Below are 40,796 nucleotides of genomic sequence, written 5' to 3' on the forward strand. Positions count from 1 at the left end.
ATTTTTTCTGTCACTCGTTTACTGTGATCAAGGAGTTATTTGAACTATCAATCAACTGTCAAATATTTGACTTCCCTAAACTTCATGACTACGGTGTTTTCTCATGATTGATTTAGGGTTGCTATATGTGTTCTTAATTGTTCAGTGTTAACGCCAGAGACAGTATTACAAATAATTGATTTTAATAGACACTCAATGGTAATTCCACCAAAGTGCATAGTTCCTATTTTTCGCAAAGGCTTTAGTGTTTCAGTATCAGTATGGCGTTCTAAAAAAGCTGCCTGATAATCTTCCATACTTAATAATTAAAATCAAAATTTAAGCCTAATCAGTATATTACAAGATCAGGATTGTCTGATAAATTGATTTGTTTATTTTTATTCTCCTCCCCCTTTGTATTTGTTGCTTTAAGTTGGGAAACCCGCCAACGGATCTCCCCAAATCACTGGCTTCTCTGCACCTCTGTAGTGAGATAAAAAACATACCTTCATACACAACTGTACACAATTGTAAATTTATATTGCTAAAAAAAACGCATTACATCATGATGTAATGACTGCTGATAAGATGAGACAAAATCACCAACAAATCATAAGATGATGTCAGAACCTATATATTTCTTATAAATCAATGAGTAAAAAACTTAACGCAGTAATTCCTGATGAAACCTGGCAAGCATTAGAAGAAATTGCCAAAAAAGAACAAAGAACTAAAAGCCAAATGGCTGCGATTTTACTAGGGGAAGCATTGGCCAACCGTCAACAACAACCGCAGAAAACATCATGACCACAGAACAACATCTCCAAGAATTAACCGTCAAACAAGAACGCACCCAAACCCAGTTAGATCAACTATCAAGCCGAGTTGATGAGTTTGTCTTTCATGCTCAACGCTTATTTAACAAAATGGGTGAAGATGTAGAAATCACAAAAGCACGTACTGACAGACTAGAAGCACTGATGCTGAAAATGGATCGAAACTATGAAACCCAACAATCACAACTGCAAGAATTTCAAAAACAAACCCAGGAATTTCAAAGACAAACTCAAGAATTTCAAAGACAAACTCAAGAATTTCAACGCACAACAGGCGCTGCTCTAGAACGTATAGATAGAGTCTTAGACTACCTCCTAAGACAAAGCGGACAGAATTAACCTCTCTCTGCGTCCTCTGCGCCTCTGCGTGACATAAAAAAATAGCCGCTCCCCAACAGAAGCGGCCATCATTTAATTTGTTAACAAAAGACCTTAGTAATCGAAGTCTCCGCCACCCATACCAGCACCAGCAGCAGGAGCAGCATCTTTAGGTTCTGGTTTGTCAACAATGATACATTCGGTTGTCAACACCATACCAGCGATAGAAGCAGCGTTTTGCAAAGCAGAACGAGTTACCTTAGCGGGATCAACAATACCAGCCTCCAACATATCAACAAATTCGTTGGTAGAAGCGTTGAAACCAATGTTGAAATCTTTTTCTTTCACTCTTTCAGCTATTACAGCACCGTTTTGACCAGCGTTTTCTGCAATTCTCTTCAGAGGAGCAGGTAAAGCACGAACGACGATTAAAGCACCAGTCAACTCTTCATTTTTGAGGTTGCTGTTAGCCCAGGTTTCCAACTGAGGAGCGAGGTGAGCTAAGGTTGTACCACCACCAGGAACGATACCTTCTTCTACAGCAGCTTTGGTTGCGTTGATAGCATCTTCCAAACGCAGCTTCTTGTCTTTCATTTCGGTTTCGGTAGCTGCACCAACTTTCACAACAGCTACACCACCGGATAATTTAGCCAAACGCTCTTGCAGTTTTTCCTTGTCGTAGGAAGATTCGGTTTCATCCATCTGACGACGGATTTGTTCGCAACGAGCTTTAACACCAGCTTCGTTACCTTCAGCCACAATGGTGGTGCTGTCTTTGGTGATGGTGATGCGGCGAGCTTTACCTAAGCCATCTAGCTTGGTGCTTTCTAACTTCAGACCAGCATCTTCAGTGATGACTTGACCACCAGTGAGAACTGCGATATCTTCTAACATCGCTTTCCGGCGATCGCCAAAACCAGGAGCTTTTACAGCAGCTACGTTCAGCACACCACGTAAACGGTTAACAACCAAAGTAGCTAAAGCTTCTTTTTCAATATCTTCAGCGATAATAACCAGGGGCTTACCTTGACGTGCAACTTGCTCAAGTACAGGTACTAAATCTTGTACCAAAGCAATTTTCTTATCGGTGAGCAGGATGTAAGGATCATCAAAAATCGCTTCCATCCGTTCTGCATCGGTAGCGAAGTAAGGGGAAATATAACCCTTATCAAAACGCATACCTTCGGTAATTTCCAATTCGGTGGTCATGGACTTTCCTTCTTCCAAGGAAATTACACCTTCTTTACCCACCTTATCCATAGCTTGGGCGATCATGCTGCCGACTTCATCATCGTTACCAGCAGAGATAGCACCAACTTGAGCGATCGCCTTAGAATCTTCTACAGGACGAGCGTGTTCAGCAATTCTTTCTACTAAAAACGCAGTAGCTTTATCAATACCGCGTTTCAACAGAATTGCGTTAGCGCCAGCAGCTACGTTCCGTAAACCTTCTTTAACAATTGCATGAGCCAAAACGGTAGCGGTGGTTGTACCATCACCAGCAGCGTCATTGGTCTTAGAAGCAGCTTGGCGAATCAAAGAAACGCCAGTATTTTCAATATGGTCTTCTAATTCAATTTCTTTAGCGATGGTAACACCATCATTGACGATTTGTGGTGCGCCAAATTTCTTCTCTAAAACTACATTACGACCTTTGGGTCCAAGGGTGACAGCAACAGCTTCAGCCAGAATATCAATACCACGCTCAAGGGCGCGACGGGCGTTTTCGTTGTAAATAATGCGCTTTGCCATAATCTGTGTAATTCTGGTGTGTAATTCTGGAATTGGTTATTTGTTGGTTGTCAATTTTCTGTTTTCAGTTCTGAAGTGGGGTGTGATTTTATATCAATCCAAAATCCAAAATCCAAAATCCAAAATCTAAAATCTAAAATCTAAAATTCAAATTTTGACTTTTGACTTTTGACTTTTGAATTGTTTGACCCCTCATCACTCAATTAGCTGACTACTGCTAGAATGTCTTTCTCAGAAAGTAGTACATATTCATCAGTGCCGAGCTTCACGTCTGTACCAGCGTACTTGGAGTACAGCACTTTATCACCGACTTTAATTTCCAATTCTTGACGGCTACCGTCATCATTCCGCTTGCCTGGTCCAAGGGCTACCACTTCACCTACTTGGGGTTTTTCCTTAGCGGTGTCGGGCAAATATAGACCACCTGCGGTCTTTTCTTCAGCGGCGGTCACTTTTACAAAAACGCGATCGCCTAAAGGTTTAACTGTAGATACGCTTAGAGATACGGCTGCCATAAATTTTTTCTCCAGAGTTAGCACTCTCAACTCCTGAGTGCTAATCTACCGAAAAACAGCAACAAATGGCAACAATCTTTTCTGTACGGGTTTCCGAACTGGGGACTGGTGACTGGGGACTGGTGACTGGGGACTGGTGACTGGGGACTGGTGACTGGTGACTGGTGACTGGGTAATCAATTTTATGTTTCCCAATCAACTGTCAACTATCAACTGTCAACTATCACCAATCACCAATCACCAATCACAGAGCATAAATACCTAATTGTTTTAGTTGTCGGGTTCTGTTGCGTAGGTAGTGAATATTTTTATATGGACAACTTTATTTCCAAACCTGGGAAATTGTTATAGAACTGTAAACAGGGAGCCGCTGAATGAGTAACAATACAGTGAGTCAACACCGCCATCCAAACAGTCATCCAATCCCCAGAACTACTAAAGCTGTGGAACTTCAAGCCCTAAGTAATATGTGGACGCGCTAAGATTGGCTTTCTTTTCTCTCCACAGGTTTCTGCTGGTTCTTACCAAACAGATACTCCGGGCTAAAAACCTCCTAGCTATGTCATCTGGGAATGCTGGAAACTGTGACTCAAAGTGTGGACATCTCAACCATCGTGTGAGATTCTTCCTATTTGCATCTTCTAAACCTCAACCAACCGCTTGCGTATTTGTTGTTCTAGATAGATAATGGAAGTTTACCCAGATGCGGTTTGGTATTACACAAATTAATTGATTTATAGTCATATATAGGCTATAACAGGCATAAATAAAACATTTTTACGCCTTCATAGTCAATGATATAAATCAATAGTTTTGGGGAAATTCCAGAAAATGACACCCTAGCTCTGGTAAGACACTTAGCACAAGTCCAAGCCTTTTTTTATTTCACTGTCAAAATTAATTGAGGGAGATAATCAAACAATTAGGCAGGTGATGTAAATTAAGTAGTCCCGACAGCTATTAACCAAGGGATAGAGGGTATGTAGTTCACCCTGTGAAGTTTTACCTCACAAAATAAAACCTGAGATATTTGTCAATGGTTTTATGAACTATATTCAAAAAACCGGAAGTTATTGAGCGGATGATCCCAAAACACTTAATTGGCATCTATGGAAATGTAAGCATAAGCCTTTTTCAACCATTTTTTTGCCAGGAGCTTCCTTAGTTTCTTGTGAACCTCTAGAGGCTTAACATTCAAAACAGGATATAGCAGAGCAACAGTTAACAAATGAAAGTGCGGGTGAGTTGTCAGTTAGGGTGATCTTCAGCTAAATACTGAACCTGTCAACCAGACGGATTATGATTTAATCAGGTTTTTTAGCCCGCTGCTTTCAAAAGAGTATATAATAGTGCATTATAAATACTATTGCTCTCCGTATCCTTACTAGACTTTTGCCATTAAGTTACTAGTAGTATGTTAAGAGTGCCTACCACTTTCACAACCACAAACAACCAAGGCAAGTTAAGTGGTAAAAACAGTACGTGCGGCCAGCGCGGAATTTACGCCTGTGGACAAGAACCCGGCGACGGGCTTGGTGGAAGCAGGAAGCAAACAACAAAATGTTCCAGGTTCTAGGGTGTATTTGCTTATGCCCCTGCCATGAACAATTTTTGTCAGGTTTGTTTTGCACAACATCTCACATAATCCACCAAAGAGGATAACTATTCAAGACCTTGATGGATTGAAGCGCGACAAGTGCCACTGCTATGAAAGAGTCCAGCATGAAAGATCACAAACGACTTCTATTAATTGATGATGACCCTAACCTCATCTTGCTGGTGAAGGATTACTTAGAATTCCGGGGCTACGAAGTCATCACGGCCGAAAATGGACGGCAAGCTCTGGAAATATTAGACCATGATGTTCCAGACATGATCATCTGTGACGTGATGATGCCAGAAATGGACGGGTACACTTTTGTGGAACAAGTCCGGCAAACTGAACGCACTAGCTGGATACCTGTTCTCTTCCTGTCCGCTAAGGGGCAAAGTGCAGACCGAGTTAAAGGTCTGAATAAAGGTGCTGACGTATATATGGTCAAGCCCTTTGAAGCAGAAGAACTCGTAGCACAAGTAGAATCTTCACTCAAGCAAACTATCCGTTGGAAAGAACATCAAACTAAGGGAGGGGAAAACGGTTCTCGTATCCAGGTTCCCTTTGATGTCCAGTTAACTCCCACAGAACTGAAAGTGGTTCAGTTTGTGGCTAGGGGTTTAGCTAACCGGGAAATCGCTGAAGAACTAAATGTTAGTCAGCGTACAGTTGAAAGCCATGTTTCCAATATGTTGGGCAAAACCAATCTCCACAACCGTACTGAACTAGCACGGTGGGCGATTGAAAATCAAATGGCTTAAATGTTCCACTGATTTGGTGAAGGTTTGAGTTTTGAGTTAAAAAATCATAACTCAAAGCTCAAATCCTTTATTTGATCTTGACTTTAGTTTGATAGCCAGTAAAAAACATGACATGAATTGTGAAGCATACAGATTTTTCAATTCCAACTTCATAATTCATGTTTTATGATACTTTCCTCAATTGCTATCTTCCAACCCAGATATCACCTAAAATTATTTATACAGGCTAATTATAGGGACTGGTGATTGGTGATTGGTGATTGGTGACGGGTAAAAATCTTTTATTCCTCTACTTCCCTTACTTCCCTTACTTCCCTTACTTCCCTTACTTCCCTTACTTCCCTTACTTCCCTTACTTCCCTTACTTCCCCTACTTCCCCTACTTCCGCTACCTTCTGCCTTTTGCCTCCTCCCTTCTGCTTCCTGTTCCCTGATTAAGTAATCTGTTCCGTAGGGATTTCTATGATAAATTCTGTACCATAACTAGGGTCAGAACAAACATAAATATTGCCTTGGTGCTTTTCGATGATTTGATAGCTAATTGCCAGTCCTATACCAGTTCCCTTGTTGACAGGTTTGGTTGTAAAAAATGGATCAAATATCTTGCTTTGTAATTCTAAACTAATGCCTGGTCCATTATCTTGGATGCTAATTGTGATCTTACCAGAATCAGTTTTTTTGGTTTTAATTACTATTTGTTTTTGTTTTTTTTGTTCTTGTTCTAATAAAGCATCAATGGCATTACTGAGGACATTCATAAATACTTGGTTGAGTTGGGCTGGATAACATTCAACTAATGGTAAGTCTCCATATTCCTTAATCACCTCAATTTCTTGTTTTAGCCTATGGTTTAAAATCAGTAGTGTACTGTCAATTCCTTCATGAATATCGACGGCTTTTTTATCAGCTTGGTCTAGTCTAGAAAAGTTGCGTAAAGATTGGACAATTTCCCGAATACGATCTGTTCCCATTTTCATTGAGGCAAGTATTTTGGGTAAATCCTCGATGATAAAATCAAGATTAACCTCAACTGTGTAATTTTCAATGACAGAATTTTTTGCTGGATATTCGTTTTGATAAATTTTAATTAACTCTAACAAAGCTTGAATGTAATTTTGCAGATGAATGAAATTACCATTAATAAAATTAATAGGATTATTAATTTCATGAGCTAAACCAGCTACCATTTTACCCAAACTAGACATTTTTTCAGTTTGGATAAGTTGAACTTGTGTTTTTTTCAGTTCTTTTAAAGTCTCTTCTAGTTGTCGTGCTTGTAGACGAGAAGTGGCATTTGCTGTTGAGAGTGCTTTGAAGTTGTTATAGGCTTTAGAATGATAACGGATGCGGGCAATTAACTCCACTACATCGGGCAATTTAATTAAATAGTCATTAGCACCAGCAGCAAAAGCATCTGCTTTAGTTTGTGGATCTTCTTTGCTGGAGAGCATGACAATAGGAATATTATAGGTTGCTGGATGGGAGCGAAACCAACGTAATAGCATTAGTCCATCAATCTCAGGCATAATCATGTCTAAGATAATGACTGTAGGCTCAAGGGAAATAGCTTTTTGAATAGCCTGTGCGGGGTTGTCTATATAATAAAAAGCGATATTTTGCTCGTTAGCTAGTAATTTGCCAACTGCTTCACCGATTATTGGTTGATCATCAATTAGTAAAACTTTAACTACATCCGTATTTAACGGGACTTTTGATGGAGTATATGACAGTTTTTTTTCCTGATTCAACGAGGGAGATAATGTCTCAGCAGTTGGTGAGGTGAGGGCTGTAGATGTGGATATCATTGTTATCGCTCCTCATAATTATGGTGTGGAAAAAATTTTAAGTGTACATTATTTACCCTTAAACTCAGGATAACTTAAATTAATAATAAATAAAGCTTTGCTTTGCAATTCGTAAACAAAATCATACTGTTGACTTTCCTTAGTCAGCTAATTTATTTTGAATTTTTTTTTACGTAATTACTGGTAAGTAGGTAGATTTGAATAATGGATAATTAACATGGATAATTAACAATGAACAATTGACAATTACCTCTGCGGTGAAAGTTAGAAGCTTGAAAAAGCGGAAATTTTGGTTTTTTCCCTGGAAAGGGTAGGTTTTAAACCTTGAATGAAAAAATTGTCAATTGTCAACTGTCAATTATCAATGTTATTGCCCTCTGATTAAAAATTTTGTACAGGCTGGTGCGATCGCCTCAACTGGTAAAATTTGTAACGCTGCGCCTAATTCTACTGCGGCTTTGGGCATCCCATAAACGACACAGGTTTTGCTATCTTGGGCGATAGTGTGCCAACCGATATCCCGTAATATTTTTAACCCTTGAGCGCCATCCCGACCCATACCTGTAAGCAATATTCCCACACCGTTACCTTGCCAATATTTAGCAACACTTTGAAAAAAGACATCAACGGAAGGATGGTAGAAACTATTTATGGGTTCTTCCTGATAGTCAAGAGTTTGATCTGCACGCATTACGAGGTGATGATTTGTACCTGCAACTAATACTTTACCTGGTTTTGGTAAATAACCGGAGATAGCAAGATGGACTGGTAAAGAAATTTGTCCATTTAACCAAGTAGCGAAACCTTGAGCAAATTGGGCATCGAGATGTTGGACAATGACGATAGAGGCGTTTAAATTTTGAGGAAACTGGGAGAGAATAGTAACTAAAGCTTGGGGACCACCAGTGGAAGAACCGATGACTATGAGAGGTGGTTGTGGTTTTGGGGAAGTTGTGGGTTTGAGTCGTGGATCAAACTGCGATCGCCCACGGGAAGACTTACCGATTAATCTAGCAATAGTGGATATTTTCTTTAATAATCTAATGCTACTATCTGTAGGCTCACCTAAACTAATAGCTGGGGTATTGACAGCATCTAAAGCCCCATAACCCATTGCTTCAAATACTTTAGCTGCATAACGGTTGACGCTGGCTGTCACCATGAGGATAGCACAGGGGGATTGACTCATAATGTGTTTTGTCGCTTCCACCCCGTCCATGTTGGGCATGACGACATCCATTAAAATTAAATCTGGGGTATCTTCTGCACACTTAGCAACAGCTTCTACACCATCATAAGCAATCCAAACTAAATCATATTCTGGCACTGTTGCTAAAATCCGTCGTAGTGCTTCCACTGCGATGATTAAATCGTTAACAATAGCAATTCTCATAAAAAAGTTGTATTTAATTTGTAAGCTAACTCATGAAAACATAGATACAATAGCTAATCTATTGTACAATTAATTATGTAAATCGCTGATAAAATATGCAAGCTTTTCTAACTATTACGATTACTCCAGAATTGAAAGCAGCACTTTTAGAACTTACTCAAACTGAATGTATATCTATTGATAGTTTAGTTGTTAAAGCTATTGAGAGCTACATTTTGACTCACAGATTCCGCGCATTGCGTTCTTATTTGATGCCCAATCAGGGAACAGTCTATACAGATGAGGAAATTTTTGAGATAATTTCATGAAGCTAGTTATCAATTGATAATTGATAATTGACAATTGTTTCATTCAAGGTTGAAAACCTCCCCTTTCAAGGGGAAAGAAATCAAAAAATTTCGCTTTTTCAATCCTCTCCGTGGAAGGGAGAGGAATTGTCAATTGTTCATTGTTAATTGTCCATTATTGAAAGATATCCATTGCTGTTAATTTAACATAAAACCGATATCCCGACTGGGAATGAATTAAGAGTCTCATAGCAAAAGTCATCTAAAGATGACTAAATAACCAAAAAAATTTTAACTTTTATCCCAGAAGATTGTTTTATGGAAAGAATAAATTACTCACAAATTATTCAAGATATTTTAAGTAATCATTCTCGTAATGATATCGCTAATGGTACAGAAATTCAATTGCTATTTGATACACAACGTCATCATTATCAAGTATTAAATATTGGTTGGAAGCAACAAATTAGAACTTATGGGGTGATTATTCATGTTGATATTAAAGATGATAAAATCTGGATACAAAGAGATGGTAGAGAAATTGGTATTGCTAATGAATTAATCGCTGCTAGTGTACCTAAAGAAGATATTGTTTTAGGATTTCACGCACCTTATAAGCGGCAGTTTACAGGTTTTTCGGTGGGATAATACGGTGGGATAATAATTTATTTCCATTTTTTACCATTACATAACAGGTTTGGTTTATTCTTTATCAATAATCAGACTAACACCACAGCGAATCGCTGCTTCTGCTAACCGATTATCAAGTGTTGCTAATGGTAATTTCAACCGCAATGCTAATTCTAAATAAGCTGCATCATAAGCGGATAAACCTTCTTGTCTTGCTAATTTCAAGGTTGCATCTAAAGCATTTGTATCTGTAGCTATATCAACTTGAATTAATAGGGACTGTAATAAATTAATAGCTTCCTGAGATTGTTCTTTTGTCATGCGGTTACGTCGTTCTGCTACAACAAAAGTATTAGCAATCTCCAGCGACCAAATTCCTGGTACAAATGCCTCAGAATCTACCATCATTGCTAATATGGAATTAGCATAATCATTATTTTCGTCTACCAAACACCAGCTAATTGCTACCGAACAATCTAAAACAAACTGCATTAAAATCTTCGTCCTTCTTCAATCATTTCACGGATTAGGTTTTTATCTAAACCTACTTCTTTTCTTAGTTGTTGCATTCTATTAATTGCGTCTTGAATTGATTTTTGAGTAGTGGCTTTTCCCCAAGCATTATGTTTAATTGTGGTAGTTTCTGTATTATCTAATGGTTGGACAACTACCAATACTTCTACAGATTTATCTTTAAATTCTGTATGGGTTTGGATTTGTAATATACCATCAGCACCTATATGTGTCAGCAATTTTATTGTTTCCATTTTTACTACCATTTTTAAGTACAGGTTGACAATTTCTGTATTTATTCATATCTATATTACTACTTAAATTAAAACTTCAACTTCCTGAGCGATACTTGTAGGCTGAGGAATTGGTAAACCTGACTCTATTAAACCTTCTATATGAAATTCTATGGACTCTACAATTAGTTGTTGAACTTCTGCTAATGTTTCAGCTACAGCTATACAACCAGGTAAGTCGGGAACATAAGCACCATAACTGGTATTTCCTTTTTCAATTACTACTGTATAACGCATTATTCTTTCTCCAATTTCATACTTCCTATTTTACTCCTCATCATCATGGAAATTAGAAATATAAGGTGGAAGTTTCCCAAAACTAATTCTTTCTACATATTTAATGGCGCGATGTTCTTCCAATGATGTTTGAATTAAGGTATTTATTAACAACCGAAATTTATTAATATCTGCTTGAGATGGTGATTTTAATTGTGCAGCTAATAAACTGGAAATTTGCAAAATCAATTTAATATTAGGTAAGTTAGCTTTGGTTTGTTCAATGATTTGATATTTTTTATTCAGACAATATTCATCACCTATATGAGAATAATCAGCGAGTGTTTTTAATAGTTCTGGTTTCCAATTAATAATTACTTGTTTTATTCCTGGGATTTTATTTAATAAAACAGCGATGATTTTCGGTAAATTAGGAATGAAATCACCGATATTTCTAAATCTATAGATAGGAGTATCAAGAATTAATTCTATTGTGCTAACTGGTGGTGCGCCAAATGTATAAGTTTCTAATGTATAAGGTGCAATTGGTTTTAATTCGGTTTCACTAATTCGTTTAGTAATTAATGTAGCCGCAGCACCGCCTAAACTATGTCCAGTGACGAAAATATTTTTGTTGGCGTTTTCTTCTCTTTGGATAAAGTCTTGTAATTGTTGCCAAAAACTCTTAACATAAAGATTAAAACCGGAATGAATTGCTTCTGAATTGGGGAATGCAAGTAAGTTAAAGAAGTAATCATCTAATCTTTCTGTACCTCTAATCGCAATGACAATATCATTTTCTGTTGATAGAAGTAAACCACAACAAACTAATTCATCGGTATCAGTTAAAGGACGTGGTGCTGAGATAAATTCTATGGTTTGATATGGTGGAAAAAATGATGGAGTACCTGTTTTTAGGATATCGCTAACTATATCATTTCCTTGTTTATAGGCGACGTAAGCGAGTTGAGAAATACAAGCCATTTCTAGGGTGCGTTGTCTGTCGGTGGATGTTTTCATGTTGGTTAATTTTTGGGTAGGTTTGAATTTGTAATTACAGAGTTGTAGATTTATTGATGATGGTTTTTAATTCTTTCTGCACTTGTTCAAGTTCTTGGCGTTTTTGGTTAATAAATGCTTTTTCAATTTCCCGTTGTTCTAAATTTTCCTGGTGAGCTTTTTCTTGTTGTTCTAAAATGTTTTCATAGATTGATATTGCTTCTGTAATTACTCTACTGGCTGATTCAAAGCGATTCTTAAAAACTGTGTTAATAATTTCTTGGGTTGTTTGATAAACTTTATCTTTTGATTCTTCACAGAATTTTTTCATTCCTATTTTACAAATTGTTGTTTTGATTTTGGTATGTATCCCATCTATATCTAGCATACCCAAGCCAAGTGAACCAGCAATTGCAGCACCAACAGCAAAAACAGCAATAGCAACAAATCCAATTCCTGTAAAGAATATTAATGCAGCAGCTAAAGCACCACCTATTCCCAAACCCCCACTTATTCCTCCAAAACCCATAAAGTCATCATTTACACCTGCAATCGAAATATTAATCTGCTTGCTAAAATTGGTTTTAATTTGTTGATCTAGCCTCTTAAAATCACTTTTAACTTTATCTAGTTCATAAGTTATATAAGCATTTAGAGATTCAAGATGCTTGTGTAGTATTTCTTCTTTTAATTCCTGATTTCCCCATACATCTATATCTCTCATTAATTCATTCGTGAATTGAGTAGTATAATACTTAATAAGTTTGTCCTGACTAAATACTGGGCTATGTTTAGAAGACCAATGCTTGCTTTTTTGAAGTATGCGGTTTTCTAATCCTTTATTCCATTCTTCCCAAGATTTCTGAGCTTGTTCAATAACTAATTCTTTTCTTTTTTCTACTAAATTATAAATTGTGACATCACAACCACTAGCTTCACCTATTTTTTCTAAAATTTCCTGTTTTCCTATTTCTGAAAGTTTGATTTTTCCGTCTAATGATTCCTCGACAATATACAAACTGTCTAAACATTTGGTAATTACTTGGGTTATATCATTAACTGCACGATTAATTTTTAATGTTCCACGCTCTAAAGTCAAGAATTTCTCTAGAGATTGAGTAAACATTTGGAAAGATTGTAAATATTCATCATTATTTCCATTTTGAATTGATTTTAATGCTGTTTTAGCAGAAATATAATGTACACGATTGATTTCTTTGAAAACAAGTAAATTTTCTTTTTTGACAAAACTTTCAAGTCTCTGTTTTACATCTTGAACATCTTCTTGAGTATCAAGGTTATCCATGAAATTTACTAACACAAAAAGATTATCAGCAGGTTCTTTTATATAACTATTATTAAGCTGATATCTTACATCATGCAGTAATTCTTTTTCTTTTTCAGGAAGTAGACGGGTAGCATTAGTTAAGAAAATGGCTGCATCTGTATCTGTTAGTATTTTTTGAGTAATAGCTGTTCTTTGAGGATGTTCATTTAATCCAGGTGAATCTACTATTTCTACACCATTTTTGCATAATGCTAATTCAGGATGTTCAAAAATAATTTCCTCAATATTAGATTGTGCTAATTCATCACTACGATGTTCTAGAGCAGCTTCTTTAGAAATTGTAGCTTTTACTTTATACTCTTCAAAAGCAATTTCTTCACTTCTCCCATCTTTATAGCGACAAATTACCCGTTTTTGAGTTCCATATTTTAAAACTGTAACTGCACCACTACAAGGAATTGCTCTCACAGGCTGAATTTCTTCACCTAATAAAGCATTTAATAATGTTGATTTACCTTGGCTAAATTCACCAATAACAGCTAACCTAAATCTCTGATTTTTGATTTTATTATATACTTCTGTAATATCATCTATCAAAGTAGAAGGTAAGAAACTATGATCTTTACATTCGTGAATTATTTCAGAGACTAAGTTACAACAACTATCTAAATTTTGACGATAGACTTGGAACTTTTTCAACTCATCATAGGATACACTTGTATGCTTTTGAGTGGTTTTAATTTCTGGTTTAGCAGGTAAGATTGCCAACATATCACTTGCTGCTTTTACAAAGACTGTATCAAGTTCTTGAAACCGAGAAGGATCTAGTAAAAAATGTACTTCATTTAAAGCATTTGCATCAAATTTTCCTTGATGAGTAAATGCAATCTCAAAAACTTCTAAATATTCAGATTTAACACCTAAATTTTTAGCAACTATTCCTAAATATTGCTTTTCTTTGATGTCTATATCACGAACTTCTAAATATTCAGATTCAACACCTAAATTTTTAGCAACTATTCCTAAGTATTGCTTTTCCCGCACATCAATTTCACCATCTGCGACTGACATTTCATAACCAAAGGCAATTAATAATATTTTTTCTGATTCTGAAAGTGGCAATGTTAACCTTAACAAATCCTGAATTTTTTTATAAGTTTGATTTTCTTTAACTCCTTTAATCATCAAGTTTGTTAATTTCTGTACATCACTATTTGATTGACTAAATCGAGATAAAATTGTCTGTAAACGTTGTTTTTCTGCTTCTGATACTGTCCCATCTACAAGCATTACTCCTAGTAGTACCGTCACTAAACTAGCTAAAAATAATACCTGTGGTGTAATATCCCGTTGGCTCAGTTTTTGCCCTGTGATCCGTGATAATAAATCAACAGTCTCAGAAGTAACTCGTGAAGTATCCATAAAAATCACCAGTGGATAGAGTGTGTAAAAACTATTATTTCCTAATTTAATCAAATTTAACTTATTTACCGAGTAATTACGGTTATTTGTCTTGAAACTAATAAGTTATACTATAAAAGTATATATTGATTCAATAAACTGGGTAAAGATATGATGTATCAATTTCCATCTCTCATTCAAGCTGGTATTGAAGCTGGTAAATATATCCCCGTCTTTAGTAATGGTGTACCCCTAAGCATCGCTAGAGATGCTGTTACAGGTCAATTTGTGTCTCATGCTATTGGTGTTGTCAATCCATTATCACCATTGGTAGCTGCTCCTAATTTTATCATGACTGGGTTGCAGATGTATAAAAATCAGCAAAACTTTACAGCAATTATGGGTAGCTTGCAAACAATCCAAAACAGCATAGGAGTATTACAAGCAACAACCGCCCTTATCGGTGTAGGAACAGTTGCAGGTGTAGCATTAACAGCAGTGAACTTACACCAAACCCTGAAATTGCGGAAAGAAGTTGAGGAAATGCGGTTAGAGGTCAAAAATGGCTTTATTGACTTGAAACAAGCCTTAAAAGACCAAGGAGCAGAAATTAGACAATTAATTGAACAGGTAGCCCAAGATATCAAATTTGAACAACATCGCACGGTTTTAATTAGAGCCTATGGTTTATTTGTGCAAGCTATAAACCGTTTACGTTCTGCTATGCAATTACAAGATATTGGCCGCAGAAATGCAGAAATTGACGCTGCTAGAGGTATGTTATTTGAGGCTTTAGCAGATTATACTAATCCTCATTTATTAGCAGAAACTTCCGCACCAGGACAACTGCGCCGGTTAGAATGTTCTTGGGCTATTGAACAAGCAATTATTACTACTTATCAAGTGCAAAATGAAATTTCTGCTGTGAGCGATCGCCTATTACAATTACAAGATACAATCTATAAAAATGCCATCAATGTAATTGAAAAATGTGAATCACACGATGAACTTGATTTTCTGTTTCCTGAACTTACCCGCATTCACAATCATGATTTAGTAATCATCGAAGCATGGCAAAATCATGTAGATTGGGTAAAATCTCTACCTCCAGCCGAATTAAAACTTTTAAATAGTGCAGATTTTCATAATTCAGAAACTACCCAAACTATCACTAATTCAGAAATTCCCCCAGAACAAATCAGCTATGAAAACATAGCTGAAAAATCTCATTTTTATTCTTTACGGGATCAATTATTATTTATGTTTGCGCCGGAATTACGCCGGGAATATGAAAATTATGTGAGTCAACAAGCTGCAATTTCTGGATATAGAACATTAGTTACATCTAATTTACAACAAGCATCAGATTTAACAGTTGCTAATCTTTTTTACTATTTTAATATTAGGGATGAATCACAGGAAGAAGTAGAATAACCATCAATCGTTCAAAATTCAGTGCCTCAACAAATGATTACAGCTAATAATAGTAATTTAAATGAAAAAGTATTTAGAAAATTGAAAAGAATTATTTGCGAGCAATTAAATGTTGATGAAAACAAAATTGACTTGAATACAAACTTTGCTGAAGATTTAGGTGCTGATTCTCTTGATGCTGTGGAATTAGTGATGGCTATAGAAGAAGAGTTTGATATTGAAATACCTGATCAAGTTGCTGAAAGAATTACTACAGTTAAACAGGCTGTAGATTATATAATTGAAAAAGCTACTTCTTAATTATTTTTCCCACTAACTAAGGTAGAATATAACAGAAGAAAGCAATGATGAAAACTCAAGTTTATTTTCTCTTTAGCTATATGCTATACTAATAATATATCAACATGGAAAACCATTATGATTACAACACCTCTCTCTAGTCTTAGTCTGGAAGAATTACAAACCTTAATTATTTCAATTGTAGATGACAGACTTACCAAAAAATATATAGTCAAACAAATGCCATCTCAACAAAAATTACAAGAGATTTTCAACTCTATTGATTTGAATATTTGGATACCTCCGGTTTCTGTACCTTCCACTTTAGAAATTTTACAGGAAGAAAGAAATCAATGACTAGTCGTTATATTCTTGATGCTAGTATTGTCATCCAAAGGTTTATTCAGCAAGAATACACACCACAAACAAAAATATTGTTTAATCGTCTTCTAGTAGGAGACGAATTTTATATACCGGAATTTTGTTTATTAGAATGTACAAATGTTATCTGGAAACAAGTCAGGTTTTATGGACTACCAGAAACACAAGCAAAGTTACTTATTCAACACTTAGAATATATTCCTTTTCAAATTATCTCTGTCAATACTTTATTATCCTCTGCATTAGAAATTGGCTTAATTCATCAATTAGCAATTTATGATTCTCTATATATTGCTCTAGCATTACAATTAAATTATCCTTTGATCACTCTTGATCAACGTCAATCTCAAACAGCAATTAATTGTGGAGTTCAAATAATTCCTATTACTAATTTTATAGAAGATATCTCCTTTGGATAATGTGTTAATAAACAATTATCAATTTAGATACATTTTCTTTATAAGTTCTAAAACTTTCATAGTTTGAGTCTCCAGAGAGGGAAAATCATTAATAAATTCAGCTAACCCTCCCTCACTTTCGAGATAGTCAAACAATGTTTGTAAAGGAACTCGTATTCCTACAAAAACCGGAACTCCACTCATAATTTCGGGATCGGAGTGAATAATACCTTGAGTTTCTAATAAGGTGTTTAGTGTCATGTTTCCTTCAAGATATAACTCGATATCTTTTATTATAGCAGTGATATGTAAAGTTTTAGGACTACTGTGAGGCGATCGCTTTTATTACCCCTCACCAATGACATCAATTACAGCTTTCAACAAGGTACTATCATGAAAACTACTTTTAGTTAAATAATAATTTGCCCCTGCTTCTAACCCTTGAATCCGATCCTCTTCCCGATCTTTATAAGAAACAATAATCACAGGTAAATTTTTTAATTTACCATTGCCTCTAATCTGGGTAGTAAGTTCAAAACCATTCATCCGGGGCATATCAATATCTGTTACTACTAGATCATAATCACCGCTACGAACTGCATTCCATCCATCCATACCATTAACAGCAACATCTACTTTATAACCATTATTTTCTAATAATTTACGTTCCATTTCTCGTACAGTAATCGAATCATCAACCACCAAAATCCGTTTATAGGTTTTCTTAACTGTTTGACTAGAAGACTGATTAACTTGACTCAGTTGGCCACTAGAAAGAATTTTAGTAATAGAACGGACAATATCTTCAACATCAACAATTAACACAGGAGAACCATCATCCATCAAAGCAGCGGCGCTGATATTAGGAATTTTACCCAGTCGGGGATCTAAAGGGCGAACTACTAAACTACATTCACCGAGAAAACGATCTACAACTAATCCATAATAGTGAAGGCGATTAGCGCCAGTAATGCGTGTTCCTCCATCACTGATGACGACAACAGATAAGTATTCTTTGTTGGCATTTTGGGATGGTAATTCTAAAACTTGATGAGCAGAAATTAAGCCGACTGGTTGATCATTCAACATGAAAAACGGCTGATTTTCAGAGATAATAATTTCTTTAATTGGCAACTTGACAACTCGATCAATCCGCGCCAGTCCAAAAGCATAAGGTTCATGAGATATTTCTACTAATAAAGTTCGCAGAACTGATAAAGTTAAGGGCAGTTGTAAGTACAATGTTAACCCTTTTCCGGGTTGAGAAACTGCCCGCAGAGTACCACCAACTTCTCGCACGGTACTATGTACCACATCTAAACCCACACCCCGACCGGAAATTTCCGTTACAGTTTTGGCGGTGGAAAAACCTGGTAAAAATAAAAATTCCATTAACTCAGTTTCAGTGAGTTGGGCAGCAATTTCTGGGGTGATATGGTTTTTATTAATTACCTCTTGACGCAAAACTTCCATATCTATTCCCCGTCCATCATCGGAGATGGTAATTAATAACATTCCGGCTCTATGAATGACTTCAATGCGAATTGTTCCTTCTTCTGGTTTGCCAACTGCAAGACGTTCTTGGGGTGTTTCAATGCCATGATCTATGGCGTTTCTGAGGATATGAAATAATGGCGCTTCTAGTCTTTCTAAAATATCCCGATCTACAAGGGTAGATTTGCCGATGATTTCTAGATTGACTCGTTTACCTAATTCTCTGGCTAAGTCGCGGACCATGCGGGGAAAACTTTGTCCTCTTTCGGCAAAGGGTGTGGCATGGGTGGCGATAACTTGGCGATAGAGACGATCGCCCAAATTAGAAAAACGCTGACAAAATAATTCCAGTTCATTATGGCGATCGCCTAATAGCTGACGACATTCACCGGCTGTTTGTCGAGCATCACTCAATTTCTCTTCTATTTGTCTATTGCCATGATGTTGATGCTCAAATTCAACATTACCCCATAACTCTTGTAATTTATCCAATTGGTTGGCTAACTTGGTTTGATTTGCTTTGAGTTTGAGCAATGAGTCAGCAAATGTTTCTAACCATTTGGCTTCCACTAAAGATTCCCCCGCTAAACCCATTAAACGATTAAGGTTGTCTGCACTTACTCGCACCACTCGTTGTTGTACGATGTCTGGAGGCTGGGGACTGGGGACTGGGGGTTGAGGACTAAGAACTGTATAGGAAGCTGAAGGGATAAGTTCTTCTTTCTCCTCTACTTCCCCTACTTCCTTATGACTTTCTGCGGATGAGATGATATTAGCGATCGCATTCACTAAAATTTGTATACTATCATCATCAAAATGGGGTTCTGAGTTACCAACACAGGAATCAGCCATTTGTAATAGCAGATCCACTGCTTGTAGTAAGACATCCACATCAACAGGAGTTAAGGTAATTGTTCCTGACTGAGCAGCGACAAAGCAATCTTCCATTTTATGGGCGAGGGTGACAGCAGGATCAATTTGCACAATCCTGGCTGCGCCTTTGATAGAATGGGCCGCCCGCATTAAAGCTGCTAATTCTTCTGTGGGGTGGGGTTTGGTTTCTAGTGCTAACAGGGAGTCATTCAAGACTGCCCCCTGTGCTTTTACTTCCATACTGAACAAGTCAAGTAAGGAAAGATGACTAAAATCTGATTCTTGTTTCATGACAGCACTTTTCTCTTTAAGGACATAAATAATAATTCATCATCTATTAAACTTAGACTGCATGACTGCCAGTGAAAAAAGCCTTTGGTGTAGGTGTTAATTGTTGATGTCTTGCTGTTTGGGAGTGATCTTAATTCATCATCATCAAATTGGTATAAACCATAAAATTCATCTACAGGAAATACCCACGTATTGCCGCCTTTTTCAATTACTATCATCCGTGAATAGACAATAGGACTGAGGGCTAGTGGTAGGTTTTGGATAGTTTCCAGATGCAATAAATTGCTCAGAGAAATACACAGTTGTAATTCTCCACGAATGTTCACTAATCCTTTTAAGATTTCGTTGCTGCGATGGGGTATGGTGTGAATACCTGTCGGTGATATGGTTTCTTTTAAGATGTGCGCTGGTAGTGCCAGCCATTCTCTTTGCAAGCGGAAAATAGCTACTGTTAGGGTTTGTTTTGTGGTTACGATTTCTGAGGAATTTGGGAAATTTATTAGCTTGTTTTTGCCTTCTGCTTTTGTGTCAGAGAAAAACTGAGTCCATTCATTTTGATAGTTTGCTGGGATGGAACGTTCTAACAAATTGCGTCCAGCAGAAGAGTAAACTGGGCAGTTACGACAATGGATAAAATCGGATAATTCTGGACAAGTGCGATCGCCAGCAATACCAATCACATTCCAGCAACTTTCTAGATTTGATAACTCAGTGATGGAATTCATGATTAATTTTCTCCCAGATATTTGTCATTGTTAACTATGTAATTTTCTCCAGTATTATTTACCTTAAATTTGCTAATCTCTTGTCGCAGAACTTGAGAAACTTGATTGAGTTTGGTAATTGCTTGGTTAATTTCCCGTAAAGAAGCCACTGTTTGCATAGAATTATTACTCAACTGTGACATAGCATCACTAATTTGTATTGCTCCTTGAGACTGCGCTTCCATACCTTGACTAACGGTTTCAAATCGCGGTGTTAAGTCTTGTACTTGTTCAATAATTTGCCCAATTTGACTACTAATATTCGCTACATCTTCTACACTTTTTCCTACTTCTGCGGCAAATTTATCCATTTCCATTACTCCTGTAGAAACGGATGATTGCATTTGTTTTACCATCTGTTCAATATCTATTGTTGCTACTGCTGTTTGATCTGCTAGTCTTCTAATTTCTCTGGCTACTACTGCAAAACCTAAGCCATATTCCCCCGCTTTTTCCGCTTCTATGGCTGCATTTAATGACAGTAAATTCGTTTGATCTGCCACTTTCGTAATCGTGACAACAATATTATTAATATTATTGGCTTTTTCGCTAATTGCTCCCAGTCGAGACGCTATAGAATTAGTGGCTTCTACTAACTGACGCATGGTAGATTCCATCTGCAATAAATCTTTTTGACTATCACTTGCAGCGATGGTTGTTGCTTGTGACATTGCAGCTACTTCTTCTACTGTTTTCACTAATTCTCTGGAAGTAGCTGATATTTCTTTTGCTGCTACTGTTACCTGATTTGTAGAAGCTACTTGTTCAGTCATACTGCTTTCTAGTTGTTTTCCTGATGCTGCTATTTGGGTGGCTGATGAGGTGACTTGTATCCCTGACTGTTGTACTTGGCGGATGAGTTGGCTTAAATTTTGTGTCATATTCTGAAAGGCTTTCAACAGTTGTCCAACTTCATCTTTGGTATTAGATATACCTTCATTTTGAAGTACAGATTGTGTTAAATCTCCTGAAGAAATTTTTTCTGCTGCCCGTACAGTTTTATCAATTCTATTACCTAAAAATTTAGTAATTAAAAAATTAGCAACTACCACAACTGACAAAGAAAACACAGACGCAATTATAGCTGCTAAAGTTAGTAAATCTATAGCAGATTGTGTGGAGGCAATACTTTTTTGCAAACTCTCTGTTTCATATTGATTAAATTCACGACCTATTTTTGTAAATTCATCTACAAGATCCCTGGATTCGTTAAAAACTCGAATTAGTTCTTCTTTTTTAGTGCCGCCACTGGCCCTTCTGACTGTATCTGCTTTTAAAGAATTATATTGGTTATATAAATCCACCATTTTATCTATCCTTTCTTGTTGCTGTTTATCAGTAACAATTTTCTTAGTTTGTTCTAGTCCTTTTTGAAACTCTTGCTGATGCTCTGTATATTCTCCTATGGCATCTTGATATAAATTGGGATCGATGACATATCTTTGCAATCGTCGGTGCATATTCAATCCAGCAATTACCATTTGATTTTGTCCATCAATTGCTGTTTGTGCCATATCAACTTGCTTTAAAGTTTCCCTAGTTTGATGAGAGTTAGCATATACCATTAAGCTAAACAAAATCATTAAAACTGTTGGTACTGAAAATCCAAATAATGTTAAATCTTTGATTTTCCAATTAGTGAACATTGAACTTCTCCTGAATAATTTGAATAAATAACTTAATAATCCTCAATATTTTTCTTTTTTTTCATTCATTTCATATATTGTTGTTCCTGCTGTTTGATATGCTAGTCTTCTAATTTCTCTGGCTACCAAGATAAGCGGGAAATACTAAACCATCCCACCATACCCACGAATATAACCAGATTTCCTATTCAACCAAAAGCAGTTAGTAGTCGCCATTGAAGATTCATATTTTTTACACTATTGAATGGTTAATATTAACTATGTGGTCTGTTGCAATTGTTCTAACACCTATTTGAATATTGCACAAGACATTTTAAATACCTGTTGCAATACTTCCCAAATCAGCAAGGTAATTAAAATAATTGTAAATAAACAATAAAAAACTTCATATTAGTTTACAAGATAGGAATTTATTGGTTATGACTTAGCTAGATTTTATAGCCGCCGGATACGTTGCCAAAGAATATTAGCACTTTTTATATCCCCTTCATTTTCTTTTAGTAAAGCTAAATGGATTAAAGCTGCTAGATGATTCGGTTGCAGATAAATTGCTTTTTGGAAGGACTGTAAAGACTCTTGATGATTTCCCATTGCTTGCTGTAACTGACCAAGCAATACATAGCCTTCTACACGGACTTTATTTTGTTTAATATAGTCATTACATAGTTTAATTGCTTCTGGTATGTAACCTTGGTCTGCTAATAATTGAGCAGTTTCCAGTAAGTTAGCTGTGGTTTCTTTGGGTGATTTATTGACATTTAAACCAACAGAAGTTGGTGTTGAATTTTTATCAATTTTGGTTCGTGGTGAGTGGGTGAGAGGAGATTTTTTTTGACTATTATTGTGATTTTTATGGTGGTTTTTGGTTTGACTATTTGTGTATTCTTTAGCTTTGAATAAACTAGGAGAAATAGCAGATTTACGATAGGCAAATGCTAACAGATGACGTATAGGAGCAAAACGAGATTGCATTAATAAACCAGCTTCTGCGTGTCCGATAAATAATAAACCTGTGGGATTTAATAACCTTTCTAAAATTCTAATGGTGCGTTCCTTAGTTGTCATATCAAAGTAAATTAACAAGTTACGACAAAATACAATATCATAAGTTGGCATACCTATCCAAAAATCAGGTTTTGCTAGATTACCTTGGTGGAAATTTACCGTAGATTTTATTTGTTCATGGAGATGGTATCCGGTTTCATAACGTTGAAAATAGCGTTCCTGAAAGGAAAGAGGATTACCACGAAATGAATATTGATTGTAGATTCCTCTTTTAGCAGTTAGCAAACACTTTTTGCTAATATCAACTGCATCAATGGAAAAATTAGCAGGATTTAACCCTGCTTCCAATAGAGTTATAGCAATAGAATAAGGTTCTTCACCTGTGGAACAAGGTACACTCAAAACCCGCAATACACTATTTTTATGATTTGGCAACCATTCAGATATTACATATTGCTGCAAATATTTAAAAGATTCTCTATCCCGAAAAAACCAAGTTTCAGGAATAATTACATTGTCAATGAGTGCATTCCATTCTTGTGAAGATTCCTGGATTTTTTGTAAATAAATGTTTATATCTGTGATTTTGCATTCTGCCATGCGCTGCTTAATAGCTCTAGCGATCGCATCAGAACCAATTGAGTTAGGATCTAACCCAATTTTTTTTCTCAGTAAAGCTTCCCCTTGAGGATAAATCATTTTCCAAGCAGCGCACTAATTAGCACTAATTATTTTTATTAACTATGAATTTCTGCTACAAGATAAGCTTGCTGCACCTCTGATAATAAATACTCAACGTGAAGGCATTGAATAAGTCCTTGTTCATCTACTATCATTTTACCCAAGTAAGGCGGTTTATCTATTTGAAGATCCACATCCACAAAATCAACATCCGATTTTTGCAATGTTTCTATAACTCTTTGTGCCATCAAACCCATAATATGAGGTGCAGAATCCTCTGTTGCATCTCTATCCCAATGATTGATTAAAATAATGCGTGTACTCAAGTGTTCTTTGCAACTTTGATTACTCATCAACTGACAAAGATCAATTACGGGAATAATCCGCCCTCGGTATTTAAAAACACCAGCAAAATACTCAGGTGTATGGGGCAGCTTAGTGAGGTTAACAAGGGGTATAACTTCTACAATATGTTGACTAGCTATGGCGTAGCGTTGATTATTGACTTGGAAAAGTAGCATTAACATTAATTTATTTTAGTTGTTAGTTGTTAATTGTGAGGAAGACAAATATTTTCCTTTTACTTCCTAATATCTTTTATGATGCTGATGATTAGAGCATAATTAATAATTACAGGATATTGCAGATCAATCAAGTAAAAATTTTGATCAAAAAGCCTTGCACCAAAAGGGTTTTACTGCTGACCGCTGACCAATGAAAGCTGCTGTAAATAAAATACTCAACTTCTGTGAAAAGTCGAGTATTTGGATATTGCTACTAATTGTTTTGTAAATATTCAATGGCAGCATCTAATTTTGATGGGTATGCTTCCGCAAACCTTTCAAACCAAAGTCCTTCAGATGAGAAGGGATCTAATTTAGATAACCATGCTTGAGCTTGCTTCTGCAAATTCTCAAGTTGTTGAGCTTTAAGTTGTGCTTGACGAATTTTTTCCTGTTCTAATTCTTGCTGTTTTCTCAATTCTTCAGCCGCATCTTGTTCAGCAAAATCAGCTTTGACATCTGCTAATAAGTTATCTATTAAAGCATCGGACTTAGAAGCAGAATTCATCAAGGGTTTGGCTGTAGTTACTGTTGGCTTTTGTGGCTGCTGTGGTTGAGGTTTTTCCCCTTTGTATTCAGCCTGAATTTCCGCTAATAACTTATCAATGGAGTCCATTGTAAACACTCCTCATTATGAGTTTAGCTAGTGAGTTTAGCTAGTCAGTGATGGCATTAAGTAGCACTTCTGATAAACTCATATCTTCCATATCTTCCATTGTTACTGTATCACAAATATCAAATTTTGCCCCAGCACTTTGCAGTTCATCATCTAAAACTTTCAAAAAGCGAGTAGCTTGGGCATCAGTACCAACTTGAATGAAGGAAATTGCTAATTCTTCATCTCGATCAAGTCGGCGCGATGCTTCGATAATAACTTTCATTACTGCCTTACGATCATCAGGTTCACCATCAGTTACAACTAAAATTGTCTCGCCATTTTCTTTAGTTTGTCCGCTAGATTTACGCTGAAAATAATCATCGGTGGCGTGTTTCAATACACCGGCTAAATCAGTTGTCCCGGCTGGATCATTTTCCCGAAAAATTTGCGCTACTTTACTAGATGTGACATTTTCGTAACGTTTAAACCTACCAGAAAATAAATAAACCGTTATCCCATCTGGATCTAATTGTTCGCATTTACTAGCCAAGGCAAAAGTAGATTCTTGTGCTGCTACCCATCTGGTTCGTCCACCTTTTTGATCTGGGGTGGCCATGCTACCGCTTTTGTCTATAATTAAAGTGTAATCACGATTGTCTAACATTTTTCCATTCTCCATTTATCATTAGTCAATTCAGCCAGCTTGAGATACTAAATATTTAGTCATCTATGGCATTGATTAAAACATCAGTTAGGCTCATTTCTTCTAAATCTTCTAAGGTGATGGTATCGCAAATATCAAATTTTGCCCCAACAGTTGTTAATTTATCATCTATAGCTTTGAGAAATTTTGTGGCTTGAGAATTTGCACCTACTTGAATCATGGAAATTCCTAATTCTTTCTGTTGTTCCATTTTGTGAGTAGCTTTGATGATGATCTCAAATATTGCTTGTCGATCGCCTGGTATCCCATCAGTAATAATTAAGATTATTTCCCCGTTAGGCTTGGTTTTACCAGTTGCTTTACGTTGAAAGTAGTTATTAAGGGCATCTTGAAGTACACCTACTAAATTAGTTGTATCCGCAGGTTGATTTTCTGCAAAAATTTGGGCTATTTTCTCAGAAGTAACATGATCAAAGCGTTGAAATTTGTGAGAAAATAAATAAATAGTTATACCATCTGGATCAAATTGTTCACACTTACGAGCTAGAGCCAAAGTAGATTCTTGTAAGGCTAACCATTTGGTTTTTCCACTTGTTCCCAAGGGCTTACCCATACTGGCACTGCTATCAATAAGTAGTGTGTAATCGCGATTTTCTAACATTTATCATTCTCCATTGATCAGTCATTAAAGTAGCTATTAAAGTTGAGTTGATGGTTTTGAGTCAGGAGTCAGGAGTTTTTTATTTTGGATTTTGGATTTTGGATTTTGGATTTTGGATTGTTTTTGTCAACTCCAATCTAAAATCTAAAATCTAAAATTTTTCTCCCTATTCCCTATTCCCTAGCTTCACGACAAGACTTTTTCACTAAACCCTAATTAGTCAGTGATGGCATTCATCAACACATCTGCCAAACTCATTTCTTCTAAGTCATCTAAAGTCACGGTGTCACAAATATCAAATTTAGCGCCTACACCTTGCAACTGATCATCTAGTGCTTTGAGAAATTTTGTCGCTTGAGCATCTGAGCCGACTTGAATCATGGAAATTCCTAATTCTTCATCTCGCTCCATTTGCCTAGTGGCGCTAATGATGACTTCAAATACGGCTTTGCGATCATCAGGTTCACCATCAGTTACCACTAAAATTGTTTCTCCGTTGGGTTTAGTTTGCCCTGAAGCTTTACGCTGAAAATAATTATTGAGGGCATCTTGTAATACACCTGCTAAGTTGGTTGTACCCGCAGGGTCATTTTCTTGAAATATTTGAGCAACTTTGGCGGAAGTGACATTTTCGTAACGTTTAAATCGCCCAGAAAAGACATAAACTGTAATCCCATCAGGGTCAAATTGTTCTGCTTTTCTAGCTAAAGCGAGGGTAGACTCTTGGGCAATCTCCCATCTACTTCTACCACCAACTTGGTCAGGAGTTGACATACTGCCACTTTTATCAACGATTAGGGTATAGTCGCGATCGCTCATCATAAATACCTCTAATGATTTTTCGGTTTCTATTTTAACTCTTAGGTCAGACGATGATATCTAGATGTAGAGGTATTGTAATAATCATTTAAACTATTCTCATCTATAAACAACCGTTTTCTGCGGTAAAATCCCTAAATAAGTCAATATTGCAGCATGGGTAAATGTCGAGCTTTCAAGTTAATTCACTCAGATCAGGAGAAAAACTATGACTATTACCAATGTCACAGAAGCAACATTCAAACAGGAAGTGTTGGATAGTGAGACTCCGGTTTTAGTGGATTTTTGGGCCCCTTGGTGTGGACCTTGTAGAATGTTGTCTCCTGTTGTTGAAGAAGTAGCCGCTGAATATGAAGGACAGGTGAAAGTGGTGAAAGTGAACACAGATCAAAATCCCACAGTTGCTAGTCATTATGGTATTCGTAGCATCCCCACTATCATGGTATTTAAGGGGGGTAGGCAAGTTGATACAGTGGTCGGTGCAGTTCCTAAAACTACTTTAACTAAAACTCTAGCACAGTATATTCCTATGTAGTCATTACCTGTGATCAGTTATAGCAGGAGTCAGGAGAATGGCTAACTCCATGCTTACTTCGACACCGCCCTTCGACACCGCCCTTCGACACCGCCCTTCGACACCGCTCAGGACAGGCTCAGGACAGGCTCAGGACAAGTCGCTATCAAGAAGTCAGGAACAGGTAAAAGATGTGATTAGGACTAAAGATGATGCCAAGATTGCGATCGCTGTCTTGGTAAATATAGGTTATGCGTAAGTATTCAGCTATAGGAATCTTGCATACCCAGATCCCCGACTTCTTTAAGAAATTGGGGATCTTTTTGAAAGTAAAGTCATGTTTGATCATTGTTTCTGGACAGACAATACCCAATACCTCCAGATTCGATTTAATCATATCTGTAATAATTACACAATTGAGTGGTACAACTGATAACCACGAGATTAAATATCTAATTGCGGCATAGCGAGCGATAATAAGGTTAAAAAAAATCGGTAATAGGAAATTTTCAAAATATGAGCGGTAAATTAATTGTATTTGAAGGTGTGGAAGGTTCTGGTAAAACTACTCAGATGCAACTGTGTAGTCAGTGGCTAGAAACTCTAAGTGTATTAGTTATTCTGACTCGTGAACCAGGGGGAACAAAGTTAGGGAAACATTTACGACAGCTATTGCTGGAAAAATCAGAGGATAAACCTGTGGGTGAGGTTACGGAATTATTATTATACGCTGCTGATCGGGCGCAACACATCGAGCAGGAAATTAAGCCAAATTTAGCAGCAGGAAAATATATTTTATGCGATCGCTATACTGACTCTACTATTGCCTACCAAGGTTATGGTAGGGGTTTAAGTATGAGTTTAATTAATCAATTAAATTATATTGCTACAGGTGGTTTACAAAGTGATGTAACTATCTGGTTAGATGTGGATGTGGAATTAGGACTTTTTCGTAAACGTGGTCAAAGTAAATTAGATAGAATTGAACAGGAAACAATAGATTTTCATCGTCGTGTACAGCAAGGATATACTGAATTAGCTACTAATTATCCTTCTCGAATTTTTCGAGTTGATGGTAGTTTAAATCAAGAATTGGTGCATGAAAATATCAAGGAAATTTTAATTCGTAATTCTGTGATATCCGAAACTCCCTGAAAATAATTAGTGAAGATTTTTTGTATCGAACCTCAGAGACACACAAGACGCAGAGGAATTAGATTTTTTCTGGGTTTTATGATCATTGCTTTTGATTATTATTAATTAATGATTTTTTATTTCTCTGTTATCCTGACTCTTCTACGGGCGTTCGCGAAGCGTACTGGAAGCATCAGCATTCGGACAACCAATTATCAATTTTTGTCCCAGGTTATTTTCCTGTAAGGGCGAAGCATTCGGCCGAACAATTATCAATTTTTATCACAGGCTATTTTCCGAATGCTTCGCCCCTACTTCGCCCCTACTTCGCCCCTACTTCGCCTCTACGACTCCTGACTCATGACTCCTTATAAATAATGTTTGAAGAACTAATTGGACAACAACAAGCAATAGATTTATTAACATCTTCTGTTAAACAAAACAGAGTCGCACCAGCTTATTTATTTGTTGGTGCTGATGGTGTGGGTAGAAGTTTAGCCGCTAAATGTTTTATTGAATTATTATTTTCTAGTTCTGTAAAACCTGAACAATTATCTATTTTAAAAAATCGTATTCGTCAAGGAAACCACCCCGCTTTATTTTGGGTAGAACCAACTTATCAATATCAAGGACAAAGGTTAACAGCAGCAGAAGCAGCAGAAAAAGGAGTAAAACGCAAAGCACCTCCAGTTATTCGTTTAGAACAAATTAGAGAAATTACCCAATTTTTATCCCGTCCACCTTTGGAAGCGCCCAGAAATGTGGTAGTTTTAGAACAAGCAGAAACAATGGCTGAATCTGCTGCTAATGCTTTACTGAAAACTTTAGAAGAACCAGGACAAGCGACTTTAATTTTAATCGCTCCTTCTCCTGATGCAATTTTACCAACTTTGGTTTCTCGCTGTCAAAAAATCCCTTTTTATAGATTAGATAATGCTGCTGTTGCTCAAGTTTTAACACAAACAGGACATGGGGGGATTTTACAACATCCAGAAATTTTAAGTATAGCTGCTGGTAGTCCAGGAAGTGCAATTTTAGCTTACCAACAACTACAAACAATTAATAGTGAATTACTCCAAGAAGTAAAAAAAACACCTAAATCTTATCGTCATGCGTTAGAACTAGCGAAGAAAATTGATAAAGAATTAGACACAGAAGCACAATTATGGTTAATAGATTATCTGCAACAATTTTACTGGCAACAAATACATAAACCTGGCATTATTGAACAATTAGAAAAAACTCGCAAGAATTTATTATCCTATGCCCAACCCCGGTTAGTTTGGGAATGTACATTTTTAGCAATATTGCAAATTCGGTAATGAGTAATATCTAATTTAGAATAATTCTTAATTACAGCCAATTAACCATACAGACAGTTTGTTGACATACCATAAATTACATAAAATTCTGTTATTAAAAAAACAAAGTAATAATTATTAAATGTACACTACTAGACATCAAAATCTTTTCTTTGTATTTCATAATATCTACAGAAAGCAAGGATATTCAGATTATCATATTCCCCTTCTTGCTCTCTACCTTTGCTCTCTACTCATTCTAAAAGTTTAACTTTTAGTTTTTTTTGACAATTAATAAAAATTTACGTAACCTAAACCAATAGGTCTAGAGTATCGAACTTGTAGGGGCGAAGCATTCGGATGATAACCTATCGCTGAAACCAGTTCATATTCCGTCCGAATGCTTCGCCCTTACGATTAATGAATCGGTGTTCTAGTAAATCAAAGCCTGAACAGCAACTTAACAGCAATTGAATTTAGCTACATCAAAAATTGCTGTTACAGACTGTTTTTATGAGTATATGAATTGACTTCACATCCTTTGCTAAAAATTGCTGACAAATTAGCTGTTAATCAATACAAAAATGACACCATATTAACAGAATAATATCACAGAAATATTCTAAAAAATATGAGTAGTCGTGATTAATAGTAGTAACTTTGATGAATTATTGAAGTTTGTCCAAGGAGTAATCAATAAATCTAGGAGAAGTTGATGATTGAGTATTTAACGTCGTTGAACGACCACAATTTACCATATCCAGATCCACTGCATCCCATCGTGGTTCACTTTGTAATTGCCATGATCTTATTTGCAGTTTTCTGTGATTTAATTGGCTTTTTAACTGGCAAAACTCGGTTTTATGAAGTGGGTTGGTGGAATTTATTTGTAGCTACCGTATCCATATTTATAGCCATTATTTTTGGACAGTATGAAGCAGGTTTAGCCAAACCTTACAACATCGTCAAATCAGTATTAAATTACCATACCTTAATCGGTTGGTCACTATCAGGAATTTTAGCAGCCATCACAGCTTGGCGTTATGTACTTCGCAGTCGTGATCCCCAAAGATTGCCAATTCATTATTTAGCAGTTTGTTTACTTTTAACCATACTTGTTGGTTTTCAAGTATATCTTGGTGATGAATTAGTGTGGGTTTATGGAATACATACAGTACCCGTTGTGGAAGCCGTAAAGGATGGAATATTACCATGAATTCAGAATTAATTGATCAAGTCAGCGCCCAAATGGGAGCAAACGGACTACCTTACACAATTCCTATTCATCCTAACCTAGTTCACCTCACATTAGGATTGTTCATTATTGGGGTAATTTTTGATTTAGTTGCTGTACTTTTCCCCATAGAACAATGGTTATTTAAATCATTGGGTTTAGCTGTAGAACGCGCCCAATTATTTGAAGTTGGTTGGTACAACATGGTAGCGGCTTCTGTGATCACATTTTTCACAGTTGCTGCTGGTTTTTATGAAATGTTGTTAGCAACTCCCCCAGTACACTTAAAAAGTTCCTGGGGTTTGCAAGCAATGTCCACGATGATGTGGCATGGTGTGGGCGGTGTTTTTCTCTTAGCTTTAATGGTAGGAATGACATTTTGGCGGGGATGGCAACGTTACATTACTTGCAAAGACTCCGATATGCAAGTGCGTTGGAGTTATATTTTTGCCGGAGTTTTCATCATGGCCTTAATGTATCTTCACGGCACATTAGGAGCGCAGTTAGCAGCCGAATTTGGTGTACATAACACTGCGGATAACTTGTTAAGAATGGGACAAGACATTAATCAGGTACTAGGTAATTAATTCGTAATTTGTAATTTGTAATTCGTAATTTTCAGATGCCAATTAATTACCAATTACCAATTACTAATTACCAATTACCAATCACCAATTACCAATTACCAATTACCAACAAATGACCATGAACACTCGGTTGATTTTAAATCTTTTCCTAGTGATGGCGGGGGGTTTTGTCATCACAATTGCCAGTATTTTTATCGGTAAACAAGCCTATTCTTGGCTTCCCCCCCAAGCTGCGGCTGAATCACATTTGATTGATGATTTGTTTAGCTTTTTAGTGACAATTGGGGCTTTTATTTTCTTAGGTGTCACTGCCGCTATTTTGTATTCTGTTCTTTTTCATCGTGCCAAAAGTTATGACTTTAGTGATGGTCCACATATTGAAGGAAATATCACTTTAGAAGTTGTCTGGACTGCTATTCCCATCATGTTGGTATTGTGGATAGCAAGTTACAGTTATGAAGTGTATGAAAACATGGGGATTCAAGGACCTTCCCAATTATTACATTTACATAACCCCTTACCTGTGCAAATTGCCCATGCAGAAGTGCAAGAAACACCAGGAGAAACTGTTAGCGAACCCTTAGAAAAAATTGACGTAATTGCTAAACAATGGGCGTGGGTGTTCAGTTATCCTGAACAGGGAATTACAAGTACAGAATTACATTTACCAAGCGATCGCCGTGTACGTTTAGCCCTACAATCAGAAGACGTACTCCACGGTTTGTATATTCCCGCATTTCGCGTTAAACAAGACATCGTTCCCGGTAAAACCATCGACTTTGAATTTACCCCCATTCGCCCCGGTAAATATAGCCTCACCGACTCCCAATATAGCGGTACATACTTTGCCACCATGCAAGCAAACGTGATAGTAGAAAACCCAGAAGAATATCACGATTGGTTGAAAAAAGCCGCCAGTCATAATCCCACAGTTGCACCAAACCAAGCCGCTACCGAATACGCCCAAAATCACAATCAAAATGTACAAAACGGTTGGGAAACTGTTAAACCTGCTGCACCTCCAGTAGTTAATTTTGCAGGTTAATTAATTCTTTCTTCCTTTGCGCCTTTGCTTCTTTCTTCACTTTGCGCGAAACCTTCTTTTTGTCTGAATCAGGATGTCCAGGATTTAAGGATTAACAGGATTGTGATGAAATCCAAAATCCAAAATCTAAAATCTAAAATCTAAAATCTAAAATCCAAAATCCCATGACAAACATATCACTTAATCTTGGTGGTGAATCACATCATCACTCAACGCCAACTCACTGGAAAACCTATTTCACTTTCAGCACAGACCACAAAGTAATCGGTATTCAATACCTTGTTACTTCTTTTATTTTCTTCCTTGTCGGTGGCATTTTTGCGATGATTTTACGGGGCGAACTTGTCACCCCTGAATCTGATTTAATTGATCGTACAGTTTATAACGGAATGTTCACAATGCACGGGACAGTAATGCTGTTTCTGTGGACATTTCCCTCTCTTGTTGGTTTAGCAAACTATCTCGTACCCATCATGATCGGGGCGCGAGATATGGCATTTCCTCGCCTCAATGCTGCCGCTTTTTGGATGGTCCCAGTAGTGGGAATTTTACTCATGTCCAGCTTTTTTGTCCCTGGTGGACCAGCCCAAGCTGGTTGGTGGGCTTATCCTCCCGTGAGTTTACAAAACCCCACAGGACATTTAATAAATGGTCAAGTTCTCTGGTTATTAGCGGTAGCTGTTTCCGGTGTTTCTTCTATTATGGGCGCGGTGAATTTTGTCACCACCATTGTGAAAATGCGTGCGCCAGGAATGGGCTTTTTTAAAATGCCCTTGTTTGTCTGGGCAGTATTTAGCGCCCAAATTATTCAATTATTTGGACTTCCTGCTTTAACTGCTGGTGCGGTAATGTTGCTGTTTGACTTAACAATGGGAACAGCATTTTTTGACCCCAGCAAAGGTGGAAACCCGGTAATGTTTCAACATTATTTCTGGTTTTATTCCCACCCTGCGGTTTATGTAATTATTCTGCCAATCTTCGGAATTTTCTCAGAAATTTTCCCTGTTTATTCCCGTAAACCATTATTTGGTTATAAAGTAGTTGCCATTTCTTCGATGTTAATTGCTGTGGTCAGTGCCATTGTGTGGGTACACCATATGTATGTGAGTGGAACACCTGGTTGGATGCGGTTACTATTCATGGTTACGACCATGTTTGTATCTGTTCCCACAGGAATTAAAGTATTTGCTTGGGTGGCGACAATTTGGGGTGGAAAAATCAAATTAAATACACCAATGTTATTTGCATTAGGTGGTTTAATTATGTTCGTTTTTGCTGGAATTACAGGAATTATGCTTTCCTCTGTACCAGTAGACGTTCACGTTAATAACACCTATTTTGTAGTTGGACATTTCCATTATGTTCTCTACGGAACAGTAACAATGGGAATGTATGCAGCCCTCTATCATTGGTTTCCCAAAATGACCGGCAGAATGTATAACGAAGGTTGGGGAAAAATACATTTTTGGTTAGCATTTATCGGTACAAACTTAAACTTTTTACCCATGCACCCATTAGGTTTGCAAGGGATGTTACGCCGAGTTGCTTCCTACGCACCAGAATATACATTTTGGAATGTTCTCGCTAGTTTAGGCGCATTCCTATTAGGAATGTCCACCTTACCCTTCATTTTCAACATCTTAGTTTCTTGGTTACAAGGTGAAAAAGCACCTGACAACCCTTGGCGGGCAATTGGTTTAGAATGGCTCATTTCTTCACCTCCATCTGTAGAGAACTTTGAAGAAATTCCCATCATTATTAGTGAACCCTACGGTTACGGAAAATCAGAACCATTAACAGCCAACCTAGAACCCCAAACCATAAAAACAGCCGAATAAAAACAATACAGTTCAGTTAAGTTAAGTATTAAACAATTTTTTCTCTTACCTCTGCGTTCTCTGCGCCTCTGCGTGAGATAAAAAAATCAAACTTAACTGAACAGTATTGCCAAAACAAAAGGAGAACATTACCAATGGATAGTTCAATCAAAACGCCACAAATACATCATGCAGCCCATGAACATGGACACGACGAAGAAGGCAGTAAAATGTTTGGTTTTATTGTCTTTCTTCTATCAGAAAGTGTCATCTTTTTAAGTTTCTTTGCTGGTTATATCATCTACAAAACTACAAACCCTAATTGGCTTCCTGCTGGTGTTGAAGGATTAGAAATAGTCGCCCCAACAATTAACACTATTATCCTAGTTTCTAGCAGCTTTGTAATTTACTTTGCTGAGAGATGTTTACAACAACATAACCTAGCAGGATTTCGCATCTATTTGTTAGCTACAATGGCAATGGGTAGCTACTTTTTATATGGTCAATATGTGGAATGGAGTCAATTAGAATTTGGCTTTACTTCCGGTACTTATGGCGGGATGTTTTACCTATTAACTGGGTTTCACGGTTTGCACGTTTTCACCGGGATTTTGTTACAGTCTATGATTTTGATTCGTTCTTTTATTCCCGGTAACTACGATAATGGTCACTTTGGTGTTAATTCAACTTCGTTGTTTTGGCACTTTGTTGATGTTATCTGGATTATTTTGTTTATCCTTATTTACGTTTGGCAGTAGGGATTTTAAGACGCATAAAGCAATAAATTTTGTAGGGGTTTAGCAATACTAAACCCCTACCCATATATTTGTATCATGATTCCGAAATCATCTATTTGGGAAAATAGCGATAAATATTTTTCCGATGTAAAACTCTTTCAAAAATTAATATTTCACCATCAAAAATAACACCCAGACGATAATCACCTATACGAATCCGATAAGCATTATCATATCCGTGAAGTCTTTTAATATTTGTGATTTCTTCAAAACTCGATATTTCGATTATTTCTTCAAAAGCAAACTTCTTGATAGACTCATAGTAAGGTGTACTTTTTAGTGCTTTTAAATCTTTAATAAAACTGGGTAGATACTGGATATTCACTCTTATTCCAATTCCGCTAAAGCTTCATCTAAATTTAATGGTGTCTCATTTTCTACTTCTTTCATAGCTAGAATCAGTCCTTCATCTTCGAGTGCTTCTAGCAACCGTAGATATTCCTGAAAATCCATGACTACTTTTCTGATATTACCTTGAATATCAGTAATCAATTCTTGGGCAAATGGATATTTATCAGCTTGCATTTTAGTGATATAGGATTACTATCTACATTTAATTTAGCATATTTATATCAGGCTATGCTTAATGTCTTCTTACTTTTGTTCTTAAAAAGTATGAGTATAACCTTTTTAAAAGACTAAGTTTAAATATCTTTTTGTGAGCAATTTTATTTTCTCCCCTGCCTCTTTCTTTAAACAGATTAATACAAAGTTGACCACGCTTGATCAACTAACATACTCAACTAGCGTCGTTGTTGTCCATTTAACAGCGGATCGTCTTCTAAAACCTTCGCAGTTAAATATTACAAAGATTGACCTTTATCGCGTCCAAGCTTGACTACTCCGGCAATAACCGCAGCTACCAGTTCTTCATCAACTGGTTGTTGTCTGAGTCCCTGCTATCCAGGACGTTTAAGTTTTTCCTCATAGCATCAAAATTTAACCTCAAGGGTTTTCAGCCTTTTTTATTATAAATTTAGATAAGTTTTACATAAGTTCCAAAATGAATCATAAATTTAACAAACTATTAAAATTTCTTCATTAAATATTCAAACAATTGATAGGGCGGAGTTTAACGTACTTAATGTACTTATTGCCTGAGTCAAATCTTTGTGAGTAGATAGACAGGAGATATCAGCAGAAAATGAAAGAAATTCTTTACTTGGAAGTTCCTACTACCGATAGTGGTGCTGTCCGTGACTGGCTACAAACCGACTTTGTGCCGGGAAATGGAGAAAAATTATTGACCCCAGATGGTCTGCGTCTGCGAAACCCGGTTGCATCTGTCAAAGGACCTTTAGCAACCGAACTTTCTATATTTGTGTGGTCTGTACAACGCACCACTTACCTCAAAGTGTTTCGTTGGGGAGACAAACCCTTCACTAACGAAGGTTCAATATTGCAACGTCTGACTACAGGTATTAGAAGCTGTTTTCCCCATCAATACCCCGAACCACCAAAGATTGACCCTCAAAAGTCGATTTTTGCAGAGCTAGAACCCTATTATCCCCTAACTGTCAAGTATTTTCAGAAAATGCCTCATGGGGAATATGATCTTAAACGTGCTTACTGGTGGGAGCAACGTTGGCGAGAAGGTGTCAAAAATCCTCAGCAACCCCGTCAGGTGGTGTTTTATGCAGAAAACCAGCAACAAACAGCAGAAAACACTTATGACCTCATTTATATTGGTGGCGCTTTGGGTGTGATTCATGCCGCAGTCATGGCAAAATTAGGCTATAAAGTCCTATTGGTGGAAAGATTATCCTTTGGACGCATGAACCGAGAATGGAATATTTCTCGTGATGAAATTCAAACTTTGGTCAATCTCGGTTTATTAACAAATGCAGAATTAGAAACCATTATTGCCAGGGAGTATAAAGACGGCTTTAATAAATTCTTTGATGCTAATAATCCGCCTCACTTAAAAGCACCAGTTCTACACACGCCAACTGTTTTAAATATTGCTTTAGATTCAGATAAATTATTGCAATTATGTGGTGAAAAACTTAAAGCCGCTGGTGGTGATATTTGGGAGCAAACAGAATTTATCCGGGCAGATATCAGAAAAACACAAGTTACTGTTACTGTCAAGGGTGTAAATACGGTAATTGAACAGCAGGTAAATGGTAGATTATTAGTAGATGCAATGGGTACAGCTTCCCCTATTGCTTGGCAATTAAACGGGGGTAGAGCCTTTGATAGTGTATGTCCCACCGTGGGAGCAGTGATTGATAAAGGATTTGCCCCTGGTGTCTGGGATTACCATTATGGTGATGTTCTTTACAGTCACGGAGATATTTCTAGAGGCAGACAATTGATTTGGGAATTATTTCCTGCTGCGGGGGAAGAACTGACAATTTATTTATTTCATTATCATGAAGTGAATAGAAAAAATCCTGGTTCGTTGTTAGAGATGTATGAGGACTTTTTCACTATTTTGCCAGAATATCGCCGTTGTGACATGGATAAGCTAGTGTGGAAAAAACCTACATTTGGCTATATTCCAGGGCATTTTAGTGTTAGTGATAGCGATCGCACCATAGCCTTTGATAGATTAATCGCCATTGGTGATGCTGCTTCCCTGCAATCTCCCCTAGTATTTACTGGTTTTGGTTCTCTCGTTCGTAACCTAGAACGTTTAACCACACTCTTAAACACCGCCCTCAAACACGACTTATTAAGTTTCCGTCACCTCAATAAAATTCGTGCTTACCAAAGTAACGTTTCCGTCACCTGGCTATTTTCCAAAGGAATGATGGTTCCCACAGGGAAATTTATCCCACCTCAACGGGTTAATGCCATGCTCAATACCTTCTTTGGTTTATTAGCAGACGAACCCCCAGAAGTAGCAGATAATTTCATTAAAGACCGCTGCGACTGGTTCACATTTAACCGTTTAGCATTAAAAGCAGCTACAAAAAATCCCGCCTTATTAATATGGATTTGGGAACTAGCAGGGTTGAGAGACTTAGTTCGGTGGTTAGGTAATTACCTCAACTTTGGTGTTTATGCCTTCATCAGTGCTTTACTAAGTACATGGTTTCCCAAATTCCTGAAGTGGAGTCAAGGCTGGCTAGAAACCCGCTTTCCAGGATTGTGGTTAAACCTATTAGTGACCAACTACGCCATTTCTACAGGTAAACCACGATTACGGGATCAAGTAGTTACCGTTAAGTCAAAAGCAGTAACCCAAACAAGTCATTAATTAAGTAGTCATTAGTCCTTGGATTATTGACCTTTCGACTTGGGGCGGAAATTTGGTAGTTCCACCGATGCTAAAGATTTCCGTCCCTTGGGTGGACGCTGGGGATAAATCAAAGGTGAAGGTGATTTATGATCAAGGTGATATTCACCTAAAGTTTCTGATCTGAAATGCTCTTTTGGCAATTCTGACCAATAATCATTATTTTCGGGAATATTGGCAATATTTTGCTCTTTTTCGGGAGTATAGGCATTTATTAGTGATTCATTGCTGGATGAAAGTGTAAACTCTGGAACATGACTTTCCGTTACTAAAGACTGTTCTATGATTGTTTCCAGTGGCTCATTTTTTTCCAGATTTGATGCTAAGGTATCCCAAATTAGCCCATCATCTGGATGACTCTCTGTATCATTGACTGTTGGTGAAGTTGAGGGTGCAGACTGAGAAGCAAAAAACATTTCGATCAGACTTTCCAACTGGCGATCTAAATTTGATCCCCCAGGAGAAGAAACATCTGCAACTTCAGCAGTAGATTCACTATCCTCTAATTGGGGACTTGACTGTATTGGGATTTCTATATCATCCACATCATCCACATCTGAAGATTTTTCAGCAGGTTCAGAAATGGAGGTAGAGTAATTTTGTTGATCTTGTTGATCAGCGCATGGAGTTGAAGGTTCTAGCCAGGAATTATCTAAATGTTGACGTAGAGTGCTACAAGTATCATGGGTAGCATCGGTTTCCGCAGACCAAGGTTTAATAGGTTGTGCATTGGGAAACAAAGACCTGGCTTTTCTAGAAAATCTGCTATGTCCACCAGTGAGATCATGGGGATGATAGACAGTATCCTCTAGGGTGTCATAGTTGGTGTCATAGTTGGTGTCATAGTTGGGGACAGGGGTATCTAGACATTTTTCCAGTGCTGCTTTAAATTGCAAAGTTTGACGTTGTTGGCGTATTAGTCGAGTACGTAATTCCCGACAAGTATTTTCTGAGTGCAATAGTTGGTGAGATTGTTCACTATAGTTAGTTTGTAGCAGTGTACATTCCCTTTCCAGTTGGGCTACTCGTTGCTGACTCAGTTGTAACTGTGCCTTATGGGTTTCAATGAACATTTCCTGACTTTGAACAGTTTGTACAGCCGTTTCTAATTGCTGGAAAAGAGACTGAATTTGCTCTTGAGCCGTTGCTAGTTCCTGAGTTTGTTGATTCAACATTGAGTCAGTGACACTAGAGCGTTTTTTTTGCCACTGCAAAATCTTTTCTGCCTCAGCTAATTCTTGTTTTAGCTGCTTTACTTGAGCATACAAATCACCGTTAGCTGTTTGTAACTCTTCATTCAGCGTCAGCAACTTCTGAAACTCTGAATCTACCAGGGCTTGTTTTTCACTGTCAGGTTCTGCAATCCAATCTTTTTGGGTATTATGATCTTGTAAATTGTCTGTAACTGTAGATTCAGACTGCTGTATATTTAGCCCGTCGTCAACATCATCTGCTGGGTTCAGGAGTGGTAAATTAGTCACGGCTGTATTTTCATCATGCAGAACTGAGTAAAAGGGACAACTCGCCTGCTCTGATTTCGGCGAATTTGCAAAATTTCGGGGTTCAATCACAGTGCCATTGTTTGAGGTGTCACCTATATTCATCACTCTTGACCCACCTGCTTAAAAATATTCAGCAACGCTCATAGCAGCATTACTGATCAAATATGTTTGATTCTGAGGTAATCAGGATTGCCTCTAGAAGCCAAGTTTAACTGCTATGTAAATCTTAGACAAGTCTAGATTGCTATGGTGTACTATTTTTGCTTCCCAGGGGTAGAGGGTGTGAACCTACTTGACGTTTATTAAAAGTTATATCAAGTTGCTAAAAAATATTATTGAAACAAGAATCCCCGTCCTTTTAAGGCGGGGAGCGTCAACAAGCCGTCCCCATGCACTCAGCTACTGTAATTTGGTAGAGATTATCAGAGTTTAAAGTATTTTATTTGACAATTTTGATTAAGCACTGGGGACTGGGGACTGGGGACTGGGG

The 40,796-nt window shown here is 37.1% G+C and carries 42 protein-coding genes; 18 read left to right on the forward strand and 24 right to left on the reverse strand.

Translation table 11 applies throughout. The features are described from left to right. Window positions 1-101: 101 nt before the first annotated feature. A complete protein-coding gene (locus tag H5968_RS16530) occupies window positions 102-296 on the reverse strand; it encodes a hypothetical protein (protein WP_187040856.1) in 195 nt (64 codons plus the stop codon). Between the two features lie 334 nt (window positions 297-630). On the opposite strand from H5968_RS16530, the gene H5968_RS16535 reads away from it, so the two are divergent. Both H5968_RS16535 and H5968_RS16540 read left to right on the forward strand, forming a co-directional pair. Next, window positions 631-786 (forward strand): hypothetical protein, encoded by a 156-nt coding sequence (locus tag H5968_RS16535; RefSeq protein WP_096565145.1) that lies wholly within the window; start codon window positions 631-633, stop codon window positions 784-786. Beyond that, complete coding sequence (locus tag H5968_RS16540) at window positions 783-1,154, forward strand: hypothetical protein (RefSeq protein ID WP_187040822.1); 372 nt, start codon at window positions 783-785, stop codon at window positions 1,152-1,154. Before H5968_RS16535 ends, H5968_RS16540 begins: the two co-directional genes overlap by 4 nt. 93 nt (window positions 1,155-1,247) lie before the next feature. Here H5968_RS16540 and groL read toward each other — a convergent pair whose 3' ends face one another. The 3 genes from groL to H5968_RS16555 form a co-directional block, all read right to left on the reverse strand. Beyond that, window positions 1,248-2,885, reverse strand: coding sequence for a chaperonin GroEL (groL, locus tag H5968_RS16545; RefSeq protein WP_096565147.1), 1,638 nt, complete (start codon window positions 2,883-2,885; stop codon window positions 1,248-1,250). A gap of 203 nt (window positions 2,886-3,088) precedes the next feature. Continuing rightward, window positions 3,089-3,400 carry a co-chaperone GroES gene (gene groES / locus H5968_RS16550; RefSeq protein ID WP_096572532.1) on the reverse strand — a complete coding sequence of 104 codons (312 nt, stop codon included), beginning with the start codon at window positions 3,398-3,400 and terminating at the stop codon, window positions 3,089-3,091. A 40-nt stretch (window positions 3,401-3,440) separates the two neighbouring features. Next, window positions 3,441-3,599, reverse strand: coding sequence for a hypothetical protein (locus H5968_RS16555; protein WP_187040823.1), 159 nt, complete (start codon window positions 3,597-3,599; stop codon window positions 3,441-3,443). Between the two features lie 1,508 nt (window positions 3,600-5,107). Here H5968_RS16555 and H5968_RS16560 point away from each other — a divergent pair. Continuing rightward, complete coding sequence (locus tag H5968_RS16560) at window positions 5,108-5,755, forward strand: response regulator transcription factor (protein WP_187040824.1); 648 nt, start codon at window positions 5,108-5,110, stop codon at window positions 5,753-5,755. Between the two features lie 434 nt (window positions 5,756-6,189). Here the strand turns inward: H5968_RS16560 and H5968_RS16565 are convergent, their stop codons facing one another. Continuing rightward, a complete protein-coding gene (locus H5968_RS16565; RefSeq protein WP_187040825.1) occupies window positions 6,190-7,560 on the reverse strand; it encodes a sensor histidine kinase in 1,371 nt (456 codons plus the stop codon). A gap of 367 nt (window positions 7,561-7,927) precedes the next feature. Beyond that, window positions 7,928-8,953 (reverse strand): chemotaxis response regulator protein-glutamate methylesterase, encoded by a 1,026-nt coding sequence (locus tag H5968_RS16570; RefSeq protein WP_187040826.1) that lies wholly within the window; start codon window positions 8,951-8,953, stop codon window positions 7,928-7,930. A 95-nt stretch (window positions 8,954-9,048) separates the two neighbouring features. On the opposite strand from H5968_RS16570, the gene H5968_RS16575 reads away from it, so the two are divergent. Continuing rightward, window positions 9,049-9,261 carry a hypothetical protein gene (locus tag H5968_RS16575; RefSeq protein WP_187040827.1) on the forward strand — a complete coding sequence of 71 codons (213 nt, stop codon included), beginning with the start codon at window positions 9,049-9,051 and terminating at the stop codon, window positions 9,259-9,261. 297 nt (window positions 9,262-9,558) lie between these two features. After that, window positions 9,559-9,888: a XisI protein gene (locus H5968_RS16580; RefSeq protein ID WP_187040828.1), complete on the forward strand. Its 330-nt coding sequence runs from the start codon at window positions 9,559-9,561 to the stop codon at window positions 9,886-9,888. A 54-nt stretch (window positions 9,889-9,942) separates the two neighbouring features. Here the strand turns inward: H5968_RS16580 and H5968_RS16585 are convergent, their stop codons facing one another. From H5968_RS16585 to H5968_RS16605, 5 genes are all read right to left on the reverse strand, one after another. Continuing rightward, window positions 9,943-10,362 (reverse strand): type II toxin-antitoxin system VapC family toxin, encoded by a 420-nt coding sequence (locus H5968_RS16585; protein WP_187040829.1) that lies wholly within the window; start codon window positions 10,360-10,362, stop codon window positions 9,943-9,945. Continuing rightward, window positions 10,362-10,637: a hypothetical protein gene (locus tag H5968_RS16590; protein WP_187040830.1), complete on the reverse strand. Its 276-nt coding sequence runs from the start codon at window positions 10,635-10,637 to the stop codon at window positions 10,362-10,364. The genes H5968_RS16585 and H5968_RS16590 overlap by 1 nt, the downstream gene beginning before the upstream one ends. Window positions 10,638-10,700: 63 nt before the next feature. Further along, window positions 10,701-10,913, reverse strand: coding sequence for a type II toxin-antitoxin system HicB family antitoxin (locus H5968_RS16595; protein WP_168493294.1), 213 nt, complete (start codon window positions 10,911-10,913; stop codon window positions 10,701-10,703). A 30-nt stretch (window positions 10,914-10,943) separates the two neighbouring features. Beyond that, complete coding sequence (locus tag H5968_RS16600; protein WP_187040831.1) at window positions 10,944-11,912, reverse strand: lipase family protein; 969 nt, start codon at window positions 11,910-11,912, stop codon at window positions 10,944-10,946. A 34-nt stretch (window positions 11,913-11,946) separates the two neighbouring features. Continuing rightward, window positions 11,947-14,601 (reverse strand): dynamin family protein, encoded by a 2,655-nt coding sequence (locus H5968_RS16605; protein WP_187040832.1) that lies wholly within the window; start codon window positions 14,599-14,601, stop codon window positions 11,947-11,949. A 150-nt stretch (window positions 14,602-14,751) separates the two neighbouring features. Here H5968_RS16605 and H5968_RS16610 point away from each other — a divergent pair, with 150 nt between their 5' ends. The 4 genes from H5968_RS16610 to H5968_RS16625 all read left to right on the forward strand — a co-directional run bounded on the left by H5968_RS16610 (window position 14,752) and on the right by H5968_RS16625 (window position 17,093). Then, window positions 14,752-16,014: a hypothetical protein gene (locus H5968_RS16610; protein ID WP_187040833.1), complete on the forward strand. Its 1,263-nt coding sequence runs from the start codon at window positions 14,752-14,754 to the stop codon at window positions 16,012-16,014. Window positions 16,015-16,047: 33 nt separating this feature from the next. Beyond that, a complete protein-coding gene (gene acpP, locus H5968_RS16615; protein WP_187040834.1) occupies window positions 16,048-16,314 on the forward strand; it encodes an acyl carrier protein in 267 nt (88 codons plus the stop codon). A gap of 117 nt (window positions 16,315-16,431) precedes the next feature. Further along, on the forward strand, window positions 16,432-16,650 hold the full coding sequence (locus tag H5968_RS16620) for a hypothetical protein (RefSeq protein ID WP_187040835.1): 219 nt from the start codon (window positions 16,432-16,434) through the stop codon (window positions 16,648-16,650). Continuing rightward, complete coding sequence (locus H5968_RS16625) at window positions 16,647-17,093, forward strand: type II toxin-antitoxin system VapC family toxin (RefSeq protein ID WP_187040836.1); 447 nt, start codon at window positions 16,647-16,649, stop codon at window positions 17,091-17,093. Before H5968_RS16620 ends, H5968_RS16625 begins: the two co-directional genes overlap by 4 nt. Before the next feature lie 18 nt (window positions 17,094-17,111). Here the strand turns inward: H5968_RS16625 and H5968_RS16630 are convergent, their stop codons facing one another. From H5968_RS16630 to H5968_RS16675, 10 genes are all read right to left on the reverse strand, one after another. After that, window positions 17,112-17,333 (reverse strand): DUF433 domain-containing protein, encoded by a 222-nt coding sequence (locus tag H5968_RS16630; RefSeq protein WP_187040837.1) that lies wholly within the window; start codon window positions 17,331-17,333, stop codon window positions 17,112-17,114. A gap of 84 nt (window positions 17,334-17,417) precedes the next feature. Continuing rightward, a complete protein-coding gene (locus H5968_RS16635) occupies window positions 17,418-19,730 on the reverse strand; it encodes a hybrid sensor histidine kinase/response regulator (RefSeq protein WP_187040838.1) in 2,313 nt (770 codons plus the stop codon). Further along, window positions 19,727-20,455, reverse strand: coding sequence for a chemotaxis protein CheW (locus tag H5968_RS16640; RefSeq protein ID WP_187040839.1), 729 nt, complete (start codon window positions 20,453-20,455; stop codon window positions 19,727-19,729). Before H5968_RS16640 ends, H5968_RS16635 begins: the two co-directional genes overlap by 4 nt. A 2-nt stretch (window positions 20,456-20,457) precedes the next feature. Beyond that, a complete protein-coding gene (locus H5968_RS16645) occupies window positions 20,458-22,140 on the reverse strand; it encodes a methyl-accepting chemotaxis protein (protein ID WP_187040840.1) in 1,683 nt (560 codons plus the stop codon). A 435-nt stretch (window positions 22,141-22,575) separates the two neighbouring features. Next, window positions 22,576-23,844, reverse strand: a complete 1,269-nt coding sequence (locus H5968_RS16650) for a protein-glutamate O-methyltransferase CheR (protein WP_187040841.1) — start codon at window positions 23,842-23,844, stop codon at window positions 22,576-22,578. 38 nt (window positions 23,845-23,882) lie between these two features. Then, window positions 23,883-24,347, reverse strand: a complete 465-nt coding sequence (locus H5968_RS16655; RefSeq protein WP_255427164.1) for a chemotaxis protein CheW — start codon at window positions 24,345-24,347, stop codon at window positions 23,883-23,885. Window positions 24,348-24,603: 256 nt separating this feature from the next. Then, a complete protein-coding gene (locus H5968_RS16660; protein WP_187040843.1) occupies window positions 24,604-25,005 on the reverse strand; it encodes a salt stress protein, Slr1339 family in 402 nt (133 codons plus the stop codon). A 40-nt stretch (window positions 25,006-25,045) separates the two neighbouring features. After that, window positions 25,046-25,651 carry a VWA domain-containing protein gene (locus tag H5968_RS16665; RefSeq protein WP_187040844.1) on the reverse strand — a complete coding sequence of 202 codons (606 nt, stop codon included), beginning with the start codon at window positions 25,649-25,651 and terminating at the stop codon, window positions 25,046-25,048. Window positions 25,652-25,706: 55 nt separating this feature from the next. Beyond that, window positions 25,707-26,312, reverse strand: coding sequence for a VWA domain-containing protein (locus tag H5968_RS16670; protein ID WP_187040845.1), 606 nt, complete (start codon window positions 26,310-26,312; stop codon window positions 25,707-25,709). Window positions 26,313-26,528: 216 nt separating this feature from the next. Further along, window positions 26,529-27,134: a VWA domain-containing protein gene (locus H5968_RS16675; protein ID WP_187040846.1), complete on the reverse strand. Its 606-nt coding sequence runs from the start codon at window positions 27,132-27,134 to the stop codon at window positions 26,529-26,531. A gap of 205 nt (window positions 27,135-27,339) precedes the next feature. Here H5968_RS16675 and trxA point away from each other — a divergent pair, with 205 nt between their 5' ends. The 8 genes from trxA (at window position 27,340) to H5968_RS16715 (ending at window position 35,521) form a co-directional block, all read left to right on the forward strand. Continuing rightward, window positions 27,340-27,666, forward strand: a complete 327-nt coding sequence (gene trxA / locus H5968_RS16680) for a thioredoxin (RefSeq protein ID WP_187040847.1) — start codon at window positions 27,340-27,342, stop codon at window positions 27,664-27,666. A 495-nt stretch (window positions 27,667-28,161) separates the two neighbouring features. Then, window positions 28,162-28,800 carry a dTMP kinase gene (tmk, locus tag H5968_RS16685; protein ID WP_187040848.1) on the forward strand — a complete coding sequence of 213 codons (639 nt, stop codon included), beginning with the start codon at window positions 28,162-28,164 and terminating at the stop codon, window positions 28,798-28,800. A 356-nt stretch (window positions 28,801-29,156) separates the two neighbouring features. Then, on the forward strand, window positions 29,157-30,101 hold the full coding sequence (gene holB / locus H5968_RS16690; RefSeq protein WP_187040849.1) for a DNA polymerase III subunit delta': 945 nt from the start codon (window positions 29,157-29,159) through the stop codon (window positions 30,099-30,101). Between the two features lie 694 nt (window positions 30,102-30,795). Then, window positions 30,796-31,296, forward strand: coding sequence for a DUF2231 domain-containing protein (locus H5968_RS16695; RefSeq protein ID WP_096565165.1), 501 nt, complete (start codon window positions 30,796-30,798; stop codon window positions 31,294-31,296). Further along, window positions 31,293-31,901 (forward strand): DUF2231 domain-containing protein, encoded by a 609-nt coding sequence (locus H5968_RS16700; protein ID WP_137667039.1) that lies wholly within the window; start codon window positions 31,293-31,295, stop codon window positions 31,899-31,901. The genes H5968_RS16695 and H5968_RS16700 overlap by 4 nt, the downstream gene beginning before the upstream one ends. Before the next feature lie 118 nt (window positions 31,902-32,019). Beyond that, window positions 32,020-32,946 (forward strand): cytochrome c oxidase subunit II, encoded by a 927-nt coding sequence (locus H5968_RS16705; protein WP_187040854.1) that lies wholly within the window; start codon window positions 32,020-32,022, stop codon window positions 32,944-32,946. Between the two features lie 164 nt (window positions 32,947-33,110). Beyond that, window positions 33,111-34,784, forward strand: coding sequence for a cytochrome c oxidase subunit I (gene ctaD / locus H5968_RS16710; RefSeq protein ID WP_096565169.1), 1,674 nt, complete (start codon window positions 33,111-33,113; stop codon window positions 34,782-34,784). 134 nt (window positions 34,785-34,918) lie between these two features. After that, window positions 34,919-35,521 carry a heme-copper oxidase subunit III gene (locus H5968_RS16715; protein WP_187040850.1) on the forward strand — a complete coding sequence of 201 codons (603 nt, stop codon included), beginning with the start codon at window positions 34,919-34,921 and terminating at the stop codon, window positions 35,519-35,521. Between the two features lie 91 nt (window positions 35,522-35,612). On the opposite strand, the gene H5968_RS16720 is transcribed toward H5968_RS16715, so the two are convergent. Both H5968_RS16720 and H5968_RS16725 read right to left on the reverse strand, forming a co-directional pair. Continuing rightward, window positions 35,613-35,885, reverse strand: coding sequence for a type II toxin-antitoxin system RelE/ParE family toxin (locus H5968_RS16720; RefSeq protein ID WP_187040851.1), 273 nt, complete (start codon window positions 35,883-35,885; stop codon window positions 35,613-35,615). 2 nt (window positions 35,886-35,887) lie between these two features. Next, window positions 35,888-36,085, reverse strand: a complete 198-nt coding sequence (locus H5968_RS16725; RefSeq protein WP_187040852.1) for a hypothetical protein — start codon at window positions 36,083-36,085, stop codon at window positions 35,888-35,890. A gap of 619 nt (window positions 36,086-36,704) precedes the next feature. Between H5968_RS16725 and H5968_RS16730 the strand changes: the two genes are divergently transcribed. Further along, window positions 36,705-38,765 carry an NAD(P)/FAD-dependent oxidoreductase gene (locus H5968_RS16730; protein WP_187040853.1) on the forward strand — a complete coding sequence of 687 codons (2,061 nt, stop codon included), beginning with the start codon at window positions 36,705-36,707 and terminating at the stop codon, window positions 38,763-38,765. Window positions 38,766-38,788: 23 nt separating this feature from the next. On the opposite strand, the gene H5968_RS16735 is transcribed toward H5968_RS16730, so the two are convergent. Continuing rightward, window positions 38,789-40,408: a hypothetical protein gene (locus tag H5968_RS16735; RefSeq protein WP_187040855.1), complete on the reverse strand. Its 1,620-nt coding sequence runs from the start codon at window positions 40,406-40,408 to the stop codon at window positions 38,789-38,791. Between the last annotated feature and the right edge of the window lie 388 nt (window positions 40,409-40,796).

Source organism: Sphaerospermopsis sp. LEGE 00249, assembly GCF_014299995.1.
In the GTDB taxonomy this organism is placed as follows: Bacteria; Cyanobacteriota; Cyanobacteriia; order Cyanobacteriales; family Nostocaceae; genus Sphaerospermopsis; species Sphaerospermopsis kisseleviana.

Coding starts and splice junctions, on each gene's coding strand:
- H5968_RS16530 (WP_187040856.1), bottom strand. CDS start 296: ATGGAAGATTATCAGGCAGCTTTTTTAGAACGCCATACTGATACTGAA.
- H5968_RS16535 (WP_096565145.1), top strand. CDS start 631: ATGAGTAAAAAACTTAACGCAGTAATTCCTGATGAAACCTGGCAAGCA.
- H5968_RS16540 (WP_187040822.1), top strand. CDS start 783: ATGACCACAGAACAACATCTCCAAGAATTAACCGTCAAACAAGAACGC.
- groL (WP_096565147.1), bottom strand. CDS start 2,885: ATGGCAAAGCGCATTATTTACAACGAAAACGCCCGTCGCGCCCTTGAG.
- groES (WP_096572532.1), bottom strand. CDS start 3,400: ATGGCAGCCGTATCTCTAAGCGTATCTACAGTTAAACCTTTAGGCGAT.
- H5968_RS16560 (WP_187040824.1), top strand. CDS start 5,108: ATGAAAGAGTCCAGCATGAAAGATCACAAACGACTTCTATTAATTGAT.
- H5968_RS16565 (WP_187040825.1), bottom strand. CDS start 7,560: ATGATATCCACATCTACAGCCCTCACCTCACCAACTGCTGAGACATTA.
- H5968_RS16570 (WP_187040826.1), bottom strand. CDS start 8,953: ATGAGAATTGCTATTGTTAACGATTTAATCATCGCAGTGGAAGCACTA.
- H5968_RS16575 (WP_187040827.1), top strand. CDS start 9,049: ATGCAAGCTTTTCTAACTATTACGATTACTCCAGAATTGAAAGCAGCA.
- H5968_RS16580 (WP_187040828.1), top strand. CDS start 9,559: ATGGAAAGAATAAATTACTCACAAATTATTCAAGATATTTTAAGTAAT.
- H5968_RS16585 (WP_187040829.1), bottom strand. CDS start 10,362: ATGCAGTTTGTTTTAGATTGTTCGGTAGCAATTAGCTGGTGTTTGGTA.
- H5968_RS16590 (WP_187040830.1), bottom strand. CDS start 10,637: ATGGAAACAATAAAATTGCTGACACATATAGGTGCTGATGGTATATTA.
- H5968_RS16595 (WP_168493294.1), bottom strand. CDS start 10,913: ATGCGTTATACAGTAGTAATTGAAAAAGGAAATACCAGTTATGGTGCT.
- H5968_RS16600 (WP_187040831.1), bottom strand. CDS start 11,912: ATGAAAACATCCACCGACAGACAACGCACCCTAGAAATGGCTTGTATT.
- H5968_RS16605 (WP_187040832.1), bottom strand. CDS start 14,601: ATGGATACTTCACGAGTTACTTCTGAGACTGTTGATTTATTATCACGG.
- H5968_RS16610 (WP_187040833.1), top strand. CDS start 14,752: ATGATGTATCAATTTCCATCTCTCATTCAAGCTGGTATTGAAGCTGGT.
- acpP (WP_187040834.1), top strand. CDS start 16,048: ATGATTACAGCTAATAATAGTAATTTAAATGAAAAAGTATTTAGAAAA.
- H5968_RS16620 (WP_187040835.1), top strand. CDS start 16,432: ATGATTACAACACCTCTCTCTAGTCTTAGTCTGGAAGAATTACAAACC.
- H5968_RS16625 (WP_187040836.1), top strand. CDS start 16,647: ATGACTAGTCGTTATATTCTTGATGCTAGTATTGTCATCCAAAGGTTT.
- H5968_RS16630 (WP_187040837.1), bottom strand. CDS start 17,333: ATGACACTAAACACCTTATTAGAAACTCAAGGTATTATTCACTCCGAT.
- H5968_RS16635 (WP_187040838.1), bottom strand. CDS start 19,730: ATGAAACAAGAATCAGATTTTAGTCATCTTTCCTTACTTGACTTGTTC.
- H5968_RS16640 (WP_187040839.1), bottom strand. CDS start 20,455: ATGAATTCCATCACTGAGTTATCAAATCTAGAAAGTTGCTGGAATGTG.
- H5968_RS16645 (WP_187040840.1), bottom strand. CDS start 22,140: ATGTTCACTAATTGGAAAATCAAAGATTTAACATTATTTGGATTTTCA.
- H5968_RS16650 (WP_187040841.1), bottom strand. CDS start 23,844: ATGATTTATCCTCAAGGGGAAGCTTTACTGAGAAAAAAAATTGGGTTA.
- H5968_RS16655 (WP_255427164.1), bottom strand. CDS start 24,347: ATGCTACTTTTCCAAGTCAATAATCAACGCTACGCCATAGCTAGTCAA.
- H5968_RS16660 (WP_187040843.1), bottom strand. CDS start 25,005: ATGGACTCCATTGATAAGTTATTAGCGGAAATTCAGGCTGAATACAAA.
- H5968_RS16665 (WP_187040844.1), bottom strand. CDS start 25,651: ATGTTAGACAATCGTGATTACACTTTAATTATAGACAAAAGCGGTAGC.
- H5968_RS16670 (WP_187040845.1), bottom strand. CDS start 26,312: ATGTTAGAAAATCGCGATTACACACTACTTATTGATAGCAGTGCCAGT.
- H5968_RS16675 (WP_187040846.1), bottom strand. CDS start 27,134: ATGATGAGCGATCGCGACTATACCCTAATCGTTGATAAAAGTGGCAGT.
- trxA (WP_187040847.1), top strand. CDS start 27,340: ATGACTATTACCAATGTCACAGAAGCAACATTCAAACAGGAAGTGTTG.
- tmk (WP_187040848.1), top strand. CDS start 28,162: ATGAGCGGTAAATTAATTGTATTTGAAGGTGTGGAAGGTTCTGGTAAA.
- holB (WP_187040849.1), top strand. CDS start 29,157: ATGTTTGAAGAACTAATTGGACAACAACAAGCAATAGATTTATTAACA.
- H5968_RS16695 (WP_096565165.1), top strand. CDS start 30,796: ATGATTGAGTATTTAACGTCGTTGAACGACCACAATTTACCATATCCA.
- H5968_RS16700 (WP_137667039.1), top strand. CDS start 31,293: ATGAATTCAGAATTAATTGATCAAGTCAGCGCCCAAATGGGAGCAAAC.
- H5968_RS16705 (WP_187040854.1), top strand. CDS start 32,020: ATGAACACTCGGTTGATTTTAAATCTTTTCCTAGTGATGGCGGGGGGT.
- ctaD (WP_096565169.1), top strand. CDS start 33,111: ATGACAAACATATCACTTAATCTTGGTGGTGAATCACATCATCACTCA.
- H5968_RS16715 (WP_187040850.1), top strand. CDS start 34,919: ATGGATAGTTCAATCAAAACGCCACAAATACATCATGCAGCCCATGAA.
- H5968_RS16725 (WP_187040852.1), bottom strand. CDS start 36,085: ATGCAAGCTGATAAATATCCATTTGCCCAAGAATTGATTACTGATATT.
- H5968_RS16730 (WP_187040853.1), top strand. CDS start 36,705: ATGAAAGAAATTCTTTACTTGGAAGTTCCTACTACCGATAGTGGTGCT.
- H5968_RS16735 (WP_187040855.1), bottom strand. CDS start 40,408: ATGAATATAGGTGACACCTCAAACAATGGCACTGTGATTGAACCCCGA.